The 57,671-nt window shown below is 66.8% G+C and carries 43 protein-coding genes and 3 pseudogenes (1 of these 46 only partly in view); 18 read left to right on the top strand and 28 right to left on the bottom strand.

Annotated features, from left to right (window positions below):
* On the bottom strand, nt 1-183 hold the 5' portion of the coding sequence (locus tag WG924_RS06295; protein WP_345932149.1) for a hypothetical protein. 1,233 nt of this gene lie to the left of the window's left edge; only the first 183 of its 1,416 coding nucleotides appear in the window; the start codon lies at nt 181-183; its stop codon lies off the left edge, out of view.
* Between the two features lie 169 nt (nt 184-352).
* Nucleotides 353-871, bottom strand: coding sequence for a ricin-type beta-trefoil lectin domain protein (locus WG924_RS06290; protein ID WP_345932148.1), 519 nt, complete (start codon nt 869-871; stop codon nt 353-355).
* A 623-nt stretch (nt 872-1,494) separates the two neighbouring features.
* On the opposite strand from WG924_RS06290, the gene WG924_RS28220 reads away from it, so the two are divergent.
* Nucleotides 1,495-1,659, top strand: coding sequence for a transposase (locus tag WG924_RS28220; protein WP_372044728.1), 165 nt, complete (start codon nt 1,495-1,497; stop codon nt 1,657-1,659).
* A gap of 509 nt (nt 1,660-2,168) precedes the next feature.
* Here WG924_RS28220 and WG924_RS06280 read toward each other — a convergent pair.
* The gene (locus WG924_RS06280; protein ID WP_345932147.1) at nt 2,169-3,116 is read right to left on the bottom strand and encodes a helix-turn-helix transcriptional regulator; all 948 of its coding nucleotides are present in this window, start codon (nt 3,114-3,116) and stop codon (nt 2,169-2,171) included.
* A gap of 97 nt (nt 3,117-3,213) precedes the next feature.
* On the opposite strand from WG924_RS06280, the gene WG924_RS06275 reads away from it, so the two are divergent.
* Nucleotides 3,214-3,969 carry an SDR family NAD(P)-dependent oxidoreductase gene (locus WG924_RS06275; protein ID WP_345932146.1) on the top strand — a complete coding sequence of 252 codons (756 nt, stop codon included), beginning with the start codon at nt 3,214-3,216 and terminating at the stop codon, nt 3,967-3,969.
* An 84-nt stretch (nt 3,970-4,053) separates the two neighbouring features.
* Here WG924_RS06275 and WG924_RS06270 read toward each other — a convergent pair whose 3' ends face one another.
* The 6 genes from WG924_RS06270 to WG924_RS06245 are packed head-to-tail and all read right to left on the bottom strand — an operon-like array spanning nt 4,054 to nt 10,868.
* Nucleotides 4,054-4,356: an AtuA-related protein gene (locus WG924_RS06270; protein ID WP_345932145.1), complete on the bottom strand. Its 303-nt coding sequence runs from the start codon at nt 4,354-4,356 to the stop codon at nt 4,054-4,056.
* 5 nt (nt 4,357-4,361) lie between these two features.
* Nucleotides 4,362-5,711: an acyclic terpene utilization AtuA family protein gene (locus WG924_RS06265; protein WP_345932144.1), complete on the bottom strand. Its 1,350-nt coding sequence runs from the start codon at nt 5,709-5,711 to the stop codon at nt 4,362-4,364.
* Between the two features lie 55 nt (nt 5,712-5,766).
* Entirely contained in the window at nt 5,767-7,464 is a 1,698-nt protein-coding gene (locus tag WG924_RS06260) for an ABC transporter ATP-binding protein (RefSeq protein ID WP_345932143.1), read from the bottom strand.
* Entirely contained in the window at nt 7,464-8,321 is an 858-nt protein-coding gene (locus tag WG924_RS06255; RefSeq protein WP_345932142.1) for an ABC transporter permease, read from the bottom strand. The genes WG924_RS06260 and WG924_RS06255 overlap by 1 nt, the downstream gene beginning before the upstream one ends.
* Nucleotides 8,322-8,325: 4 nt before the next feature.
* Nucleotides 8,326-9,264: an ABC transporter permease gene (locus WG924_RS06250; protein WP_345932141.1), complete on the bottom strand. Its 939-nt coding sequence runs from the start codon at nt 9,262-9,264 to the stop codon at nt 8,326-8,328.
* Nucleotides 9,265-9,278: 14 nt separating this feature from the next.
* Nucleotides 9,279-10,868, bottom strand: coding sequence for an ABC transporter substrate-binding protein (locus tag WG924_RS06245; RefSeq protein ID WP_345932140.1), 1,590 nt, complete (start codon nt 10,866-10,868; stop codon nt 9,279-9,281).
* Nucleotides 10,869-11,060: 192 nt separating this feature from the next.
* On the opposite strand from WG924_RS06245, the gene WG924_RS06240 reads away from it, so the two are divergent.
* From WG924_RS06240 to WG924_RS06230, 3 genes are all read left to right on the top strand, one after another.
* A complete protein-coding gene (locus WG924_RS06240) occupies nt 11,061-12,005 on the top strand; it encodes a LysR family transcriptional regulator (protein ID WP_345932139.1) in 945 nt (314 codons plus the stop codon).
* Between the two features lie 134 nt (nt 12,006-12,139).
* A complete protein-coding gene (gene ggt, locus WG924_RS06235; RefSeq protein ID WP_345932138.1) occupies nt 12,140-13,843 on the top strand; it encodes a gamma-glutamyltransferase in 1,704 nt (567 codons plus the stop codon).
* Nucleotides 13,844-13,917: 74 nt separating this feature from the next.
* A complete protein-coding gene (locus WG924_RS06230; RefSeq protein WP_345932137.1) occupies nt 13,918-15,339 on the top strand; it encodes an amidase in 1,422 nt (473 codons plus the stop codon).
* A 212-nt stretch (nt 15,340-15,551) separates the two neighbouring features.
* On the opposite strand, the pseudogene WG924_RS28215 reads toward WG924_RS06230, so the two are convergent.
* The 4 genes and pseudogenes from WG924_RS28215 to WG924_RS06205 form a co-directional block, all read right to left on the bottom strand.
* Nucleotides 15,552-15,929, bottom strand: a pseudogene (locus tag WG924_RS28215) (nitrate reductase cytochrome c-type subunit); the annotation flags it as partial.
* A 103-nt stretch (nt 15,930-16,032) separates the two neighbouring features.
* Nucleotides 16,033-16,278: pseudogene (locus WG924_RS06215) on the bottom strand (hypothetical protein); the annotation flags it as partial.
* Between the two features lie 166 nt (nt 16,279-16,444).
* On the bottom strand, nt 16,445-16,810 hold the full coding sequence (locus tag WG924_RS06210) for a chaperone NapD (protein WP_345932136.1): 366 nt from the start codon (nt 16,808-16,810) through the stop codon (nt 16,445-16,447).
* A gap of 1 nt (nt 16,811) precedes the next feature.
* Entirely contained in the window at nt 16,812-17,210 is a 399-nt protein-coding gene (locus tag WG924_RS06205) for a 4Fe-4S dicluster domain-containing protein (protein WP_345932135.1), read from the bottom strand.
* Here WG924_RS06205 and WG924_RS06200 point away from each other — a divergent pair.
* Both WG924_RS06200 and WG924_RS06195 read left to right on the top strand, forming a co-directional pair.
* Entirely contained in the window at nt 17,172-17,654 is a 483-nt protein-coding gene (locus tag WG924_RS06200) for a hypothetical protein (RefSeq protein ID WP_345932279.1), read from the top strand. The genes WG924_RS06205 and WG924_RS06200 overlap by 39 nt on opposite strands.
* A gap of 221 nt (nt 17,655-17,875) precedes the next feature.
* Nucleotides 17,876-18,346, top strand: coding sequence for a hypothetical protein (locus tag WG924_RS06195; RefSeq protein ID WP_345932134.1), 471 nt, complete (start codon nt 17,876-17,878; stop codon nt 18,344-18,346).
* 23 nt (nt 18,347-18,369) lie between these two features.
* Here WG924_RS06195 and WG924_RS06190 read toward each other — a convergent pair whose 3' ends face one another.
* Entirely contained in the window at nt 18,370-18,663 is a 294-nt protein-coding gene (locus WG924_RS06190; protein ID WP_345932133.1) for a YciI family protein, read from the bottom strand.
* 101 nt (nt 18,664-18,764) lie between these two features.
* A pseudogene (locus tag WG924_RS06185) lies at nt 18,765-18,932 on the bottom strand (Lrp/AsnC family transcriptional regulator); the annotation flags it as partial.
* Between the two features lie 56 nt (nt 18,933-18,988).
* Between WG924_RS06185 and WG924_RS06180 the strand changes: the two are divergent.
* On the top strand, nt 18,989-19,744 hold the full coding sequence (locus tag WG924_RS06180) for an acetoacetate decarboxylase family protein (RefSeq protein ID WP_345932132.1): 756 nt from the start codon (nt 18,989-18,991) through the stop codon (nt 19,742-19,744).
* Here the strand turns inward: WG924_RS06180 and WG924_RS06175 are convergent.
* The 10 genes from WG924_RS06175 to WG924_RS06130 form a co-directional block, all read right to left on the bottom strand.
* Nucleotides 19,648-21,309 carry an O-linked N-acetylglucosamine transferase family protein gene (locus tag WG924_RS06175; protein WP_345932131.1) on the bottom strand — a complete coding sequence of 554 codons (1,662 nt, stop codon included), beginning with the start codon at nt 21,307-21,309 and terminating at the stop codon, nt 19,648-19,650. The two genes, WG924_RS06180 and WG924_RS06175, sit on opposite strands and share 97 nt — an antisense overlap.
* Before the next feature lie 14 nt (nt 21,310-21,323).
* Entirely contained in the window at nt 21,324-21,617 is a 294-nt protein-coding gene (locus WG924_RS06170; protein WP_345932130.1) for a PqqD family protein, read from the bottom strand.
* A gap of 42 nt (nt 21,618-21,659) precedes the next feature.
* Entirely contained in the window at nt 21,660-22,490 is an 831-nt protein-coding gene (locus WG924_RS06165; RefSeq protein ID WP_345932129.1) for a TylF/MycF/NovP-related O-methyltransferase, read from the bottom strand.
* The gene (locus WG924_RS06160) at nt 22,487-23,221 is read right to left on the bottom strand and encodes a CmcI family methyltransferase (protein WP_345932128.1); all 735 of its coding nucleotides are present in this window, start codon (nt 23,219-23,221) and stop codon (nt 22,487-22,489) included. The genes WG924_RS06165 and WG924_RS06160 overlap by 4 nt, the downstream gene beginning before the upstream one ends.
* A 286-nt stretch (nt 23,222-23,507) precedes the next feature.
* On the bottom strand, nt 23,508-24,095 hold the full coding sequence (locus WG924_RS06155) for a hypothetical protein (RefSeq protein ID WP_345932127.1): 588 nt from the start codon (nt 24,093-24,095) through the stop codon (nt 23,508-23,510).
* A gap of 226 nt (nt 24,096-24,321) precedes the next feature.
* On the bottom strand, nt 24,322-24,594 hold the full coding sequence (locus tag WG924_RS06150; protein WP_345932126.1) for a CmcI family methyltransferase: 273 nt from the start codon (nt 24,592-24,594) through the stop codon (nt 24,322-24,324).
* 89 nt (nt 24,595-24,683) lie between these two features.
* On the bottom strand, nt 24,684-24,875 hold the full coding sequence (locus tag WG924_RS06145; protein WP_345932125.1) for a hypothetical protein: 192 nt from the start codon (nt 24,873-24,875) through the stop codon (nt 24,684-24,686).
* A gap of 69 nt (nt 24,876-24,944) precedes the next feature.
* Entirely contained in the window at nt 24,945-25,865 is a 921-nt protein-coding gene (locus tag WG924_RS06140) for a hypothetical protein (protein ID WP_345932124.1), read from the bottom strand.
* A gap of 13 nt (nt 25,866-25,878) precedes the next feature.
* Nucleotides 25,879-26,595 carry a CmcI family methyltransferase gene (locus WG924_RS06135; RefSeq protein WP_345932123.1) on the bottom strand — a complete coding sequence of 239 codons (717 nt, stop codon included), beginning with the start codon at nt 26,593-26,595 and terminating at the stop codon, nt 25,879-25,881.
* Nucleotides 26,596-26,716: 121 nt separating this feature from the next.
* A complete protein-coding gene (locus WG924_RS06130) occupies nt 26,717-26,875 on the bottom strand; it encodes a hypothetical protein (protein WP_345932122.1) in 159 nt (52 codons plus the stop codon).
* A gap of 440 nt (nt 26,876-27,315) precedes the next feature.
* On the opposite strand from WG924_RS06130, the gene WG924_RS06125 reads away from it, so the two are divergent.
* The 10 genes from WG924_RS06125 (at nt 27,316) to WG924_RS06080 (ending at nt 55,857) form a co-directional block, all read left to right on the top strand.
* Nucleotides 27,316-28,470, top strand: coding sequence for an MFS transporter (locus WG924_RS06125; RefSeq protein WP_345932121.1), 1,155 nt, complete (start codon nt 27,316-27,318; stop codon nt 28,468-28,470).
* 292 nt (nt 28,471-28,762) lie between these two features.
* Entirely contained in the window at nt 28,763-30,499 is a 1,737-nt protein-coding gene (locus WG924_RS06120) for a Hint domain-containing protein (protein ID WP_345932120.1), read from the top strand.
* 170 nt (nt 30,500-30,669) lie between these two features.
* Nucleotides 30,670-33,828: a hypothetical protein gene (locus WG924_RS06115; RefSeq protein ID WP_345932119.1), complete on the top strand. Its 3,159-nt coding sequence runs from the start codon at nt 30,670-30,672 to the stop codon at nt 33,826-33,828.
* Entirely contained in the window at nt 33,825-37,817 is a 3,993-nt protein-coding gene (locus tag WG924_RS06110) for a hemagglutinin protein (RefSeq protein ID WP_345932118.1), read from the top strand. The genes WG924_RS06115 and WG924_RS06110 overlap by 4 nt, the downstream gene beginning before the upstream one ends.
* The gene (locus WG924_RS06105) at nt 37,817-39,289 is read left to right on the top strand and encodes a ComEC/Rec2 family competence protein (protein WP_345932117.1); all 1,473 of its coding nucleotides are present in this window, start codon (nt 37,817-37,819) and stop codon (nt 39,287-39,289) included. The genes WG924_RS06110 and WG924_RS06105 overlap by 1 nt, the downstream gene beginning before the upstream one ends.
* The gene (locus tag WG924_RS06100) at nt 39,286-40,830 is read left to right on the top strand and encodes a ComEC/Rec2 family competence protein (RefSeq protein ID WP_345932116.1); all 1,545 of its coding nucleotides are present in this window, start codon (nt 39,286-39,288) and stop codon (nt 40,828-40,830) included. The genes WG924_RS06105 and WG924_RS06100 overlap by 4 nt, the downstream gene beginning before the upstream one ends.
* Nucleotides 40,806-42,245, top strand: coding sequence for a ComEC/Rec2 family competence protein (locus tag WG924_RS06095; RefSeq protein WP_345932115.1), 1,440 nt, complete (start codon nt 40,806-40,808; stop codon nt 42,243-42,245). Before WG924_RS06100 ends, WG924_RS06095 begins: the two co-directional genes overlap by 25 nt.
* Nucleotides 42,242-43,648: an MBL fold metallo-hydrolase gene (locus WG924_RS06090; RefSeq protein ID WP_345932114.1), complete on the top strand. Its 1,407-nt coding sequence runs from the start codon at nt 42,242-42,244 to the stop codon at nt 43,646-43,648. Before WG924_RS06095 ends, WG924_RS06090 begins: the two co-directional genes overlap by 4 nt.
* Before the next feature lie 21 nt (nt 43,649-43,669).
* Nucleotides 43,670-51,337: a tail protein X gene (locus WG924_RS06085; protein ID WP_345932113.1), complete on the top strand. Its 7,668-nt coding sequence runs from the start codon at nt 43,670-43,672 to the stop codon at nt 51,335-51,337.
* Complete coding sequence (locus WG924_RS06080) at nt 51,337-55,857, top strand: hypothetical protein (RefSeq protein ID WP_345932112.1); 4,521 nt, start codon at nt 51,337-51,339, stop codon at nt 55,855-55,857. Before WG924_RS06085 ends, WG924_RS06080 begins: the two co-directional genes overlap by 1 nt.
* A 205-nt stretch (nt 55,858-56,062) precedes the next feature.
* On the opposite strand, the gene WG924_RS06075 is transcribed toward WG924_RS06080, so the two are convergent.
* The 3 genes from WG924_RS06075 to WG924_RS06065 form a co-directional block, all read right to left on the bottom strand.
* Nucleotides 56,063-56,539, bottom strand: coding sequence for a hypothetical protein (locus WG924_RS06075; protein ID WP_345932111.1), 477 nt, complete (start codon nt 56,537-56,539; stop codon nt 56,063-56,065).
* Nucleotides 56,540-56,568: 29 nt separating this feature from the next.
* A complete protein-coding gene (locus WG924_RS06070; RefSeq protein ID WP_345932110.1) occupies nt 56,569-57,195 on the bottom strand; it encodes a hypothetical protein in 627 nt (208 codons plus the stop codon).
* Between the two features lie 128 nt (nt 57,196-57,323).
* The gene (locus WG924_RS06065; protein ID WP_345932109.1) at nt 57,324-57,488 is read right to left on the bottom strand and encodes a hypothetical protein; all 165 of its coding nucleotides are present in this window, start codon (nt 57,486-57,488) and stop codon (nt 57,324-57,326) included.
* Nucleotides 57,489-57,671 lie beyond the last annotated feature (183 nt).

The following is a 57,671-nucleotide window of genomic DNA, read 5'->3' as shown; positions in this document are numbered from 1 at the left end:
CGTCACCTGTTCGATTGTGCCGAAGGTCCTGTGCGACTGCGCGACACCACCGTCGGAGGCGGCATTCTGCTGCCAGATGGCAAGAACCGGCCGGTTTTGCTCGATGGCTTCAAGAAATATGACGACGATCTCGCCGGCTCCCGCATCTGAATGCGGCGGCAATTTCCCTCTGTAGACAAGCATATCAGTCTCCATTCTTCGGGAATGCCATCTATTTCTCAAGCTTATCTTCGCTGTATTCCAGCCGACGCAATTCCGGCACCACCGTGAGCGCAGAAGCACCGCCTCGATCGAAAAGGTTGAACGGTCTACCGTCCAGATTTTATTACATCATCTACCGTGACGTAATAAATCAAGGGACCGGAACAATAATCCATTGATAACGATCGCCATCATCGTTCTTCGGCTGGCCGTAAACGCCATAATCTCCATCGTCATCTCTGGAGTACCCTGCTTTCATGATGTCGCCGGAAACCGTCTGGATATGATATATATTTCCCCCGCCATCAACCGGGAGCACTTTGAATTTGTAACGGTCACCTTTCGATCCAACAATATTACTCGTGTTGTGCCCCCGGATGCGATGATCCCCGTCGCCGTCCGCTTGGTCGCCTTCGAACAGGAAGCCGCCGGTGTTCGAGGCATTCTGAAACGAATACATATCGCCTCCGAGGGGCGTGATGACCCAGGCATAGCGCTCGTCGCCGTCTCGGTTACCTTCATGAGCATAAGCATAGCGGTCATTATAGCTGTCTGTGTCGAAGCCCAGCTTCAGATAGGCACCAAAACCCTGGTTCACGACAAAATGCGTGCTTGAACCCGCAAGCTGGGACAGCGGTATCGCGCGCGAAAGTAAATCATGCTTTGTCATTCTTTAGCTCCATGTTGTACGAAGTGATGTCCGCGTAATCCCCCTGACGAGGATCATCCTATCGTATTGGTTTCGCTAATGATCGTTACCCGGTTAGACGGTTCCGGTCTGCTCCAGAGAGCGACATCGTGAACAATCACGCAGCCGACAATTGCACAAAGTGTCACGCTCCTCTATTCGCAGAAAAGGTCACCCGCTGAGGCACTCACAAGGAAACGGCCACGATCGCCGAACGTGCGATCCGCGCGACGCCATACATCCAGGAGCAACTCAATCGACGACATCATTATCATCGAAATTTGGGCCATATTTTTATAATAAGAAGTAATATCTTCTGGAGTCAATCCCTCAAGAGGCGAGCTACTATCGTATTGGGATAGGTCATGGAGTGGGAGAAAAGCCTGACCTCAGGCAGCGTGGAACGGCGACGAGGATGGCGGGCGAAGCCGGCCCGCACCTCTCGCGAGTCAGCATCGGGGCGCGTCCTCCATCAGCCGCAGCCAAGGAAGGACCATAGACCGCGCCTCCAGCCAGGCTGGTCGTGTCGAGGCTCAAAACCCAACCAACATATTGATAGTGAGGGCATTATGTGAGTTCACCGCCCTTCAGCCACGTGGAATACGATGTCTCAGCTGTTCTGGTTGTCGGACGAACAGTGGGCGCAGCTTGAACCGCACCTGCCCAAGAACCAGCCCGGTGCCCCGCATGTGAATGACCGGCGGGTGATTTCCGCCATCATCCACGTGCTGCGAACGAGGTGTCGATGGTGCGACCGCCCGGCGGAGTAAGGACCGTCGACAACCATCTATAACCGCTTCAACCGTTGGTGCCGCCGTCGTTTCTGGACGGGCCTGATAGAGGTTTTAGCCGCGTCCGGAGCCGTCACGAAATCAATGGCGATCGACTTAAGCCTACGTAAAGGCCCACCGGTCTGCACATGGGGGAAGCCATATGACGGAAAGGCGGGAGCGAAAATTCGGGCGATCGGCAAGTCAAGGAATGGGCAGACAACCAAAGTCCACCTCCCGGCGGATACTCTCGGGCGGCCTCATACGCTCGTGCTCACGCCCGGAATTTCTTCCGACATGACTGGAATAGATCTTCTGATACCCAGGATGCCGAAAGTCCGTTACCTTCATCGTGGGCAAAGGCTCTGACGCCAACGGATGCCGGGAGGCCTTGCGGGATCGCGGTTCAGACAGGTCTATCGCACATTTCGTGGAGGCATTGGGGTGGACAGCAAACTATCCGCCCCCGCCCGCAACACGGCCAGAACCGCCGCTTACCGCCCCCCCGTTCAGGCGATGGCGCCTTCAAATTCTTCCGCCGCCGCACCGGACAATGTGGCGGCGGTGTCGCGCGCATAGCGTGCCGGCGACACGCCCACTTCGCGGGTGAAGGCCACGCTGAAGGCGCTGGCGGAGCGGTAGCCGACCTGTCGGGCGATGTCGGCCACGCTCGCCTCTCGCTTGCGCAACAAGTCCTTGGCCAAAGCCAGCCGCCAGGCCGTCAGATATTCCATCGGCGCCATGCCCACCGCGCTCTGGAACCGCTCGTGGAAGCCCGATCGCGACAAGGCCGCCGTCCGCGCCAGTTCGGCGACGGTCCAGCCGCGGTCGGGCTTTGCATGCATGCCCCTGATCGCCACCGCCAGCCGCTCGTCCGACAGGCCGCGCAGCAAGCCCGGAGAGTTGCCCGGTTCGGCGGTTGTCCGCAGCGCCTCGATCAGCAGCACTTCAAGGAGATGCTGCAACACCACCTCCCGCCCCGGCTTGTTTCCCACAGCCTCCTCGCCCAGCAACTGCATCAGCATGGCCAGACGGTGCTCCCCCCGCGCGACCACCAGTCTGGGTAACAGCGAGGACAGCAAGACCGCGTCGTCGGACTGGAAAATACAGTAACCGACCAGCGCCCGCATATCGACCGGACCATCGACGCTGCCGACGCGATACCCGCCTCCCGGCAGGATGACCGGGTCGATCACCAGGTCGCGGTCTTGGCTGGGCGCCTCACTCCACATCATGAAGTCCTGCGCCGATGGAATGAGGATGAAGTCGCCCGCATTGACGATGACCTCGCCGCTCTGGTGATCCCAGTAACGCAGGCTCCCCTTGAGCACGGCGACGTAATAGGGATCGGGCGACTGCGTCCGCCGCACGCGCCATGGCCCCGAGCCGGTGACGCATTTGGAAAACGGCGCGCCCGGCTGCAGCAGACCGACAATCTGGGCGAGGGGATCAGCCATTCTGGACTCATTCAAAATTCTTTTGGACGTCTGAATATAGAACGTCCAACCGCCTGTGGCCATCTCCTGCTCGTCCAACCAGCAACAGGATCACATCATGACTGGAACCGCACGCATCGCCCTCGTGACCGGCGCCAATCAGGGCATCGGGCTGCAGATCGCGACCGACCTCGCCGCGAGCGGGCTCACGGTGCTGCTCGCCTCGCGCAATCTCGACCGCGGCAAGGCGGCCGCTCAAACCATCGACGGGGATGTCCATCCCATCCAGCTCGACGTCACCGACGAGGCGTCGATCCGCGCCGCCGCAGCACAGGTCGGGCAGCAATTCGGCCGCCTGGACATTCTCATCAACAACGCCGCGATTTCCCGGGCCAACGGCCAGGACAGCGAGACCATGCACGACTATATCCAGCGGTCGCGCGCGACGCTGATTTCGGTCGATGAGGTCCGCGCCATATGGGAGACCAACGTCTTCGGCGTCCTCGCCGTCACCCAGGCCTTCGTTCCCCTGCTGCGTAAATCGCAGGCCGCGCGCATCGTCAACGTCTCAAGCGGCCTCGGCTCGCTCACCGTCAACTCCACGCCCCACCCCTATCGGGCGACGTTCAACCCCGGCTATGGCGCGTCCAAAACCGCGCTCAACGCCATCACGCTCGCTTTTGCCATCGATCTCGAAGCCGAGGGTATCAAGGTGAATGCGGTGACCCCGGGCTTCACCAGCACCGCGCTCAACAATTACGAAGGCACCGAGACCGTCCAGCAGGGCGCCGCCGAAGCCGTTCGCGTCGCCCTCAGCAGCGACGGCCCGACGGGCACCTTCACCGGTTCGGTCAACGAAACCTATCCCTGGTAACCGGACCAGGATCCGCCGGCATCGTGCCGGCAGGCCTGAACCCGGCATTGGCCTGAACAATGGCAGGTGAAGGCTGCGAGCAGATCACGGCACCTCCATATCCAGCAGCCAGGAACTGAGGCTCTTGCCGTGCTGATCCAGGCGCAGCGAGCGGGTGACGCCGCCGCCGAGGGCGCAATGGAGGACGAAGTTGAGCGCGGCGAGGCCGGGTACGGGGTAGCGGTCGACCGGGCCGGCGATCAGCCCGGCGAAATGGGCGGCCACCCGGTCGGCGGTGACCCAGGCTTCGAGGCGCGGGTAGTCGGCCGGGTCGTCTGCGATCAGAGACACGGTGGAGGTATCGCCCTTGTCGCCCGTGCGGGAATGCGCGATGTCGCGGAGCTTCATGGCGGTCAGACCTCGAAATGGCGGAGAACCGGACGAATCAGGGCGCGGGGCAGATAGGTGGAGCCGACGCCGATGATCTCGCGAACCGATTTCGACACGCCGCCACCACCGGCCGGGCCATTGGTGTAGAGGGTTTCGACCTCGTCGCCGATGCGCTGCGCCTGCCCGGCCGTGGCGGTGCGGCCGATCACCCGGGCGCGGGTCTCGGCCGGTTCAGGCCGGCCGGCGGCAGCCGCAGCGGCGGCGGAACCATGCAGGGCGTCGATGCCGATCAAGTCGAAGCGCAACTCGTCGGCCTCAACCCCGGTCAGGCGCAGGCGCTCGGCGACGATGTCGAGCGCAAGACGGCCGCGGCCGACCGCGCCCGGCCCGCCATAGGAAATCTGGCCCTCGCCGAAATAGCCGTCGGTATAGCCGACCGACACCTTGAGCAGATCGGGCGCCGGCCGGCCGTCGGCACCGGACACGCGCACCCGGTCGGGGCCGTCCTGGGTGAAGCTGACGCCCGAGAAATCCGCGACCACATCGGGGGTGACATAGCGCCGCGGGTCGAACACCTCGTAAAGCAGTTGTTCGGTGCAGGTCGCGCGGTCGAGGCGTCCGCCCGAGCCCGCGACCTTCGACAGCACGGCTGTTCCGTCAGCCGATACCTCGGCGATCGGGAAGCCCAGCCGGGCCAGACCCGGCACCTCGCGCCGGCCCGGATCGGCGAAATAGCCGCCGGTCAACTGGCCGGCGCATTCCAGCAGATGCCCGATCACCGTGGCCTGCCCCAATCGCGCCCAATCGTCGGCCGCCCAGCCGAATTCATGCAGCAAGGGCGCCACGAACAGCGACGGATCGGCCACCCGGCCGGTGATGACCACATCGGCGCCGGCGGCCAGCGCCTCGACGATCGGCCCCGCCCCCAGATAGGCATTGGCCGAGATCACCCGGTCGCCAAGCACACTCAGGCGCTGGCCGGTTTCCTCAAGGCAGGTGCCGGCGGGGTCGAGCAGATGCAGCACGTCGTCGCCCGCAACCGCCGTGACCTTCAGGCCATGAAGCCCATGGGCGCGGGCGATCCGCACCACCTCTTCGGCGGCGGCGACCGGGTTGGCGGCCCCCATATTGGAGATGATCCGCACGGATTTGCGATGGGCGACGGGCAGCACCGCCCGCATCCGCCGGCCCAGCAGCGGATCGTAACCCGCCGCCGGGTTCTGCCTGCGGGCCTGCTGGGCCAGCGCGATGGTCCGCTCGGCCAGGCATTCGAAAATCAGATACTGCACATCGCCATCGGCGGCGATTTCGACCGCAGGTTCTATGCGGTCGCCGGCATAACCGGCACCGGCACCCAGTCTCACCCGCTTCAAAGGATGTCCTCCGTCAAACTGTTCCGGCGGCCGGGGGGCTGCCGGCGAGGCGCGATCAGGACGCGGCGGCGGTGGCGGCGTCGCCGAGGGCGCCACCGGGAATGGCCGCGAGCAGTTCCCGCGTATAGGCCGCGCGGGGCTTGAGAAACACCTCGCCCACCGGCCCGCATTCGACCAGCCGGCCCCGCTGCATCACCGCGATCCGGTCGGCGATCGCCGCCGCGACCCTGAGGTCATGGGTGATGAACACCATGGCGAAGCCCAGCCGCTGCTGAAGATCGTCGATCAGCTCCAGCACCTGCGCCTGCACCGAGACATCGAGCGCCGACACCGCCTCGTCGGCCACGATCACCTCGGGCTCCATGGCCAGCGCGCGGGCGATGCAGATCCGCTGGCGCTGGCCGCCTGAGAATTCATGCGGATAACGGTCGAGGGCATCGGCGCTCAACCCCACCATCTCGACCAGACCGGCGGCGCGCGCCACCGCATCCGCCCGCCTCACACCATGCTGCACCGGCCCCTCGATCAGCGTGTCGAGGATACGACGACGCGGGTTGAGCGAGCGATACGGATCCTGAAAGATCATCTGGATACCGCGCCGATAGCTCTGCAACGCCCGCCCCCGCAGCCCGGCGATGTCGCGGCCGCGATAGAGAATACGGCCGCCGGTGGGGGTGTTGAACCCGGTGAGGCACCGCCCGACGGTCGACTTGCCCGAGCCGCTTTCCCCGACCACGGCCAGGGTTTCGCCCTCGCCCAGCGTGAACGACAGATCGTCGACCGCCCGCACCGCGCGGCCGCCACCGAACAGGCTGCGGCCGCCATAGACCAGGTCAAGATGCTCGACCTCGATCAACGGCGCGCGCCGAACCGTGTCGGCGGGTTTCACATCGCCCGCCGGCACCGCATCGAGCAGCATCCGGGTATAGGGATGCACCGGCGCCTCCAGCACCTGGGCGGCGGGGCCGGCCTCGACCACCTCGCCATGGCGCATCACCAGCACCCGGTCGGCAATCTCGCGCACCACGCCGAAATCATGGGTGATGAACAGAATGCCGCTGTCGTGGTGGTCCTGAAGCGCGCGCAGCAGATGCAGGATCTGGGCCTGGGTGGTGATGTCGAGCGCGGTCGTCGGCTCGTCGGCGATGATCAGGGCCGGCTCCAGCGCCAGCGCCATGGCGATCATCACCCGCTGGCGCTGGCCGCCCGACATCTGATGCGGATAGGCACCGATCATCCGCTCAGGATCGGGCAGGCGGACATCGGTCATCAGCACCTGAACCCGCGCCCGGATCTCGGCCGCGCTCATGTCGCCGCGATGGACACGGATCGCCTCGGCGATCTGGTTGCCGACTGTCATCAACGGGTTGAGCGCGGTCATCGGCTCCTGGAACACCATCGCCATGCGGTTGCCGCGCAAAGCCCGCATCCGCGCCGGCGTGGCATGGGTGATGTCCTCACCCTCCAGCGTGATGCTGCCCTCGTCGATGGCGAGGGTGCCCGGCGGCAGCAGCCCCATCACCGCCGAGGCGGTGACCGATTTGCCGGAGCCGCTTTCGCCGACGATGCAGACGATTTCCCGGCGGGCGATGTCGAGCGACAGGCCGCGCACGGCATGAACGCGGTCGCCGCCGCTGGGCAGGGCAACCGACAGATCGCGGATCGACAGCACGGGCTGTGTGGGCGGGGCGCTGGGGGACGAGGCACTGGGGGGCGCGGCACTGGAGCGCGGGGCACTGGGGGTCATGGTCATCAGCTCCTCCGCCCGGCAAGCTTGGGGTCGAGCCGGTCGCGCAGACCGTCGCCCAGAATGTTGACCGACAGCACCGTCACCGCCAGGAAACCGCCGGCGAAGAAGATGGTCCACGGCGCCTGCTGGAAATAATTGCGACCTTCGGCCAGGACATTGCCCCAGGTCGGCACGTCGGGCGGATAGCCGACGCCCAGAAAGCCCAGCACCGCTTCGACCAGGATGGCGGAGGCGAAGATATAGGTGGCCTGCACGGTGAGCGGTGCGATGCAGTTGGGCAGCACATGGCGCAGCAACACCAGCCAGCGCGGCACGCCAAGCCCCAGCGCCGCCTCGACATAGGGTTCCTCACGCACACTCAGCACCACGCTGCGCACCAGCCGCACCACGCGCGGGATGTCGGGAAAGGTGATCGCGATCACCACCGACAGGAAGCTGGCGCCGAACAGCGACACCAGCGCCACCGCCAGCAGGATGCCGGGGATGGCCATGATCCCGTCCATCACCCGCATCAGCACCATGTCGAGGGTGCGGGTGGCGCCGGCGAGCAGGCCAAGCACCGTGCCGATGCCGACCGCGACCACGCAGACCACCAGGCCGATGAACAGCGAGATCTGGCCGCCATGGAGCACGCGGGAAAACAGATCGCGGCCCAGCGCGTCGGTGCCGAACCAGTATGTGGCGTCCGGTGGCCGGAGCCGGAAGCGCGGCTTCATCATCGTGGGGTCGAACTGGGCGAGCCAGGGGGCCAGAATTGCGGCCGCGACCATCAAGCCGACGATGGCGAGGCCCAGAATGACCGGCCGGCTGGCGAGCACGCGCCGGGCGGTCGGGGACAGGGCAAGGGACATGGTGGCCATCCGGTCAGTAGCGGATCCGCGGATCGATGACGATATAGGCAATGTCGATCAACAGGTTGATCGAGACATAGGCCAGCGAGAAGAAGATGATCACCCCCTGCACCACCGGATAGTCGCGGGCCAGGATGGCATCGATGGTCAGCCGGCCGACACCCGGCAGGTTGAACACGCTTTCCGTCACCACCACGCCGCTGATCAGCATGCCGATGCCGATGCCGATGACCGTGACGATCGGCACGGCGGCATTGCGCAGGGCGTGCTTCCACAGGATCACCCGTTCCGGCACACCCTTGGCGCGGGCGGTGCGGATGAAATCCTCGCCCAGAATCTCCAGGATGCTGGCCCGCGCCACCCGGGCGATCAGCGACATGAAGAACACCGACAGCGTCAGCGTCGGCAGGGCCAGATGGCGCAATGCGCCGACCGGATCGTCGAACGGGCTGACATAGCCCTGCACCGGCAGGACATCCAGCCACAGGGCGAAGCAGATGATGAACAGATAGCCGAGCACGAAACTGGGGATCGAGAAACCCGCGACCGAGAACAGCATCAGCAGCCGGTCGGTCCAGGAATTGTGCCGGCGGGCGGCGATGACGCCCATCGGCACCGCCACCACGACCGTCAGCAGGATGGAGCTGACCGCCAGCACCAGCGTCGGTTCCAGCCGGCCGGCAATCTCGCCGATCACACTCTGGTTCGAGGCGATCGACACCCCGAAATCGCCGCGCAGCAATTCCAGAATCCAGATGCCGTATTGATGAAGAAGCGGCTTGTCGAGACCGAGCTGCGCCGTGATCGCGGCAATCACCTCGGGGCTCGCCATGTCGCCGGCGAGCACGGTGGCGGGGTCGCCGGTCAGCCTTACCAGAAGGAAGACCAGCGTCACCACCACCAGAACCACCGGCACGGACATCGCCAGCCGGATTGCGATCAGGCGCAGCATCAGATGTCCTCCGCTCAGTTCTTGCCCAGGCCCCAATAGACCTGAACCGGGGCGTCGATCAGATCGTCGACGCCCGCGCGGTGCGCCGAGACATTGGCATAGGTGCCAAGCGGAATGTAGAACACCAGCTCATAGGCCCGCTTCTGGATCTGCGCGGCCAGGGTCTTCTTTTCGGCAGGATCGGAGGCCGCCGCGAACTGATCCTTCAGCGCCGACAGGGTCTCGTCGCTCGACCAGCCGACATAGCCGTCGGGCCCGCGGGTGTCGAGATTGAGGTTCGAGATCGGCGAGGTCAGGTCGAGCATGTTCCAACTGCCATAGGCGACGCTCCAGCCGCCCTGATCGACCGGATCCTTCTTGTTGCGCCGCTGCAGGAAAGTCGCCCAGTCCATCGACTGCATCTCGACAGTCATGCCGATCTGGCGCAGCGCCTGCACGGTCATCGGCGCCACCGCCGACAGCGAGGCGAGATCGGTGGGGTGCAGCACCACGACTTTCTGGCCGTCATAGCCGCCCTCTTTCAACAGCGCCTTCGCCGCGTCGAGATCGGGCGTCACCTTGGTCTGAACCGCGCCATCCTCGGTGGCGAGCGGCGTGTCGCAGCCGAACATGGCACCGCAGATGGTGTAGAGGTCGGGATCGCCGATCTGGGCATCCATAAAATCGGTCTGCGACACCGCGTGCAGCACGGCCTGGCGCACCTTCACATTGTCGAAGGGCGGCTGAAGCCAGTTGAGCCGCATGGTCGGCACGTTGCTGGAGCGCAGCTTCTGGATCACCACGCCCTCGACGCCGGTCAACTGACCGACCGTGTCGGCATAGATGTTCTCAAGGATGTCGACCTCGCCCTTGGTGAGCGCATTGGCCGCGGTCTGCTGGTCGGGGACGCTCAGATACTCGACCCGGTCGACCTTGGCGACCTTGCCGCCGGCAAGACCGGAAGCCGGTTCGCTGCGCGGCACATAAGTCTCGTTGCGGACATAGACCGCCTTCACCCCCGGCTGGAATTCATCGGCGACGAAGCGGAACGGGCCGGAGCCGATATACTCCTTGATCTGCTCGGTCGACGGCGTGTCGGCAATCCGCTTCGGCATGATGAACGGCACCAGCGAGCTGGGCTTGGCCAGACCGTCGATCACCGCGCCGAAGGGCTGGGCCAGCACCAGGCGGAAGGTCTTGTCGTCGACCGCCTCGAAGCTTTCCGCGGCCTTCATCATCCGGATGCCGGTCAGGTCGCGTTCGGCCCAGCGGCGCACGGATGCCACACAATCCTCGGCGGTCACCGGGGTGCCGTCGTGGAAGGTGAGGCCGTCGCGCAGGGTGAAGGTCCAGGTCATGCCATCATCGCTGACCGTCCAGTCGCGCACCATCTGCGGCTGCGGCTCGAAATTCGCATCCACCGCAAACAGGGTGTCGTAGATGAAATAGCCATGGTTGCGGGTGATGTAGGCGGTGGTGGTGATCGGGTCCAGCATCTTCAGCGCGGCGTGGCCGACCACCTTCAAGGTGGTGCTGTCCGCGGCCTGCGCCGGGACCGGCGCGCCGATGGCGGTCAGAATGCCGATCGCCGTGACGATCCCTGTCAATCCAGCAGTGATTTTCATATACGGACTCCCTGTGCGTTCCGTCGATGTGAGCTACCCTGGGGGATAATTTTTCTCGGGCGATATTTGTCTTCGCCTCGTCGTGATGCCGTCTGATCGGCTCCGCATCCGAAATTCAGCAACAAATCCTTGTACCACGCCGGTTTCTGAGGATTAATTTTGAAAAATGACATCATTCATACGGATATCGTTATGAATCTGACTCTCCGGCAACTCAGGGCATTCACGGCCGGCGCGCGCGCCGTGTCGTTCTCGGAAGCCGCGCGCGCCATCAACCTCACCCAGCCCGGCTATTCGCTGATCATCCGGCAGCTTGAGGACGAGGTCGGCATGAAGCTGTTCGACCGCACCACGCGGCGGCTGGCGCTGACCCCGGCCGGCCATGATTTCGCGCTGCGGGTGGAAAAGATCCTGGCCGACCTGGACAATGCCTGCCGCGATCTCGACGATCTGCGCCTGCGCCGCCGGGGCAAGGTGACGATCGCGGTGCTGCCATCCACCGCATCGACCTTCGTGCCCAAGGTGGTGCAGGCGCTGGCCCGCGACCATCCGGGGCTGACGGTGTCGATCCTGGAACGGCTGGCGGCGCCGCTGATCGAGAGCGTGTCGACGGGCGAGGCCGATTTCGGCTTCGGCATCAGCCTGGGCGCCGATGACGAGATCCGCTTCACGCCCATGGTCCATGACCGGCTGGTCGGGCTGTTCCCGATGGGCGACAGTCTGGCCACCGGCGCCACCGACCTCAGCTGGCGGCAGTTGATCACCCGGCCCTATGTCTGTTTCGTCGACAACACCAGCCTGCATCACCATGTCGACCGGGCGGCGCGCGAAAGCGGTCTGGCGCTGAACGTGGTCAGCGAGGTGACCTATATGGCCACGGCGGTCAGTCTGGTGCAGGCCGGCATCGGCTTCACCATCCTGCCGGAACTGGCGCTGGGCAGCCTCAACCTCGACGGGGTGATCCTCCGGCCGATCATCGATCCGCCGGCGGTGCGCAGCATCGGCACGATCATGCGGGCCGGTCGGGTGAAAACGCCGGCGACCCTGGCCGCCCTCGACGCGCTGGACCGGATCTGCCGGGAACAGGCGGGCAGGCGGCCGGCAGGCCGGTCACGCGCCGACACCGCGCATTCATAACGCTTTCTTGAGGAATGATGTTCAAGTCCAAATAGGTCGGTCAGAATCGGCCATGCTATCGTGACATCCGCCAAAGACGCCCGACGCATTCCCGCGAATGCACCATAACGGGTGCCGGCATGGAGGCATGACAGATGGCACAGACCGCGTGGCGACAGGTCGCCGGCACGGATTTCGCCTGCGAGAAAACCCCCGCCACCGGCCATCGCGGCATGGTGGTGACCAACCACCCGCTGGCCTCGGCGGCGGCGGTGGAGATGCTGGCCGGCGGCGGCAATGCGATCGACGCGACCATCGCCGCGCTGTTCACCCTGTCGGTGGTGGAGCCGATGATGGTGGGTATCTTCGGCGGCGGCACCGCGCTGATCCGGCTGGCGGATGGCCGTCAGACGGTGATCGACGGGCTGGCGACCGCGCCGGCCGCGGCGGCACCCGATAGCTATCGCCCGATCTCGGACACCTGGCCCGATTACATGGAGACGGAAGGCCGGGCCAATGCGGTCGGCGCCAGCGCCGTGGCGGTGCCGGGCAATCTGAAGGCCTGGTGCGAGACGCTGGAGCGTTTTGGCCGCCTGGACCTTGCAACCGTCACCGAAGCGGCGATCCGCCACGCCGCGCGCGGCTTCAGGGCGACGCCATATCTGTGCAACTGCATCGAGGGCGTGGCCGAAGATCTGGTGCGCGACCCTGAGATTTCGGCGATCTTCACCCCCGGCGGCACGCCGCTCAAGCCCGGTGACATGGTCCGCCAGGGCGCTTATGCCGACACGCTGCGGCTGATCGCCCGCGACGGGCCGGATGTGCTGTATGGCGGCGAACTGGGCGCCCGCGTGGCGGGTGCGCTTGGCCGCGCCGGATCGCATCTACGGTTCCAGGATCTGTGCGATTATCGCACAATCGAGCGCCAGACGGTTCATGGTGATTATCGCGGCTGGGAGATCGTCGGCACGCCGCCGCCCTGTTCGGGCGGCGTGCATATCGTGCAGATGCTGAACCTGCTGGAAGGCTTCGACGTCGCCGGCACCGGTTTCGGCACCGCACCGGGCATTCATCTGCTGCTGGAAGTGCTGAAGATCGCGGCATCCGACCGCCGTGCCTCCACCGCCGATCCGGATTATGTCGATGTGCCGGTGGAGCGGCTGATCTCGAAAGCCTATGGCGACCAACGGCGTGCGGAGATCCTGCCCGACCGGGCCAATGTGTTTCCCGCCCGGGTGATTTCCACCGAAAGCGCCAACACCACCCATGTCACCATCGCCGATGGCGACGGCAATATCGTGACCTCGACCCAGACCATCAACAGCCTGTTCGGCGCCCGGCTGATCATCCCCGGCACCGGCATCATCCCCAACAATTACATGTATCTGTTCGACCCGCATCCGGGCCATGCGCTGTCGCTGGAGCCGGGCAAGCGGATCACCAGCACCCAGGCGCCGCTGATCATCTGCCGCGACGGCCGGCCGGTCCACGCGCTGGGCCTGCCCGGTGGTCCCAGGCTTTATGGATCGGCCATGCAGGCGGTGGTGAACCTGATCGACCATGGCATGAGCCTTCAGGACGCGGTCGAGGCGCCACGGGTCTGGACCCAGGGCCAGGATGCCGAGATCGAACAGGCCGTGCCACTGGCGGTGCGCGACGCGGTGGCCGCCATGGGCCACCCGGTCAAGGCCGTGGAACACGTGGCCGGCGGAATGTGCGCGATCAGCTTTGCCGCCGATGGCGCGATGACCGGCGCCGCCTGCTGGCGCGCCGACGGCACGCCGGTCGGCATCGGCGGCGGCGAGGCCCGCGCCGGCACCCAGTTCTGGCCCGATTATCGCCGCAGCACCGCATCCTGACCGCGCCACCGCGGAGCCCCCCCCGACCGCGTCACCGCGAAGCCCCCCCGACCGCGTCACCACGGAGACCTATCGTGCCCCAGGATCTTGTCTCTATTTCGGCGGTGGACGCCGTCCGCCTGCTGCGTCAGGGCGAGATTTCGCCGCTGGAGCTGATCGATGCCGCCGAAGCCCGCACCGACGCGGTCGACGGCGACATCAACGCCATGCCGATCCGCTGCTTCGATCTTGCCCGCGAGATGGCAACACGGCTCGATGCCGGGCAGGCCCGCAACCCGGCCGGCTGGCTGGCCGGCCTGCCGATCGCGGTCAAAGACCTCAGCGATGTCGCGGGCGTGCGCACCACCATGGGCGGCTCGCCGATCTTCAAGGACCGGGTCGCCACGACATCCGGCTATGACGTGCGCAACCTGATCGCCAATGGCGCGCTGCCGGTCGGCAAGTCGACCTCGCCCGAATTCGGCTTCAACGCCACCACCTACAGCCAGTTGTTCGGCTATACCCGCAATCCCTGGAATCTGGCGCTGTCGACCGCCGGGTCGTCGGGCGGGTCGGCGGCGGCGCTGGCGACCGGCGAGGTGTGGCTGGCAACCGGTTCGGATCTGGGCGCCAGCATCCGGGCACCCGCCGCGTTCTGCGGCGTGGTCGGCCTCAGGCCCTCGCCCGGTCTGGTGCCGCGCGGCCCGACCACCTATTCATCGACCCTGCTGCCGGTGCACGGGCCGATGGCGCGCAATGTCGCCGATACCGCCCTGATGCTGGATGCCATGGTCGGCCACCAGCCCGGCGACCCGTTGTCGTTTCCGCCGGCGGGCCCGAGCTATCAGGCGGGGCTGGACGAGGATGCCGGCCGCTTGCGCGTCGGGGTCTCGACCGATCTTGGCATCACCCATTGCGACAGCGAAATCGCCGGGCTGATCCGCGCCGCCGGCCGGGTGTTCGAAGGCATGGGGGCTGATGTCGACGAGGGTTGCCCCGATTTCGGGGGCGCGATCGAGATTTTCCACACCATCCGCGGCACCGGCCATATCGCCGGCATGGGCAAGCTGATCGAGGCCCATCGCGACCTGCTGACCCCGGAAATTCTGTGGAGTGTGGAAACCGCGCGCAAACACGATGCCGATGCGATCGCCGATGCCGAACGTGACCGCGCGGCGCTCTATGCCCGTGTCGCCAGCTTCTTCGAGACCTATGATCTGCTGATCTGCCCGACCACGGTGGTGCCGCCCTTCCCCGTGGAATGGACCACGGTCGGCAGCCATGAAGGCCATGTGTTCGAACGCTATATCGACTGGATCGCGATCACCTTCGCCATCACGCTGACCGGCTGCCCGGCCATCTCGGTGCCCTGTGGCTTCACCGCCGCCGGCCTGCCGGTGGGCGTGCAGATCGTCGGCCGCCCGCGCGGCGAACATGCCTTGCTGAAGGCCGCCGCCGCCTTCGAACGCGCGATCGATCTGGGCCGGCTGACGCCGATCGATCCGCGCCGCGGCTGATGTGGCGCCCGGGCTCGCGCCCGGGCCGGCATCGGCGCTATTGCCGCAGGGGGGGTCGCGTGTGGCGGCGTGATCATGGTCAGGTCGTTGAAGGCGGTGGCCTCGGTCCATCCCGGCGGCACGCCGCGCATGTCGGGCAGCCGATGGGCGATGCCCTTGTGGCAGTCGATACAGAACGCCTCGCGGATGGTGACCTCAAGCGCGGTGTTGAACCCGCCCCAGAAGATCACGCCGGCGACGAAGCCGCCGAGGGTGAGGAAGCCAAGGCTCAACTGCCCCGCGGGCCGCGACATGGTGCGCCACGCCCGCAACAGAAAACCCGGAAGCTTCATCGCACGGCCCCGGTTGTTGTTCAGCGTGAGCTGATATCCCACGATGTCGTGCGGAATGACCGGCGGCTGTTCGGGACAGTTCCGACCCCGCCGACGGTCGTCGACGATCTCTTTTGCGATCGGTGGCGCCGCCGGTTCGGCCGTGAAGCTGACCGGCGGGCGGAATGGCGCCTGCACGGCACCCCGATCCTGGGCCGTGGGCAGGGCGGCAAAGCCGAGCACGGCCAGGGTGACCGCGCCTGCGGCGAGCGTTTTCATCGACATCGCCGGTCTGCCAGGCTGACACCGCCGTAACCTTGACAGCGCATTTCTTGAAATCGGCCTGCTTGCTGATCGGGTCGGTGGCGTCCAACGTCGCCTTGTTGATCAGCCGCGCGCTGTCGAACCAGGGCACGAACACCACACCGCGGGGCGGGCGGTCGCTTCCACGGGTTTCGACCCGGATGCGGATGCCGCCACGCCGCGAGGTCACCTCCACCTCGCTGCCCCGGCGCGGCCCGCGCGCGGGCATCGTCGGGATGCATGAAACCCTCGCGATACCGCCACAAGGTCTCCTTGCCGTCGACCACCGGCCGGCGCGGGCCGCGTCGACAAAATCGTGGTTCACCCGGCCGGTGGTGATGATGTGATTGGCGATATAATTCAGAATCACCAGATCGGTGCCGGGGCGGAACACCATCGGCGTGTCGGCCAGATCGAAGGTGCGATGTTCGAAAGGTTGACAGCACCGCCACAGCCCGTGCCGCAGGAACGGCAGGGCGCCGTCGCCCAGTTCAGGCGGGCGGCCTCTCCCACCGGCAGCGGCGCCTGCGCCGAAGCCGGTGGGAGATACCGGCAGCGACCGCCGCCGCCGCGACCGCCTGGCTCTTGATGAAGTCACGCCGGGAGAGTTCTCCGCCGCTGGTCTGCATCATCTGGTTCCTTCTCATCACGCCCGGAAGAAGCTGGATCGCGGTGACCATATCGGCGATGGCGCCGGCCCTCGCCGCCTCCACCGGCACCACGAGCTTCGCCCCCTCCTCGATCTGGATCTCCGCCCCCGGCATCCCGGCGATCGCCGCCCGCACATCCCCGGCATGCCGGGGGGCACGCTGCACCAGCAGGCTCGCGATGTGAAATCCGTCCGGCATCTCCGGCATGTCATCTCTCCGTGCGCGCGCTCGCCGACCGGGCCGGTGCCGCCACCCGCGCCGCCCCGACCGGGCAGGTGGATACGCAGGCCCCGCAGCCGGTGCGATCGGTGTCTGATATCCCGGCGATCGCGATGCCCCCCAATTGCACCGCAAACCGGATCGCCCCCTCCGGACAGGCATCGCCGCAACTGCGGCAATAGGTGCCACCGGCGGCCAGGCAGCCATCCCCGATGGCAGGCACCGGGTTCCATGGCGCCAGATGACGCGGCAGAACCCCATCGCGCGGCAGAACCCCATCAGTAATAGCAATATTTTTTGACCGGGAATATTTCTGGGAACACGGCCGACAGAGACGGCGTTCAGCGCGTTGAAGCGCCACCCGATCGAGGACGCCGCGACGTTTCATGCTCCACCCGGCGCGTCAGTGCGTATCTATCCGCGCATCTGTATGCATGTGGCGGCGGCTGCCGCGCTGGCGACCGGCCTGTCCGCCCCCGCGCCGCTTCTGGGCGCCGACATACCCAGCCAGGGGCCGGTCGCCTATGAGACGACCCTGCTGCACCAGTTCGACCAGCGCATGCGCGGTCCGATGGAGATAGCCGGACAGGCCGCGGCGCGCGCGGATGATCTGTCCGTCGGGGCCTTTGCCGCCACGCTGCGCGAGCGCCTGCCCCGGATTATCGGGGCATTGGATACGGCACCACCCCACGAGTCCACCGGGCCGCAGACGCTGGATGACGACGACCAGGATCTCGCCCGGCGGCTGAACACGCTGTCGGGTGACACCGTCGACGACGCCTTCACGCAGGGCGCCGCGCATCGTGCCCCGAGGCCGGTTACTGATCGCTGACATGACCAGATCAAGATTTTATACCCGTGACCACAAATTATTCCGCAATTTTCAGAATACTCCGTTCCGAATATTTTGTATCTCATCTATGACACGGGAAGATCATCAGTCGATGACGTGCAGTTGGAATACCATTTCGGGTGACAGACGAGATCGTGTCCTTGCCGCCGGCCCATACCGGGAAGGCCGTATGAAGGGCACGAGCCAAGGATGCAGCCGCCGTGACACCGATTGCCCCTGCGATGACCGTGCCCGACGCGCGCCAGCCGGACGATCTGGCTGATGTGGCCACAATCGCGACACTGGACGAGCATATCCCCGCATGGCGGGATTGCGGGCTGCTGGACCGGATGAACCGGCTGTCGGCGGCCGAACTGCTGAGCCTGTGCCGCGATGATCTGCCGACCGACTATCTGCGCTTCCTGAGTGAGGTCGGCGCCGGGCCGGTCGCCGATGAACGACTGATGATCTTCGGCTGCCCGATCGATTTCGACGAGATCTATGGCGATAACGATGGCGGCCGTTTCGCGGTGTTCGCCGCCGACAACAGCCAGTCCTGCTTCGCCTTCGACCGCCATGACGGTATGGCGATCTGCCGGATCAGCCCGACCGCCGGCGCACCCTGTCGCCACAGCCGGGGTTTCGCCGATTTTCTGGTCAAGACCTTGGAAGCTGCCCGCACGCAGCCCTGACCGGTGGCGGCGCGGGCCGGCGATCACGCCGTGGGCAGAAGCGATGTCAGCGCCTCCGATGCCACGGTCGGCGTTACTTCATAAACGTCATAGAGGGCGACCCCGCCGGTGACGAAGCTGTCGGCGGCAATGATCGCATCCAGCCGCGCGCGGTCGATACCGACCGCGAGGATGAAGCCGCCGCTACGCGGCACCCGCCGCCCGGCCAGCACGAACACCCCGCTCGCGATATGCTCGGCCAGCCACGCCTTGTGACTGTCCAGAAGTGCGTCCACCGCGTTGAGTGGTGCTGTGTAAGTCAGCATCAGAATATACATGACCTGATCCCCCGGACCCGATGACCGGCACGTGACGCGACCGGCGGTAAGACGGGCCATGGTGCAGCAACCGCGTCCACCGTGCACGCGATTTGGCACGCAAGGCCCACCGCCCGCCGGTCCAGTTGCGCGCTGTAGCCGCGGATGACACCCAGTTCCTCAAGCCGCCGCACCCGCCGCCAGCAGGGCGACGGCGACAGCCCCACGGCCGCCGACAGATCCTGATTGCTCAACCGGCCATCGGCCTGCGGGGCCTTGAGAATGCGGATGGCGGCATAGACTGCCCCTGCAGGCGATGACCGCGCCGCACGGCAACCGCCATGCAATGACCCTCCCGCCATGCAATGACCCTCCACATGCCGCCGCCGCCGGACGCGCCCTGCCCGGCGGGTTCGGCGTGCCCACCGGCCGGGCGACCGCCCATATCTGTGACTGGCAGGCAACCACCGACGGGTCGGAACTGCTGGATCCGGTTTATGCCCAGTACAAGGAATTCATCCTGCTGGTCGAGGCGCGGCGCGGCGGCGCGGTGGTGAATTTCTGCCCGTTGATCTATGTCGATCAGGACATCTCGCTGATCCGCGGCTGGCTGCGGGGCTGGCCCAAGAAACTGGGGCAGGTGTGGATGACCCGGTCCTATGGCCTGGACCATCCGGCGCCAGCACCCCTGCGCGCCGGCACCCGCATGGGCGCCAGCCTTGCGGTGAAGGCCAGTCCTGCGGTGAGGAACCGGCGTCTGGCGGAAGCCGAGATCACCCTGGACGGCAGCGCGGGCGACGAATTGTCGGATCTGGCCCCCACCGGCCTGGCGACGGTGAGCCTGGGCACCGTGGCGATCAGCGTCACCGGCACCATCCCGCCTGATCGCCCTGTCCGGCATCATCCGGTGATGACGGTCGTCGGGCAGCTTCGCGCCCGCGGGCGCGCCGGTGCCGAGGTGGGTGAACCGGAGCCGGCAGCTCGAAGGCGCGGTCCACGCCTTCCTCACCCGGATGGGCCAGGTCTCGCCGCGGTCAGCGCCAGCACATGGCGCTCGAACCCCGCCGCCGCCTGGTCGATCGCCGCGGCCAATCGGGCATGATGGGTGGCCAACAGGTCGCGATGCAGGGCGTGGCGCCGGGGGCCTGCATCGATCAGGGCCAGGATCGCATCGCGGTATCCATCGGCGGTGCGCGCGATCAGCGCCGGATCACCCACCAGACAGGACAGGATCGATGCGGTGGTGCGCGCCGAGGGCTGGTGCCCCGCCAGCGTCACCACCGGCACGCCCTGTGACAGGGCATCCAGGGTCATCAGCCCGCCGCTATAGGGATAGGTATCGAGGGCGATATCCAGGCCGCGCAAGGTGGGCAGATAGGCGGTGCCATCGCGGCGCAACCGTTCCACCCGGCCCGGACCAAGACAATAGCGGTCGCACCAGCCATCCAGCCGCCGCCGCCAGACCGGATCGTCGAGCATGTCGTCATGCAGCACCAGCACGGTTGCCGGGCGCGCCGCCAGCACCTGCCCCCAGATATCGAGCAGCGGATCGGACAGTTTCTCGATCCGCGCGAGGCAGCCCAGGCGGACCATGGCGGGTGCCGTGTCCGGCGCCGGCCGGGCATCCGGCGGCGGCGCCAGCGGTTCCGCCAGGGTGGGGCAGACGACATCGAGCGGCCGGTCGGTTTCACGCAGCCCCGCCCGCTCGTCCTGCGGGATCAGCACCGGATCGGTGACCAGATGATCGAGGCCGGGCACGCCGGTGCCGGGCAGATAGCCCCAGGCCGAGATCTGCACGGGAGCCGGCTGATGCGCGAACACCCCCAGCCGGTTCTGCGCCAGATGGCCATCCAGATCGACCAGAACCCGCACGCCATCGGCGCGGATCATCGCCGCCGCGGCGGCATCGTCGATGCCGGCGATCGATCGCCAGCCATCGACGGCGAAGCGCAGACGCACGGTCGTGACATCATGGCGGGCCACGGCCGAATAGCAGGTGATCCGCACCCGCCCGCGATCGTGACGGGTGATCATCGGCACGAACACCCGGGCGCAGGCATGGCGGTGGAAACAGGCCGAGACATAGCCGATATGCAGCCGGCCATCGGCGGATGGCGGCGGCGCGGGGGGTGGGGATGCCATCCCGGCAGGCGCCATGCCCGCGAATAACGGCCGCTGCGCATCGCGCAGCCCGGCCGTGGTCATCTTTGGGTCCATCATCAGCGCATAGGCGATGTTCGATGCGGTCAGCCAGTCGCGCGGATCGATGGCCAGCGCCGCCCGCCAACTGGCGATGGCGCCGGCGATATCTCCCGTCAGCATCAACGCCGAGCCACGTTCCCGCAGCAGCCGCGCGGTTGGCGGGGCCATGGCCAGTGCGGTATCCACCAGCGCCAGCGCCGCACTCGGCCGGCGGCACTGGATGTCGAGCCGGGCACGTTCGGCGGCGATCGCCGGATCGGCGGGCGCCAGATCATGGGCCGCTGCCAGGCTGAAGCCGGCACCTGCCATATCACGCATCAGCAACCGCACACGCCCCTGCGCCAGCAGGGTCTGCGCGCTGCCATCGATGGCCACAGCCCGATCCAGCAGCGGCAGCGCATCCGGCCCCAAGCCGGCCTGCGCCAGCCGCATGGCTTCAGCCAGCAGGGCCGCCGCCTGCGACATCGCCCGCCCGCGCCTCAGCCGGCCGTTACGACAAGGAAGCCGTCGGTATTCAACTGATCGAGGAAGGCGGTGACGTCGCGGGTGCAGGTCTCGGCATCGACCTCATAGATCGTCATCAACCGCGCGCAGATATCGGCGATGCTCGCCGGCTCGGCGATCATGCCGACGATGCGGCTGCCGGTGGCGCCAAGGGCCGAATACATGCCGCTGGTGGCTTCCAGAATGACGGTCTCGCCATCCATTTCGGCAGCCATCACCTCGGGCCGCAATGCGACGACACTGGCAGGCGAGAGGATAGGGTTGGTCATCGGTATCATCCGGGGGACTGGGTTGGCGGAAAAGGTAGAGGATCAGGATTTGCGCCAGGCAACACAGGTCCAGTCGACCCGATCCAGCGGATCGGTGATCCCGCGCACCAGGCGGAAGGCGTCGGTCGCGAAGCGGCAGCTATCGAGCGCATGATAGTCGTCGATGATGATATAGCCACCCGGCATCACCCGGTCATAAAGCGCCTGAAGCGCATCGCGGGTAGAGGTGAACAGGTCGCCATCCAGCCGCAGCACCGCCAATCGCTCGACCGGCAACCCCGGCAGGGTATCTGCGAACAGACCTTCCACCAGCCGCACCCGATCATCCCACAGATCGAAACGCCGGAAGGCATCCTCGACCAGCGGCCGGGCGATCGCCAGCAGCGATGCCTGATCCGACAGGGTCACACCGGCATCGACCGGGTGGCTGGGCGGCGGCACGCCGGTGAAACTGTCGGCCAGCCAGACCAGCCGGTCGGTGATGCCATGCACCGCCAGAAAACCGCGCATGAAGATGCCGCAGCCCCCACGCCAGATGCCGGCCTCCAGCAGATCACCGGGCACGTTGTCGGCGGTGATCCGCTCAAGACAGGTCTGAAGATGATCCAGTCGCAGCCGCCCGGCCATGGTATAGGCCGCGGTCATCCCGGCATGGTCGGCACGGATATGGCGGCCTTCGTGCCGGCGGGCGGCCAGGGCCTCGAAGCGGTCGGCCTGGGCGATCCGGATGTCGCGCAGCAGCAGCGGATCGGGCGTGGCGCCGGTCGCGGCACATTGGGCGAGTGTCGCGATGCGCAACTCCGCCTCCAGCCCGGTCATGTTCAGCAGAACCGACTTCAACAGATCCAGATAGCGTGTGGCGGGATCGGTCATTCGTCGACGGCCGTGTTCGGTTCCAGCGCGCGCCGGCGCAGATAGCCGCCCGCATTCAGGGTCATGGCGAAGCGCGTGCAGGCATCGTCCACGGCGAATTCGGGATGACGGGTCAGGAACAGCGCCACCGCCTCGCCAGGGCCGGGACCGTATTCCGGCCAGTTGGGCCGACCGTTGACATGCGTGTCCTCGGCGATGATATAGCCACCCGGCCGGATCAGCGGTGCATAGGTCTCAAGCTCTTCAAAAACATGCAGAAGCCGGTGATCGCTGTCGAGAATGACCATGACTTCGGCCACAGCCCCATCGTCGCGCGACTGGCCGAGTTCGGCGGCGCGGGCATGGACCATGGCGACGATATCGGGATCGGTGGAACTGCCGCCCACGAAGCGCAGCCTCGGGTGCTGCGGCAACTGCTTGTCGGGCGTATTGCCGATGTCGATGCTGATCACCGCGCCATGGCCGATCAACTCGCAGATCGTGGCCAGAAACAGCGCGCTGCCACCCCGGTGGGTGCCGGTCTCGACGATCAGATCGGGGCGACGAGCGACAATCAGCTCCTGATACATCATCAGGTCGGTCGGATACTTGATCGCAGGGACGCCGAGCCATTCGCTGCGATAAGTCTCGCCGGTCTCGGTAAAGCGGCGAAAGGTCAGCCGAAGGAAGTCGCGGATGATCCGCGCTTCCGCCTCGGCGTCGATGGCCGGATGATCGGATACCTCCGGCACCGCCGCCCCCTTACTGACAGAAGATCAATGACCCGGAACCGGTCACGAACGGACGCAACCGCCGTCGTCCCCCGGCTGGGTTTTCAGCGTCGCCGCGCGAAGGTTGGCTGTGCTGGCGCGCGGCTCCGACCACGGCAACCGCACCGTATCCGCCGGTGAGACATGCCGCAATGTCATTGTGATGTTCTGATGATCATGCATAGTCGCGATCCTTGCTGCCCTGGTAACATATGCAACCAACAAATCCGCTGCATTTAGCGCGGTTTTGTATAGCTGCATTCCCGGGTCATCGCAAGCACGCCATTGTGATTACCTGTTCGCCATAGCGCCGCAAGCCATCCAGCCCCTCAGGTGGCCGCAAGGCATACACCGGCACCGCTCGGCACAGAGCCGAGGCCGCCGCCCAAATCGCCGGCATGGTGCCAAAGTGCCGCGTCACCGACTTCCCGACAAGATGCGACAGCGCCAGCGCCAGCGCCAGAGCGTCGCCCGGCGGAACGGGTGATATCTCGCCATCATTCGAGCGGCCGGTGATGATCAGGATCGCCGCGACCCGACGCGGCCCGTGCGGCAGCCGGCGATCGACCGCCAGACGTCGCTTGCCGTCCTCGCCACCGGGGGACGACAGATCGCCACCCAGTCCCAACGCGCCGGCGGCCGGCGGCGACAGCCGCAGGCCGGGAAATACCGGCGCCACCACCGGATGGCCGTCCGGCCCCGGTTCGGGCGCGCTGAGATCATCGGCGACGGGCACCCCGCCGGCCAGGGCCAGCACGGCGGCAAGCGTGGATTTTCCCGCCCCGCTATCGCCGGCCACCATCACCGCCCGGTCGCCGAACGCAAGTGTCGCCGCATGCAGGGGCAATCTGCCCATTCCTTGAGAACACCGCGCTGAACGCCGCCGAGACCACCCAGTTCGCCGCGTCCGCGATCTGTGTCGCCGTCTGCCCCCAGGCCGTGATCGCCCCCGGCCCCGCCAGGTGGACCGCACCGATCGAGGGTGACCGTGACGTCGGCCCGCGCGGCCGCGGCGATCGGCAGCGCCGGCAGACCGAGGTCCGACCGCACCGTCAGGCCGCCGATGCGATAATGTGTCCGCATCAGGTGCCGGCCCCCGCGCGCCGGCGCAGAAAGCCGCCGGGATTCTGCAACATCATGAACCGGGTGCCGGTCTCGACGATCAGATCGGGGCGGCGGCGGACAATCAGTTCCTGATACATCATCAGGTCGGTCGGATACTTGATCGCGGGGACGCCAAGCCAGTGGCTGCGATAGGTACCGCCCCCCTCGGTAAAGCGGCGAAAGGTCAGCCGGAGAACGTCGCGGATGATCCGCGCCTCTGCCGCCGGGTCAGTGGCTGTATCATCTGACACCTCCGGCACCGCGCGCCCTTTACTGTCTGAGAAGGATCATGCAGGCACGCCGTGCACCGCATGATCAAAGCACGTGCGGCCGTATCCGATCACGAACCGAAGCAGCCGTCAGGCTCGCCGGCTCCGCTGAACATCGCCGTGCGAAGGTTGGCGGTCCTGGCATGCGGCGGCGACCAGGGCAGCCGGGCCGCATCGTCGACGGTTGCTGCGTCCAGAGAGGTCGTCGTCTGGTTCGGTTCATCGCGCATGGTGGTGTTCCCCTTCATCGCAATCAGTTGCACCTATGCCCGGACATCGACTCCAGACATGGTTCATGTAGCCGTATTTCGGGGACCGCAGCAAGTGCAACATCACATACACCTGCCGACCAGATCCGCCGCGAGACCTTCGGCAAAACCCGCCAGGCTATCCAGCCGGTCGGGCGGATGCAGGCTGTAAACCGGCAGGTTGCGGCACAGCATCGACGCGGCGGACCAGAGGGCGGGCATGGTGCCGAAGCGGTCCATCACCTGCCGCCCGACGATATGCGACAACACCGGCCCGACAGCGTCGGCGGCCGCGATCCGCACCATCTCGCCGGCGCCCGACGACCGGCCATCGATGATCAGCAGCGCCGCCGCCTGTCGCGGCCCCGGCCGCAGGCTGTCATCGGCCGGCAGACGCTGCTTGCCGTCCGCCAGGACGGTCGGGGCCACGGAACGGCCGGACATCGCGGCAGCCCCCGGTGCCAGCCGCAGGCGGGGAAACACCGGCTCCAGGATCATCGCGCCATCGGCACCGGGTGCCGGCGCGCTCAGGTCATCGGCGATCACCACCCCGCCCGCCCCGGCCAGGGCCGCCGCGAGCGTGGATTTGCCGGCGCCGCTGACACCGGCCACCATCAGCGCCCTGTCGCCGAACGAGAGTGCCGCCGCATGCAGCGGCAGCCGGCCCCGCGCCAGAAGGACGGCCGCGAAAGCCGCCGACACCACCCAGTCGGCGGCCTCGTCGCGCTGTTCCTGATTGCGGCCCCAGACCGTGATCGCGCCGGTTCCCGACAGATGCACCACACCCCCGGTCGCGCCGGTCACCATCCAGCGGCCGACACCATGGCCCCATGGCCCCATCGCCCAGTTCCGGCCCCGCGCCACGGCATCGGCGATGACAGGTGCCTGGTCGCCATCATCGACCATGACCGTGACGTCGACAGGAGCCGTGGGCGGTGCGGCCATGGCCGGCAGGCGCAGGGCGGAGCGGACCGTCAGTCCGGCGATACGATAATATGCCGTCATGGTCGGGCCGCAATCACGCCGGCATCCGCCGGCGCAGAAAGCCGCCGGGATTCTGCGACATCATGAACCGGGTGCAGGTCTCGTCGACCTCGAAATCGGGATGGCGCGCCAGGAAGAAGGCCACGGCGCCGGCCGGCCCGGGGCCGTATTGCGGCAGGTTCGGGTGGTCCTTCACATGGGTGTCTTCGGCGATCAGATAGCCGCCGGGACGCACCAGAGGCGCGTAAGCCTCCAATTCCGCCAGCACATGCAGCAGCCGGTGATCGCTGTCGAGCATCACCATCACCTCGGGCGATGGCCCCAACGCCTCGGCGCGTGCCTGGACCATGGCGACGATTTCGGGCGCGACCGAACTGCCCTGAATGAAATGCAGCCGCGGATGCTGTGGCAGGTCGCGCTCGGGGCCGTTGCGGATGTCGATGCTGATCACCTCGCCATGGCCGATCAGGTCGCAGATCGTGGCCAGAAACAAGCCGCTGCCACCCAGATGGGTGCCGGTCTCGACGATCAGATCCGGGCGGCGGCGGATGATCAACTCCTGATACATCATCAGGTCGGTGGGATATTTGATCGCCTCGACGCCAAGCCAGCGGGTCTTCAACGTCCCATGGCCCGCGACGAAGCGATCAAACATCAGCCGTCTGAAATCGCGGATGATGCGTTGCTCGTCTTCGGCCGAAAAGGTCTCCGGGCCGGTATCATCTGAGCCGGTATCATCTGAATGGGGCACTGATGTCATGCTCGTGATGGCGGCATGGGACAGCACGCGCAGGCGGTGTCCGGACACAACGACACCGCCGCCAGGGCGGTGGCGTCAGGCTGTCGACGCTGATCGTCGTTGAGATCACCGCTCAGGAAATTTGGCAGATGCCATCGCTCGCGCCGCTGGCATTAAGCTCGGCCGTCCGGAGATTGGCGGTCTGGGCCCGTGGCGCGGTCCAGGGCAGACGGTCGATGTCCGACCCGACGGCGACCGGCTGCGCAATGGCGCGGTCGTGGTTGTTCTGCATGGCGTGACTATCCCTTCGACAATCGATCCTGATGCCCAACAGCAGGTATGCATGGCCTATGCTACGCGACATGAGCACAGGCAACAAGGCGACCAGCCCCTCACCTGTTGCCTTCGATCCAAGCGTTCATGATCCAGCATATATTAATCGGGCGGCGATTTCAGGCCAGCCGTAACCGGTCGTAGCTGGTCGCCGCCGCCGGTCGCGGGCGCGAACGGCATCAGCCCGCTTGGTCGAGCATGCCTGCATTGCGTCGCTGTGCATGGACGGAGACGGAGATTTGTCCGTACATTTGCCGCACGCGCCCCTCCGCATCCAGGCATCCGATCATCGTGACCACAGACCCGATACCGACGGCACCCGGCCCCATCCCCGCCAGCCCCCAGCCCCCCCGATGCCCGCCCCGCCACGCCCCGCCCGGCTTCGGCACCGCGCTGGCCATGACCATGGCCATTCAGATGATCGCGACCGGCGGCGTGCTGGCGCTGTCGACCATGGCGCCGACGGTCGCCGCGGCACTTGGGGTCAACCCGGAACTGATCGGATATCAGGTCAGCCTGATCTATCTGACCGCGGCGATCAGCTCGGTGACCGCCGGCGGCATGGTGCGCAAATTCGGCGCGGCGCGGATGTCGCAGGCCAGCATGGCCAGCTTCGTGGTGGCGCTGCTGTGCTTCGGATCGGGCCTGCTGCCGCTGATGGCGGCGGGGGCGGCACTGTGCGGCCTGGGCTATGGCCTGAACAATCCGGCCGCATCGCATATTCTGATCCGGGTGACGCCACCCGCGCGGCGCAACACGGTGTTTTCGATCAAGCAGGCCGGCGTGCCGCTGGGCGGGGTGGCGGCGGGGCTGTGCTTTCCGGCGCTGGCCGCCCTGATCTCGTGGCAGGCGGGGCTGTGGCTGGCGGCGCTGGCGCCCTTGCTGCTGATCGTGCTGCTGGCCCGTCTGCGGCCATGCTGGGATGCCGACCGCATGCCCGAGGCGCGGATCGGCCAGGACTGGACCCTGGGCGCGCGGCTGGCCATGAAGTTGCCGCCCTTGCGCACGCTCAGCCTGCTGGGTCTGCTGTATTCCATGCTGCAATTGTCGCTGTCGACCTTCACCGTCGCCATGCTGGTGACGGAACAGGGCTGGACGCCGATCGCCGCCGGCAGCGCGCTGGCACTGGTCCAGGCATCCGGCGCGGTCGGCCGCGTGCTGTGGGGCTTCGTCGCCGACCGGCTGCGGGCCGGCTTTCTGGTGCTGGCGATGGTGGGCGCGATCTCGGGGGCCGGCGCGCTGCTGATCGGTGCCGCCGGCGATATCGGGCCTGTGGCCCAGATCGCGCTGCTGTGCGTGATCGGCAATGCCACCAATGGCTGGAACGGCATCATGCTGGCCGAAAGCGCCCGCCGCGCCCCCGAAGGGCTGGTCGGCACCATCACCGGCGGCGTGCTGATCTTCACCTTTGCCGGTGTGGTGATCGGACCGGCCAGCTTTGCCGCACTCCACGGCCTGGTCGGGTCTTACGCCAACAGCTTTCTGTGCTTCGGTCTGGTGTCGCTGGCCGGCGCCGCGATGGCCGCCCACCGGCACCGGGTGGAGCGCCGCTGAACGCCCCCGTCCAGAACATGAATGCAATCGCCGGCAATCGATGCAATACACGTTATGGTTGAAACTATCATCACCACAACACCAGATTGCAACAGATTAACGACTGTTGGTTTTCTTGGAACTGCGATTGACACCCAACAGGCACACTCCTACCCTTTCACGCAATAATCCAAGACGTGAGTGGCGATGAATGGCGTGGCGGCACCCTGCGGTGCGGCACGGGCGGCCGTTTGCGACCCTCAGGTCAAGACAAGACCGACATATCAGAAGAGATGGGGAAGGGGATCAGAAGATGCCGACGATGAAGGGGCAGCCAAGCCCGCTGTTCGACGCCTTCGGGCGCGTGGTTCAGCCGATGACCGCCGATGAGCACGCCGTGTTTCATGCGGTGAAGGATCAGGCCGCAGCCACGAAGCGTGGGGTCATGAGCCTGGACATGACCAACGACGTTCACCGGCGCTTCGTGCTCGACCGTTTCGGCGGCGACGACTTCATGGAACGCTATTTCCCGACCGCGCGCCATCTGATCGAGACCACCCGTCGCACCCGGCTGGCCACCGGCAAGCCGCCGCGCCAGACGCTGCTGGAGATGGACGAGCCCACGGTCGGCGAATGGCAGTCGATGGTGAATGTCAGCTATATCGGTGTCGAACGCGAGAACCGCGTCGTGACCGCCCAGGGCGTGGTCACATTGACCGGCACCGCCACGGTGATCGCCGCCAATCTGGTTCTGACCGACGATGCGACCGGCGCGCAGATCGCATCCTCCAGCATCCCTCAGCAGTACAACAGCACCACCCAGATCATCGAGGTCAGCGGCGTGGCGCCCGACGAGGGGGGCGACCTGAACGTCACCGCGACCCTGACCGCGATGTACCTGCCGGCCGGCGGCACGCTGGCGGACATGTCGGTTGCCACCGCATCCATCGTCGGCGCCAATGCGGTTCAGTCGATCACGGTTCTGAACCCCAATCACGACAGCCATCCGGACCGCGACTACATCAAGGTCGCGCTGAACCGCACGCCGGGACAGGTCGGTGACTGCGATTATTACTACAATTACGGCACCGACGGCTCGAAGCCGATCGTGGGCCTTCAGGTCAACGGCTCGGCCCAACTGGTCAATGGCTATACCGTGGCCGCCAACCCAAATTTCAACGGCTCCTGCGTGCTGATGCGCCGGTCGGGCACCGGCGACGGCGCCACGCTGGCCTTCCCGGAAGATCAGATCCCGGGCCTGTGCAACGGATCGGGCAGTGCCGTGAGCTGGAATATCGGCCCCGACTGGTTCCAGGGCGCGCCATGGGACCAGGGCAACACCATCGACCTGGATTTCGTGCTGAACTTCAGCATCACCCCCGGCGGCAGCACCTTCGTGCGTGTGACCAGCGTGCCGCAGGGCGTGACCACACCCCCCACCAACATCGCCACCGTTGCGCCGATGCAGTTCGTGTGGGGCTGCGTCGCCACCGGCACGCTGGTGCGCATGGCCGATGGCGGCCGGCGGCCGATCGAGAGCCTGAGCGCCGGGGAACGGGTGGCCGGGGCCAACGGCACCAGCCTGCGCATCGCCGAAATCTGGCGCGGCCATGAAGACAAGCCGCTCTACCGGCTGGTCACCGCCTGCGGCGCCGAGGTTCTGGTGACCGACGGCCATCCGGTGCCGACCGCGGCCGGTGTGATGGCGGCGGCCGATCTGCGGCCCGGCATGATCGTCGAGACCGCCGGCGGTCCGGTGGCGCTGGCCCTGGTGGAAACCGTGTCGCATGACGGCGCGGTGCTGAACCTGGACCTGCTGCCCGATGGTGTGGACGCCCTGACCGACATCGATGACGACACCGTCACCGCCTTTGACGCCGGCGGCATCATGGTGGGCGACAACCGCATGCAGGGCGTGCTGAACCGGCAGGCCATGGCCGGCACGACCGCCGATCCGCTCGACAGTCTGGGCACCGAATGGCGGCTCGACATCCTGAACAGCCGCCGCATGGCCGCCGGTCTGTCGCTGCTCGAGCGCCTGACCAACTGATCGGTACCAGATGACGCACTGAACGCCGGAGCCTGCGCCTCATCCGCCCGGGCTCCGGTTGCGTCATTCCCGGCCTGCCGCCCGCGCCCACAGACCCTGCCCGCATCTGCCCGTCCGCCCGCATCTGTCCGTCCGCCCGCATCTGTCCGTCCGCATTGGGGAACAGCTCCATGACGACCCTCTCGTCCACGCCGGCCGCACCGGTCATCACCTCCGTCACCTGCACCACGGGCGGAACCCTGCCGGTCTTTCAGGTGATCTGGCAGCCCCAGCAGGGCTATACCGGCCCGTTCGTGATCGTGGTCACGAAGAGCGACGGCACGGCCGTGGCCGGCACCGGCAGTTCGCTCAGCGCCAATGGCGGCACCTGGACCGCCACCGACACGATGAACGCTACCACCGACACCTATTACCTTCAGGTGGCGGTGTCGGGGAATGAGGGCATCATCAGCGACAAGGTGCAGTTGCTGTTCGCCAGCCCGACCAATGTCACCACCGCCTTCGATGGCGCGCTGCTGACGGTGACCTGGACCAATGCCGCCTCGGCGACGCCGACCAGCCAGACCGAGATCCTGCTGATGACCCCGGCCGGCATCCAGGCCGTTCAGGTCACCAGCAGCGGTTTCGGCCAGATGGTCGTGGCGCCGAACCTGCGATCGTCCGGCGGCGACTGGTCGGTAACCCTGACGCCGCAGTTCGGCATCTGTTCAGGGCCTGCCACCGATCCGGCGGTGGTCTATGCCGGAGCACCCGCCGTGACGGCCGTAGCAGTCACCGCCGTGGGATCGCCGCTGACCCTGGCCGTCACCGCCGGCGGATCGGGGATCACCGGCACCTCGCCGTCATTCGTGGCGACATTGCTCCAGAACGGCACCGCCATCGCCAGCACGGCGCCCATCGCCGGCACCGATGCCGGTGGCGGCAGCTACACCCTCACCGCAAGCTTTGCGGTCACCGTCGATCTGGCCTTCGACTATCAGGTGGCGCTGGCCCAGTCGTCGGCCACCGCCGGCACCGCCACCGGCCCCCGGGGCATCGGCATGGGGTTGATCCTGGTGGCGCCCGAGACTGTCGTGTCGAGCCTTGCCGCCAATGAAGTCATCACCGCCATCATCGCGCCGCCGGCGGGCAACTGGGGGGCGACCGGCTCGGCGATCAAGATGTACAAGCCCGACGGCAGTGACGGCGGCAGCTATTCGGGCCTCGGCATGACGCGGAGCGGAAGCCTGATCGGCGTGACCGGCGGTGATGCCTATACCCTGACAGCCGCGATCACACGCGGCTCGTCGACCGGGCCGTTCACCAGCAAGACACCTCTGCTCACCAACAGATATGGCATGGGCCAGACCACGGTCGACGGGCAGATCCTGACCACCGCCTGGCCGATCGTGGCCGATACCGGCCTGACCGGAAACCAGGTCACGGTCACGGCCGGCGACACCGTGGTCGCCACGGCGATCTTCCCGACCCCGACCGCGAGTGGCAGCCTTGAAATTCCCGCCCTGCCGCCGGGCATGGCCGGCACCGTCCTTCAGCTCTCCGCCCGGTCGGTCGGCAATAATACGTCGGGCCCGCCAGCCGCAGCGGTCAGCGTCATCAATCAGGCGCCGGTGGTGGCCGCGTCGAGCTTCTCGACCACCGCGACCGGCCTTCAGGTGTCGATCCAGGCCGTCAGCCAGACAGTCGATGCCTATACGGTGGAGTTGTGGCGGGATGGCGCGATGGTGGTCAGTGTCAGTGGTGCCGCCCCCACGATCTCGATCCCCGGCGCGAACTTCACCACGGCGGGCCTCTATGCGGTCAGAGCGCGCGCAACGGCGGCAAGCCCTGTGGTTCAGGGACCGTGGAGCCCGTTCGCAGGCGTAACCTATGTCGCCGCGTCCGGCCTGACGACCAGCTATGACGGCGCGACACTCAGCGCCGGCTGGGATGCCGTGGACGGCGCCCAGGCCTATCGGCTGGTCCTGCTGGAGGGCGGCGCCGAAAGCGGAACCGCCTGGATCGTCTCGGGCACCAGCAGCACCAAGGCGCTCACCTTCGACGCGGCCAAGTCATACAGTCTGGCGGTTCAGCCGATCGTTGGCGGTTGCACCGGCCCCGCCGCCACCGCCGCCGTGTTCCAGGCCGGCATCTACCCGCAATTCGCGGTCGACACCGCGCCGGCGGTCATCCCCGCCACCCAGCCGTCGATGGCGCCCTATGCGATCGCGATCGGCCTGCCGCAGATCTTCACCAGCCCGCCGGCGGCGGCCGACCTGCCGAGTGTGGCGCCCTTCGTGCTGACCGAGGGCACGGCGCCCTATGCCTATACCCTGACCATCGACGGCACGGCCGGCGCGCTGCCCTGGAGCTTCACCGCCGACGCCGTCCGCGCCGATCTGTATACCGCATACGGCACCTTCCTGGCCGATCTGGAAACGCTGGGCGCCACCGCGATCGGGCTTCAGACCGTGCAGATGGCGATCTCGCGCACCATGCCGCAGACCTATGTGGAAACGCTGCTCTATGCCTATGGCTTCACCGGCGGCAATGGCTGGGTGGATCTGCGGCCGGGGATGGTGCTGCGCGCGGAATATGAAAGCTATCAGACCATGGGTTCGGCCGTGCCGGACCAGGGCTATCTGAACGGCTTCATCACCAGTGCCGTCGCCAATTACCAGATCAGCCGCTCGGCCGCCAACGCCACCGGCATCACCACGCTGGATGCCTTCATCGGCTGGCTGGTGGCGCAGGGCGGCACGGCGGTGACCCAGCCGCCCACCGCCAACCGCAAGCAGGCGGGCGGCGGCGGCCTGATCGACGGCGGCTATCCGCAGATGCAGCAGCCCTTCCTGCGGCTGGTCTATCCGCCAAGCTTCCCGTCGACCGCCCAGACCGGCACGCCCTACCCCGAATTCAACGCCCTGCTGCTGGCGGCGGCCAAGCTGTCGGACCTGACCACCGCCACCGCCAATATCCGCAGCGGCCGGGATGCCGGCGCCAATGTCGGCGTGCTGTATTTCCGCGGCCGGACCACGCTGGTGCCGCAGATCCGGGTGTGGGTGAACGGGGTGGAGCAACTGGTTCCGGTCGGCACCACCGCCAACGAGATTCTGGCCGAACGCGGCATGGAGCCGTCATCGGCCGGGCTGCCGCTGACCGGAATCAGCCTGCTGCGCGGCGTGGGGCCGGCACCGGCCGGATCACCCGCCAGCTATGACGCCGGCACCGCCAATCCGGTGCGGCTGGACTGGGCGCCGTCGGCCAATGCCGGTATCGCCGCCCTGCCGCTGCTGAACGGCGACCGCATCACCCTTGGCACCATCAATGGCGGCGGGGGTGTGGCATGACCACCCCGGCCGAACCCGTCTTCGACCAGGCGGCGGCCGGGTCCGAGATCTACTGGCTGAACGGCGGTGACCGGCGCGCGGGGTTCCGCGCCTCGGCCACCACCAGCTTCGGTGCCAGCATCACCCTGACCGAGAGCTGGACCGACGGCATGGGCCTGTGGTTCTGGCTGGATGCGGACCCGGGCGACGACGCGGCCTTCGCCACCGCCCTCGATACCTATCTGGGCCTGCTGCCGCCGGCACGCGGGCCGCGCACGATCTGGATCGGCGGCGCCGCCCAGGGTTTCGAGGACTGGCGGTCGAGCCAGTTGTCGATGGTGCGCAGCGGCGACACCACCGCCGTCGTCACCGGCACGATCATCGAACTGGGCGGCATCCGCCTGGTTCTGGGCGCCGGCAGCACGGTGACGGTGAATGCCGATGCCGAACAGGGCTGGATCCTGAAACTGGCCGGCAATCCTGCCCTCAGCTTCGTCACCGGCGAGGGTCTGTTCGACGCGTCACAGGGCTGGGCCGGCCTCGCCTATGTTCCGGCCCATGTCGGCTGCGTGATGTGGACGCTGGATCTGCCGGCGCCCGAGGGCGACACCGCCACCGGCATCGACCAGCTTGGCGCCAGCCTGCGCTTCTTCGGCCCCGATCCGGTCGCGGGCGACGGCACGGTCAGGGTGCTGGCGGTGCAGCCGCTGCGCCAGAGCCAGGCCGTCACGCTGCATTGCTCGGTCGATCCGCTGGCGCCGCTCGATCCGGCGCGCACCCGGTTAGGCCTGCTGCCGTTCGGCGCCACCGCCGCCACGGTGCCGTCCTTCGCCACCGGCTATGTCACCGCGCGCGGCTATGGCGTGACGCTGGCGCCGCGCAACACCGCCAGCGCAACACCGCCGGGCTTCGTGATGGCGATACAGCCGCTGGTCACCGGCGTGGTCGACGGACCCTTCGCCGACGTGCCGGTGGTGTATTACCTGACCCCAGACGGCGATTTCGATCTGACACCGGTCAACACCGACGGCCAGATCGTCACCGCCTCGCTCGATGCGCTGGGGCGCAACGATCTGGACGCGGCACCGGCCGAACGCCTGCTCTGCGGCACCACCGGGCTCGATTATGTCGGGCTGGCCCAGAGCAGCGGCACGGTGATGAGCTTCCGCGCCGGCAGGCCCGCCTATGCGCCGCCGTTTCTGTCGCCGATGCTCGACATCGTCCGCGCCATGGACCTCGACGAGGCGGCGCCACCGGCCCTGACCGGCCTTGGCACCACCGCCTGGAGCTGGATCAGCGGCACCAGCGCCGCGCGCTATTACGCCCAGCCGGAAGACGCGCCGTTCTATACCGGCGGCAGCGCCGGCTTTCTCAATTATCTGGAGATCTCGGCAGCGACGCTCACCACCGACGATCCCGAACCGTGCTTTCCCATGGTCGGCTATGCCGGGCTCGACGAGGCGCAGGCCACATTCGCGACCGAAATCGAGGCGCGCGGCGTCGCCCCCGAGCGTCGGCGCCAGATCGGCCTGCTGACCGGCACCCAGTGGCTGCCGGCGGCCCTGCGCGGCGCGCCCCTGCAACTGCCGGAGACCACCATCCCGGCGGTGTCGCCGCCGGGCCTCGCCATCGGCTATGCCGGCGACGACGTGCCCTGGGCCTGGCTCGCGGTCGGCAACACCGGCACCTCGTCCGACGGCTTGCCGGATCTGCGGTTCACGGCGGTGGATGGCGCCTTCCGTCAGGCGCTGCTGACCAACCGGCTGTTCATGGTGCTGGGCTCGGCCGCAACCGTGCTGGCCAACGGCTCGGTCGCCTATCAGCTCACCCCCGCCTCTCTGGGGCTGATCCAGGCGCTGCCGCCGGAAAAGGGGGTGCCGGCCGATATCTATACCGCCGTCGCCAATGCGGTGCGCGCCGCCGGCTATCCGGTCTATCCCACCGAGACCGCGTTCAACGCCATGCTGACCGGTGCGGCACCCACCATCACCACCGAACAGATGCTGGTCTTCCAGCGCTTTGCCGGCCTGTTGTCGCCGGCGATCGGCGACTGGCTGTTCCGGTTGAGCCCGCGCAACTGGGCGGCCCCCGATCGCGAAGGGCCGAAGAATGCCCGGTTGATCTTCAAATTCGTCAGCGGCCGCAGCCTGGCGGATCTGGTCGCCGACACCTCGGGCTGGAGCTGGCCCGAAGCCTCGTCGGACGACGGCAAGGCCGCGACCGCCCGTGACGACATCCAGAGCATCATCCGCACCGCGCGGCAATCGGTGGCGATCGCGCGCGAGAAGAAGATCGCCTCGCCCTATGACCGCTTCGTCGAGGTGATCGACGATCCATACTGGGCGGGCGTGCTGGCGCTGTCGGTCGAGGTGCCGCTCGACACCCTGCCGGAACCCTTGCAGCCGCTTGCCGCCGGCATCGACCCCGGCGGATTCTATGCCCATCATCTGGGCCTGACCGCGACCTCGTTCACCTCCGAGGGCGGCCGGATCGATTTCGACACCACGTCGAGCTTCGGCCTGATCGACTATCAGAATCCGATCGATCAGTATTTCTCCAGCGACATCGCCTTCGCCTTCCGGGTGCAACAGCTCACCGTGGGCTTCGAGAACGGCAAGCTGGCCAGCTTCACCAGTTCGGCGCAGTTGATGGTCAACCGGCTGTTCGGCACCGAAACCCGGCTGTTCCCCAGCGAACACGGCAACAACATCATCCTCGACGGCGTCTATCAGTCGGAACGCAATGATGGCGGGTCGTCGCGCGACACCTATGTCTTCGCGATGCGCGATGCCGGCGCCTTCCAGCTCGCCCTTGGCCAGTTGATGGAGGTGGGCGTCGACCAGACCCGGCTGGTCACCCTGCGCGCCGCCGACCCGGCCAGCGGCAACACCATGGTCAGCGCCGCCTTCCAGATGACCGGCCGGCTACGCTTCGCGGAGCCCGCCAATTTCGACCCGTTCTGCTGGGGGCCGCCCGCCACCGTCGAGGACGGCGGCGTGGACGCGTTTACCGCCGCGATGGCCGCCGTCGACGAGGCGGAAGCCGATGCCAGCAGCCTGGGGCTCGCCTATTCCAATTATGCCATCACCATGAGCTTCTCGCTGTCAGACCCCACGGCCGTGACCTTCACGGTCGCCGACAGCAACATGGCGCTCGACACCGCCAACAGTGCTGCGCGGGAGAACTCGCTGTTCGCGCGCTTCCCCCTGCGCCTGACCGGGCTGATGGCCACACCGGACCCGGCGGTGACCGGCGGACCGCCATCGACCCGCGACCCCGACGCGGCCGGCTTCGTCTCGATTTCCGCCCCCATCCAGCAGGGCAAGCTGACCCAGCCCTGGTACGGGCTGGTTTACGAGGTGGAACTGGGCACGCTGGGCGCGCTTGCCGGATCGGTGGGGCTGACCGTGCGGCTGCTGGCGGCCTGGAGCCCGGCCGGCGGTGAAAAAGGCCTGCCGGCGGTCTATTTCGGCGTCGCCCTGCCGGGCGTGGAGCGGATGCTGGGCGTCAGCCTGCCCTTGCAGGGCATTCTGGATATCGGCTTCCGGACCATCCAGTTCACCACCTATACCGACGCGCAGAACCGCCGCCAGTATCTGATGCGGCTGCGCGATTTCGGCCTGCATGTTCTGGGCCTGTCGTTCCCGCCCGGCCATAACGACATCACCCTGTTCGGCAACCCCGACCAGACGTCGAACACCAAGCTCGGCTGGTATGCGGCCTATGATAACGGCAAGGGCAAGGACGAGGGGAACAAGGCCGCCGCCAGCACCGCCGCATCCCTGCCCACCCCATCTCTGGCCGCCCCATCTCTGGCCGCCCCATCTCTGGCGGCGCCGCGCGGCGCCGCCGCGGCACGCCTGCCCCGCCGACGGCTGCCAACCGACGAGGCCCGCCAGATGATCCGCGCGGCCAGGCCGGCACGGATCGCCGCACCCACCCGCGACGAGGCGACGGCTGGCGAGGAGACATCCGTCGACGACGCTTCCAGCGATGGGACCGCCGCCTGATGACGATGACGCCGACCGACCAGACCGACTGGACATTCGACATCACCACCGCCGCGCGGGTGACGCTGAACGCGTTGTGGTGCGACCAGGGCATGGCGCACATGCTGCTGGCCAACGAGCATGAAGACGAGTTCATCCCCGACGTCATCGCGCTGTTCGATTTCGGCGCGACGCTGAACTTCATCACCAAGGTTCTGAAGCCGGCGATCGCGGCACCGGCGGTGAAATCGGTGGTCGAGGCGCTGCAAAGCCAGCGGATCGGCGACCGCGTGCCCAAGCTCGATCTGGTGATGGTCAGCCATCAGGACGACGATCACTGGCGCCTGCTGACCTATCTGATGGACGAGCTGGAGCGCATCGAGCTGCCCTATACGGTCGGCAAGATCGTCTATGCCGGGTCGGACTGGGGCCAGAGCGCCTTGAACGTTCTGACCCGGCTGGCGACCAAAACCGCCGATGCCGATACCGATCTGGTCTATTTCAACACCGTCACGTCCAGCTACAAGCCGGCGAACGGCACGCTGGGCCAGATGAAGAATTACGGCGACATCGTCATCCGCACCCTGGCCGCCAACACGCCCAGTAAATTCAAGGCCAAGAGCAAGGAACGCAAGAACGGTTCGTCGGCGGTGATGGTGATCGACTATGCCCGCGAGCGGATCATTCTGCCGGGTGATGCGACCTGGGAAACCATGGCCGCGATGAACAAGATCCTCGCCGCCTGGACCACCAGCCCGGTGCAGCCGGTGACCGCGATGTCGGCCCCGCATCACGGCTCGCTGAACACGGCGACCCAGAGCAATGATGCCGGCAATGACAGCGACCTCAGCGAGCTGATCGCCTTCACCGAACTGACCCGGCCAAATTCGGTGATCGCCAGCGCCGGGATCGCGACATCGCACAAGCATCCACATGCGATCGTGCTGAAGAAGCTGATCAAATATGCCGGAAGCTATGCTTTCCCGGCGCATCCCGTGGTCTATTACGATCTGATCGACGCGGAATTCAAGCGCAAGGACGAGGTCGCCGCCAACCTGTACACCACGGTTCTGGGCCTGACCGCGCCGGTTCTGGTCGCCAACTGGCATTTCACCGTCACGCCGACCCATCAGACGGTGGTCAACGCCACCGGCTTTTATGGCGCCTGCAAGGCGCTGGTCAGCGTGCCGGACACCGAATCCAACCTCATCGAGATGCTGATCGAGGATGACGAGGACGAGGCGACGCCGATCGTGATCGACAGCGACAACCTCGCCCGCCGCGCCAGCCATGGCACCGCCGGCGGTGTGATCGCGCGCCAGCGCGCGGCCCGGCCGGCGCGGGGGCGGCCAGCCTTCGCGATCCAGGGCGGTGACCGGCTGGCCAGGATGACGACGCCGGCCGACGACGACACCCGCTTCGCCACAGTCTCACGACCGCGCATGGTGCCGCCGCGCCGTGTGCGGCCGGTCGTCATGGCGAGGGCCGGATGATGCGCATCGACACCACGTTCCGGCCCGACATGGCGCCATCGGCCACTGCCTCACTCGCCGTGCGCCCATCGTCTGCGGCACACCCGTCATCCGCGGCGCACCTGGCGCCACATGCCCGGATCACCGTCGTCCAACGGGCGATCGTCGATGCCCTGTGGTGCGGCCAGGGCATGGCCCATCTGCTCCGGCTCTATGCCGATACAGGAACCGATCCCGCGACCGCCCCGGCCGATGGTCTGGCGCTGTTCGACTTCGGCAGCGGCGGCCGCGCGCTGACCATGGCACGCGACGCCCATGGCATGTCGCCGCCGGTGGCCTCGGTGATCGCGCAGCTTCAGCGTCAGATGGCGGCCGGGAACACGCCGCGGCTGGATCTGGTGCTGGTCAGCCATCAGGACGGCGACCACTGGCTGCTGCTGACCGAGTTGATGAACCAGGTCGAGGCCCTGGCGATTCCGCTGGTGGTGGGCCACATCCTGAAAGGCGGCACGCTGTGGGCGTCCGATGCCAGCGCCGTGATCACCCGGCTGGCGCGGTATACGGCAGATGCCGATACCGACCTCACCTATTTCACCACCAATCAGTCCAGCTATGCCGTCGCCGGCGGCACGATCGTCGACACCTTCGCGCTTGGCGATCTGAAGGTGCGGACGATGATCTCGAACGTCGCGAGCGCCAAGACAACCCAGGGCATCCGGCGCAATTGCGCCTCGACGGTCGCACTGCTTCAGCTCGACCGGCTGGCGATGATCCTGCCCGGCGATGCGACCTTCGAGACGCTGGCCCAGTGCAACGCCGTTCTCGCGCAATGGCAGCCTTATGGCTCGCCATTGCCCTGGATCTACATGATGTCGGCACCCCATCACGGCGCGCTGGCGACGATGAATGCCAGCACCAGGGCGGGCGAGGTCGACCTGACGGCGCTCGATGCCTTCATCGCCTATACCCGGCCCTATTCGGTGATCGCCAGTGCCGGCACCAAGAACAACCACCGCCACCCCCGATCGATCATCATCCTGAAGATGGTCCGCTATGCCGGCTTCGACGAGTTTCCGCCGCATCCGCTGGTGACCTATGGTGAATTGGCCGAGGACCGCTTTCCGAGACCGGTGGAAACCGACAGCGAGTGGCGGGTCATCAACGGTGTGCGGCAGAACGTCTATACCACCGTGCTGAACCTGACCACGCCCGGCCTGACCGCCGACTGGCTGTTCGAGATGACGCTGAACAGCCACAGCACTGAAGTACGGCCCTTCGATGCCGGCGCCCCCGGCATCCTGAACGTGCCCGACACCGATCCGATGACCCTGGTCGCCGATCTGATCAATGCCCAGCAGCCGCACGACAACGACATGGAGGACGGCCTGCTGTCACGGCAGGATGCCATGTCGCGCCGGGATGGCAGGTCGCGGCTGCGCGGCACGTCGCCTGCAGCACCGTCCGGCATCGGCGCCATGGCCGATCTGATCCACAACCGCTTCGGCAGGACCATGGCGCCAGTCCGGCGCGTGCGCCCGTGCGCGACTCGAAAGGCCGGCTGATCATGGCGGTGGGGCGGGCATCCATGGACGGGTTGTGGTGCGGCCAGGGCATGGCGCATCTGCTGCGGCTGTACGGTCATCGCTATGACAACCCGGCAACGACGGCGGCGAACATGATCGCGCTGTTCGACGCCGGCAATCGCGGCTATGGCCTGAGCGAATCGAAGGAAGTTCTGGGCGTCACGCCGCCGGTCAAGACCATCGTCGACGCCCTGGCGCTGCAACAGGCGCAGGGCAAGACCCCGCGCCTGGATCTGGTGCTGCTCAGCCATCAGGACGAGGATCACTGGACGCTGATCAATGAAATGCTCGATCAGGTCAAGCTGCGCAAGATCCCGCTTGAGGTGGGGCGGGTGATCGCCGGCGGCACCGACTGGGGCACCGGCGCCAAGGAGGCGATCAAACGGCTGGTCGCCCTGATACCGGGCGAGGGCGCGCAGGCCGAGTTCTTCTTCACCAACGCCACCGATTATGGCGACCCGCTGACCGGTGCCACCACGACGGTTGCGCTGGACGATGTTCTGGTCCGCACCATCATCGCCAACACGCCCTCGACGGTCAGCAAGAAGAACGGCACCTCGGCGGTCGTCGTGGTTCAGCTTGGCGGGCTTGGCTATGTCCTGCCGGGGGATGCCACCTTTCAGACCCTCGCCATGGCCAACACCAAGCTGAAGGCCTGGCCGTCGACGCCGCTGCCCTCGGTTTATATGATGTCGGCGCCGCATCACGGCGCGCTGACCACCATGACCAAGAAGAAGGACGGCGATAACAGCGATCTCGGCGAGTTGATCGAGTTCGTCGACCTGACCCGGCCCTATTCCGTGTTTGCCAGCGCCGGCGTGTTCAATTCGCACAAGCACCCGTATCTGATCATTCTGACCACCCTGGCCAAATATGCGGGATCGCATGAATTTCCCGACCCGCATGACGTGATCGCCTATGACGGCGGCCAGGAAAGATGGCTTCTGCTGGAGGATTCCGTTCAGAATGTCTACACCACGCTGACCGGCCTGACCGACCCGCTGCCGACCGCCGACTGGCTGTTCGACATCAACGATCAGGGGCATTTCGGCACCAGCGCGCGCTTCTTCGAGGCCGGCGTGCAGGCGATCATCGGCGTGCCCCAGACCAGTTCCACCGTCATGGTGGACGAGGGTGGCGGTGGCGGCGGCGACGACGACGACACCCCGCCGCCGCTGCTGCTGGCCCGCGACGTGCTGCCCGGCATCGAGCGCGGCTTCACCGTGCGCCCGGCCAGCATCCTGGACAGCCGCGTCGATGCACGCGGCCGGATCGCCCTGCCGCGCAATGTGCACCTGACCGGTCCGGCCGGCGCACCGCTGCCGCCGCCCCGCCGCGTGCGGCCCGGTATACGTGGTGGCGGATCGGGTTCATCGGAGGAATTGGCGCGATGACCACAGCCCGCATGACCATGTCGGCGCTCTGGTGCGACCAGGGCATGGCGCACATGCTGCAGATGTACGACACCATCGATGCCCAGGCGCCCAGCCAGATCGTGCTGATCGATTTCGGCGCCGAGACGATGTTCAAATCCTCGGTGCTGAAGCTCAACCTGTCGGCCCCCGCCGTCACCAAGGTGGTCGAGGCGCTGTTCCTTCAGCAGCAGGCGGGGCTGGAGCCCAAGCTGGATTATGTGCTGATCACCCATCAGGACACCGACCACTGGTCGCTGCTGAACTATCTGATGGATGCGGTCGACGAGATCGAACTGCCGATGAAGGTGGGCGCGATCATCTATGGCGGCAGCGACTGGGGCGCCGGCGCCCTGGCCACCGTCAACCGGCTGGCGGCCTATGGTGTCGGCGGTACCGCGCCGATCACGGTGCTCGACAGCAACGTCACCGATTACGCCGATGCCAACGGCACGGTCGGCAGCCTGGTGACGATCGGCGATGTGGTGCTGCGCATTCTGATCGCCAATGCACCGATCGCCAAGTCGAGCAGCCCCGCCCTGCGCAAGAACGGCACCTCGGCGGTGGTGGTGATCGATTATATGGCGGAGCGCATGATCCTGCCCGGTGACGCGACCTGGGAAACCCTGGCCGCCGCCAACACCCTGCTCGGCGCCTGGACCGAGAGCCCGGTGCAGCCGGTGAAGGTGATCTCGGCGCCGCATCACGGCTCGCTCGCGACCATGACGCCCAAGAACGAGGGCACCGACAGCAACCTGGAACAATTGATCACCTTCACCGATCTGGTGCGACCGGACGCGGTGATCGCCTCCGCCGGCTATGGCAACTCGTTCAAGCACCCGTATCTGATCATCCTGAAGGCGCTCGGCAAATATGCCGGCAAGAATGCGCTGGGGCCGCACAAGGTGGTGGTCTATCGCATCGATACGTCGGACTGGCAGCTTTATAGCGACATCACCAAGAACATCTACACCACCGTCATCAGCCTGACCTCGCCGGTCGAGGTGGCGGATTATCTGTTCACGCGCAGCGCCTTCGGCTTCTTCACCGAAGCCTTCGGCTTCCTTGGCCCCAGCAAGGCGATCGTCAGCGTGCCCAGCACGCAGGTGCAGGTGCTGGGCAGTGCCATGTCGACCGCCATGGACGAAGAATCCAAGGATGACGGCGGCGATGGCAGCCTGTCGGGCGACACGCGACGTCTTGCCCGCTCTGCGGCCGCCACCCGCCCCATCGCCGCCCGCCTCACCATCGGACGCTATCTGCCGCCACCCCGCCGGGTTGCGCCCACCGGCCGCAGCCGCGCCACCAGCCCGACACCGGACGCATCCGCATCCCCCGCCTGCCCCACCGCCGCCTCTGCTCCAGCCCCTGCCCCCGCCCGCTGACGAAGCCCGGAGACCCGCGCCATGTCTGTCGCCTCCCTGTATGACGCCTTCGTCCGGGCCACCGCCCAGGGCACGATCAGCGCCACCATTCTGCCGCTGATGGGCAAGCTGACCACGGCGCTGGGGGTGACGGCGTTGCCCCTGACCGATGGCGACCCCGTCCGTCTGTCGGCGGCGGCCCGCCTGACCGGCAAGATCACCTGGGCCGATGGCACGTCGTGGACGCTGACCCTGGTCGGCACGGTCGACGACGACCGGCGCGACGTGCTGGAGATGAGCCTTCTGGCCCGCACCGCCAGTGGCAAGGTGGTGCTGTCGACGCTGGTCCCCGACCTGCCCACCTCGCGCATCCCCTCGCCCGATGTCGGCGGCACGCTGATGCTGGGGCCATCGATCATCGGCGATCTGGGGCCGGAACAGGCCGGCGTGCTGGTGACCGCGGTCGATGACGGCACCGCCGATGTGCCGCCGGTGGTGCTGTCCGGCAATCTGGTGCTGACCGGCACCAAGCTTGCGCCCTATGCAGCGGTGCTGGGTGCCACCCAGTTGAACCTGAACGGCACCATCGATCCGCGCGCCGATGCCGCGATCGCCGATAAAGTGAAGCTGATCGCGGTTTCGCCCACCGCTTCGACCGACTGGCCGAAGATGGGGGTGGAACAGGTCTCCCTGTCCCTGACCACCGATTATACCGATGTCTACAGCCTGGAAGAGCCGCCGGCGCTGATCTCGGCGGTGCTGCTGGTTCTGGTGCTGACGGTGAACACCGGCCGGCCGCATGACGTGGTGGTGACGGTGCCCCTGCTTCAGTCGGACACGCTGTGGGACATCGACGGCAATATCGATCCGCCGCTGACCCTGTCGGACGGCATCATCGCGCTGTTGCAGCTTTTTCCCGGCACCACGCCCGACACCTTCAGCCTGCCGGCCGGTGTGGCGGCACTCGACGCCTTCGGATTGTCTAATCTGCGCTTCGGCATCGAGACCACCGGCGGCGACCTGCCGTTGCCGACCGGCATTTCCTATACCGGCGCCACCATCGTCTCGACCACGCCCTGGGATCTGCCGATTCCGTTCATCCGCATCGAGGAGGTCGGCGCAAGCTGGCTGGTGCTGTGGGGCACGCCCGCCAGCCGCTGGAGCGGCAGCCTGTTCGGCACCATGCGCTTCGGCTCCAAGACCGGCGACGGCGAGGTGCCGCCCGGCCAGGAGGTCACCGATAATTCGGGCGACCCGGTCTATCTGGATGTCGTGGTCGGCCTGCCCGATCTGACGGTCGAGGCGACCACGCGCGGTGCCATCGAGCTGGACCTTGCGGCGGCGATGTCGGTGTTCTTCCCCGGCACGCAGCCATCGGTCAGCGCCTCGCTGATCATCGACCGGATCACCATGGGCGCGTCGCTGCCCGCCAAGACCTATGGTGCGACGCTGGTCGCCCATGGCGATTGGGAAATCCCGATCGGCGACGTCACCTTCACGCTCGACAACGTCACCTTCGAGGTGACGGTCAGCCCGTCGAAGATCTGGGGTGGCCTTGCCGGCATGGCCGGGGTCTATGTCGGCGGCGAGCAGATGACCATCCTGTCGGCCGGCGCCTATTATCCGGGCGATGGCAGTTGGACCTTCCAGGGCGGGCTGGCGGTCGGCACACTGAACCTGACCGAATTCGTCTATGCCTTCCTGGGCCAGACCGCGCCCGACTGGCTGCCCGATCTGGAACTCACCCGGCTGTGGGCCAGCTATTCCACGTCCGCCGGCAACCCCTATGCGGTATCGGCGGCGGTGGCGGTGCGCTGGGATCCCGACATCCTGGGCGTGAAGCTGGCGCTGGTGGCCGAAGCCGACATCAAGCGGCGGCCAAAGGCGACCGGACCCACCATGCAGGCCGCGCGCGATGTGCTGCGCCTCGACGGCCTGGCAATCAACCGGCCACGCCTGCACAGCATCGTCATCACCGATGCGGCGCCGGGTGATGCGCCGGTGATGATCTATGAGGGCGCGGTCAAGGGCTCGTTCGAGCTGAACAACCTGATCGTCACCGTCGGGCTGTCGTTCCTGTCGGACGAGATGACCTGGCTGTTCCGCCTGCAACTCGACAAGTTCACCCTGGAGGCCCGCACCTCGTGGACCGGCACCGGCGACAAGCGCCATCAGGTGCTGACGGTCGAGATGCAGGGCGTCACGCTGGGCGCGATGATCGAAAGCTTCGCGGCCCTTGCCAATCCCAACGCCAATTATCGCCTGGAATCACCCTGGACCTTCCTGAACAGCATCAATCTCGGCCATTTCACCCTGGTCATCGACCCGACCGAACAATCGGTGACGCTGAACTATACGGTCAATCTGAAGCTCGGTTTCATCACCATCAAGACGGTCGGCATCCGCTATGACCGATCGACGGGCGAGCCGCAGGTCAATATCGAGATCACCGGCAATTTCCTCGGCAAGGATTATGGCCGCGAGCCGGGCATGTCGCCGCTGGGCTGGGATGCGCTGAACGACAGCCCGCCTGCGGTGCCGGGGGCCGGCAATTCGCTGATCGACCTGCGCTATATGGGCTTCGGTCAGCATGTGACCCTGGACGGCCTGACCCGGCCGGACTCGCTCGCCGACATCATCGAGCTGATGCGCCAGCAACTGACGCCGATGGACGACCCGTTCCGCAACCCGCTGGACCAGCCCAGCGGCAACAAGCTGCATTTCGACGAGAACAGCCAGTGGCTGATCGGGCTCGATATCACGCTGATGGGCACCGTCACCGTCAAGCTGGTGATGAACGATCCCAATCTCTATGGCGTGCTGATCGCGCTGGCCGGCCCCGAAGCCGGCGGCCTTTCGGGCTTCAGCTTCGAACTGCTCTATAAGAAGGTCACCGACGATATCGGCGTGTTCCATGCCCGGCTGCAGGTGCCGGACATGTTCCGCCAGCTCGATTTCGGCGTGGTCGCGATCACGCTGGGCATCATCACCGTCGATGTCTTCACAAACGGCAATTTCAAGGTCGATCTGGGCTTCCCCCATGCCCGCGATTTCTCGGTCAGCTTCGGCCTGCAATACGGGCCGTTCCTGGGCAAGGGCGGCATCTATTTCGGCCTGCTGAACGGCGCCACATCCACCCGCGTGCCCGCCATCACCAACGGCACCTTCTCGCCGGTGCTGGAACTGGGTATCGGGCTTGCGGTCGGCATCGGGCGCGAGTTCAACAAGGGGCCGCTGAAGGCCGGCCTGTATCTTCAGGTCGAGGTGGTGTTCGAAGGCGTGCTCGCCTGGTTCCACCCCAACGACGCCGCCGCCTCGAAGGCGATGTATTTCTGGGCGCAGGGCACAGCCGCCCTGGTCGGCAAGGTTTATGGCAAGGTCGATTTCAAGGTCATCTCGATCGATGTCAGCTTCGAAGCCTATGCCGCCGCAACCTTGACCATGGCCGCCTATAAACCGACGCTGATCAACATGAGCGTGGGGGTGCGGGTCAAGGCCTCGATCAAGATCGTGTTCGTCAAGATCTCGTTCTCGTTCTCGACCAGCCTGGACGTGTCGTTCACCATCGGCTCGGCCTCGACCACGCCCTGGGTGCTGTCGGCCGACCAGTCGGGCCGCAATCTGAATGCGGCGAGCGGCGCCGGCGGCGCGGCGCTGGGCCGGAATGCCGGGCTGTACGACGCCCTGGGCATCACGCCGCTGGGCAATGCCTCGCGCAGTGTCGGCGCGCGCTATCGCCGCCGCCCGGCCGACATGACCCGGATCACCCGCACCCTGACCCGCGCCCGGCTGGCGGCCGCGCATCGCGCCGCAGGTGGCGCCGTCCGCCCCGACCACCAATCGCTGACCGACCACCATCCGCTGACCGCACAGATGTCGATGCTGGCCGACGACAACGGCATCACCCTTGCCGCCGACCCCTGCGCCGACGGCAGCTATCGGCTGAACTTCTCGGCCGATGCCAAGGTCTATCCCGACGGCGCGATCGAGCGCCTGGACGTGCGGTTGGTGCCGGGCTTCACAATCGCCGATCTGCCGGTCAACTGGCCCTCGGCCGATCCGGTCACGGGCGACGCCGATCCGGCCTATAAGGTCGTGCTGATGCTGTCGATCGACGGGCCGCAGCCGGTCGAGGTTGAAACCCTGGCGATGGCCCGCACCGGCGCCATCACCGCGACCGCGCGCGCCGCCGAACAACAGGAGACGTCGTTCGCCGTCCTGGCCGAGGGCCTGTTCCGCTGGGCGATTTCGGCCATCGGGCTGGATCCGCAGACCGCCACCCTCACCGCCGGCGATCTGGCGGAACTCGCCGCCCAGATGGATTGCCCGCAGACCTTCGCCGATGGGTTCTCGTTCACCAATCTGAACGGCTTCCTGGCCAACAATGTCGATGTCCGGCTGTCGGGCATCCCCGCCGGCGACGACCCCGACGTCATCGGTGGTGTCAGCTTCCCGATGCCGCCGGTGCTGGGCTGGACCAGCCCCGACCTGCCGCCGCCCGAAAACGACCGCAACTTCGCCAACTGGCAGCCGGTCGACAATGCGTATGCCGCCCGCATCGCCACCTATTTCCGCAAGCTGTCGCCCCAGCCCATGGGCACCGATGGCGGCGATGGCGGCGGCGGGATCGACGACAACGAGCCGCTGTCGTCGGTGATCTTCCGCGAATACATGCTGCTGATCACCAAATCCATGGTCCAGGCGGCGGAGAACCTGTTCGCGCGCTTCCCGGTCGAGATCGACGAGACCTCCACTTTGGCCGGGATTGCCGACGGCTTCCCCACCATCACCGTGCCCTATGTCATGCATCTGGGCGATACGGTCGATCAGGTGGCCGCCACCTATGGCTATGGCACGGCCGAATTGCTGGCGCTGAACCCCGGTCTGGCCGCCACGCTGGATACGGCGGTGCCCGGCCAGATCCTGCCGATCATCCTGGGTGTGACGCCCGAGAGCATCGCCGCCGCCAATCCGGAGCGGTTGCTGACCGCCGCCAAGACCATTCATGCCGCCGCCCTCGACACCCAGATTCTGGATGGCGAGACCGCGGCCGCTCTGTGCGCCCGGGTCGGCGCCGTGGTCGATGACTGGCTGGCGACCATCGCCGCCCTGGACGTGCCCACCATCACCCGCGCCGGCGCGCCGCTGGCCTTGCCGCAGGCGAGCTTCTCCAACCCCACCGCGCTGACCCTGGTGCAGGCAGCGGCGCTGTTCTATGTCCGCGTCAATGCCGGCACGCTGGCGGTTGCGGCGGTGCCCGAAGCCGCCTGGTATGGCGAGGCGATCGTTCAGTTGACCGGCGACACCATCGGCGCCGATGGCAGCCTGCCTGCAACGGTGATGCTGCCCTCGGCCTATGACACGCTGACCGATCCGGTGCGCTGGACCCGGCTTTCCGGCGACACCCTGCCGCTGCTGGCCGCCGCGACCGCCCTGTGGCAGAACCCCACGGCCGATCCGCTGTTCGCCACCTGGCTCACCAGCGTTCAGGCCCTGAACCCCGGCTACACCACCGGTGCGGTGATCATTCCCGCCGCCGACACCGCGCTGCAACCCGACGAGACCCTGCGCGCCCTGGCCGCCCGGCTGCTGATGGTGGCCGACCCGACCGCCGAGCCGGCGGTGCCCGGCGCCGGATTCCGCGGGCTGGTGGCGCCGGCCGATATTCTGGCGCCGCTGGCCGACGTGACCGTGACCAACTGCACGCTGACCACGGCCGACGACCAGACCCTGCGCGATTTCGCCACCACCTATGATCTGGCGATCGAAACCGTCGGCCGCATCGGCGCCGAGATCGCGGGGCTGATCCGGCCGGTTGCCGACAAGCCGCTGATCGTGCCGACGCTGGCGGCGGTGACGCTGGATACGCTGATGCCGGCGCTGACAGCCGACGCGCCGGTGCGCGACGTGGCGGGGCAGGTGTCGCGGTTCATGCTTCATGGCCAGCGCCTGCCGGTGCCGGGCAGTGACGATGACGACACGCTTGGCGGCCTGTACGACCTGGTCGGCCAGCAGGTCACCGGCCCCGCCCCTGATGGCGAACAGCCGCCGGAGACCGTGCGCCTGACCGTCACCATCACCGAAACCGTCGACACGCCCTGGCTGACCCTGGTCGCGACCGAGACCGCGCCCGCCGATGCCGACATGGCGATGCTGACCGCCGGCCGCGCGGATTTCGCCGCCCGCAACCCCGCCGCCGCCGCCGGCCATCTGCGCCCCGGCATGATCCTGGAGGTCGACGACGCCGACGATCTGGTCATCACCGTGACCGAAAAGATGCTGGGGGACGGTTATCCCTCGACCAGTCTGACCCCGGTGCTGTATGCGCCGCCCACCGCGCTGCAATTGTGGCAGGACGTGCCGGTCCGCCACGGCCTGCCGCAGATGGTGATGTGGCAGGTGGCGGCACGGCCCGACCTGCCGGCGCTGGGTGCCGGCAACGGTGCCGCCGCCGTCGGCATGCCGTCGTTCTGGCCGTTCACGTCGAACCTTGCCAGCCTTGCCGCCAGCGTCGACAGCGGCCCGTGGCAACTGTACCGCGCAGACCCGGAACAAGGCCCCGACGCGCCGGCGATCGCGATGGAACGCTTCACCTGGGCGACGCTGGTGGATATCACCATCAACCGCGTGCCCGGCCGGCCGCACACCGTGGAGGTGATCGGCGCCGATACGGCGGGCCGGCAGTTGCTGCTGGAATTGTGGCAGTATCTTGAGGCCAATGCCGCCACCGACGACGCCAGCCTGTTCTTCGGCTTCCAGTTGTCGCCGGCGGCCGGTCTGGCCGGCGGACTGGTGTCGCCCACCATCGACCGCGACGCCACCTCTCTGGTGCGCACCAATCTGTCGACCGAAACCCGGTCGGGCAATGTCAGCAGCGCGCGCAGTCTGGCGCTGGCCGATGGCGACACACCGCCATCGGGGCCGTATTTCGCGCCCTTGTCGAATGCGCTGGGCTTCCTGACCCTGCTTTGGGAAGCGAGCGTGGTCGGCGGCGGCGGCTATTGGCTGGACATGACCGATGCCGACGGCCAGGGCTTCAGCGACGAGATCTGGGGCCCCGATGGCAATGCGGTGTTCACGATCATGGCGGTGCTCGACAGCCAGTCGGGCGCCAGCCCGGCGCGCCGGCTGCACAGCTTCAACACGGCGGCCCTGGTCGCCGACCCGGTCGACACCTCGGCGACCGCCCTGTTCGTGGCCGCCCCCGACGATCGCGATCAGGTGCGGCGCGCGACGGTGGCTCAGGGCAATGTCGGCTTCACCATGGGGCTGACCAACCCGCCCGATACCGGCGACAGCCCCGAACTGACCGCGCGGCGGCTGTATAATCTGGCCGGCTATCATCTGGTCGACACCGCCGTGTTCGAGGCCAGCAATGACGGTCAGCCGGTGAACGGACAGGTCGACGACGGCACCGCGCCGATCGACGCGCTGCGGATGCAGAAGCGCGTCCGTGCCGAGGATGCCACCGACGACAACCAGACCGTGGCCCAGATCATCCCCATCCACCGCTATGCCAAATCGGCGAGCGTGCCGACCATCCCCGGCCTGCCGCCCGCGGCCGGCGATCCCTATGCCGGTATCTCGGCCCCCGGCCGCACGGCGCCGCCCACGGCCACGGTGACGCTGGGCTTCCATGATATCTTCGGCAACAGCACGAGCCCGGCCGCCACGCAAGATGTGGAACCGACCGCAGAAGGAGACGCGTGATGAGCGCCGCGATGACCGTTACGGCCGACGCGGCCATGCCCGGCAGCGTCGACATGACCGTTGGCTACACCGATCCGGTGATCGGCGTGGCCGCCTGGCCGGTGACCACGGCATCCTGGGCGATCCAGCCGCCGGTCGAAGGCCAGAGCGGCGCCGTGCTGGCGATGCGGGTGGCGATGCAGCCCGGCGGGCTGGTGCCGCCACCGGTGGCGGCCGGTGATGCCGCCGCAGCCACCGCCACCGATATCGCCAGCCGCTTCGGCGCGGTGTGGTATCAGGTGATGCAGCCGGATATGCAGGTGGCTTTGTCCACCTCGCTCAACCAGCCGGCCGGCGGCACGCCGGTGACCATGCCGACCACGATCAGCGGCCTGCGCGCCCATGTCTCGGGCTGCTATGCCTTCTCGGCCGCCGCCGCTAGCTTTGCCGCCGCCTTCGCCGACCCGGCGGTGACAGCGACGCTCGCCAATGTGATCGACCATTACGGCCTCGACTGGCAGGCGCTGGGTCTGGCCGCGGGCGAACGCCTGCTGGGCAGCCTGCTGGTGCTGCCGGGCACGGGGCTGCTGGTGCCGTCTTTCGCGGTGTTCCAGGCCGGCGGCACCGTAGCGGCATTGGTGCCGGCGCCGCTGGACCCGGCAGCCGTGCTGGGCGACAACGACAATATCGTGCTGCCGCTGAACCCCGGTTCCGAGCTGGTGGTGCCATCGGCCGAACGGGCACAGCCCGAGGACGGCTTGCCGCTGGCCGATCTGGCCCTGGCCCTGAACATCACGCTCGCCAGCCTGGTTTCCGCCAATGCCGACCGGCCGGGCCTGCTGGCGCCGGGCTTCGTGTTCTCGGCGCAGGGCATCGAGGTCGAGGTGCCGGCGACGGGCGAGCCGGGCGCCGATGCGACCTTCGAAGACATCGCCCTCGCCTTCACCGACAATGGCGTGCCATTCGACGCGGTGATGGCGGCGGGCTCCAGCGCCGCAACCCCGGGCATGTTCCGCAGCGGCGTGACCCTGACCGTCGATCGCCAGATCATCGCCGCCGGCTGGACGCTCGCCACCAACACCACCACCCTCGACGCCGCCACCCTGGCCGGGCTGAACACCGCCACCATCGACCTGTTCCCGGCCGGTGTGCCGCTGTTCCTGAAGGCCGATGCGGTGACCGGGCTCGACACCGCCCCGCTCGGCGCCACCGCCCGCGCCTATGCGATCGAGCCCGGCGACCTGCTGCGCCACAATGCCGGCCTCGCCCCCATGACGCCCGCGGGTGATGGCGGCGCCGGGCTGCCGGTGGCGGGCCTCGCCGCCTGGAGCCTCGATCCGGCGGATCTGCGCATCCCCTATCGCATCCCCGGCGGCCAGACCATGACCGCCATCGCGGCCCTGTTCCTGGCGGCCAGCACAGCCGACGGCATCACGCCCGAACAGGCGCTGACCCAGGCCAACCGCGCCCTGCCCGGCACGGTCGCCGGCGGACGCACGATCACGGTCGCCGGCCAGCCGCTGGCGACCGAGGCCGGCGACAGTTTCGACGACGTCATCGCCCGCGCCGATCCGCCGGTGACGATCATCGATTTCGCCGACGCCATCGCCGATGATCCGCTGGCGCTGGCGGCGGGCGGATTGCTGCTGTGCCCGCCCGCTGTGCTTGACGCGGCCGGGCCGGCAAAGCCCTCTGATCTGGTTGCACGCTATGGCGTCGATGCAACGCTGGTGCTCAGCGCCAATGCCGCGACGCCGGGGGTGATCGCCGCCGGCGTGACCCTGAAGCCCTCGCCGGTCACCGACACGCCGACCATCGTCACGGCCACGGCCGACAGCATGAACGCCATCCTGCGCCGCTTCGCCGCCGCCGGGATCGCGGTCACCATCGGCGATGTGGTGCAGGGCAATCCCGATACCGCCTTCCTGGCGGCCGGCGCGCAACTGCTGCTGCCGCCGGTCGACACGACCCTGACGGCTGCCTTCGGTGAGGGTGGCTGGCAGGTGCCGGGGGTGATCTTTCCACTGCGGAGCTGGGTGACGCTCGCACGCAATGCCGATCTGGTCGACCCCGCCTTTCGTGGCACCGATGACCTCCCCGGCCCGGTGGTGCAGGAGGCGAGCCCGCTGGCCGCCGCCCGCAGCGCCACGCCGGAACGCCAGGAAGACGGCGCCGTCACCCTCGATGTCTTCGCAGCCGCGATCGAGGAGGTGATCGAGGGGCTGAAGCTCGCCACCGGCCGGGTGCTGTCGGCCGAACGCGACCCGTCGCCCACCGATATCTGGGCGGTGTCGTTCATCGATCCGGGCGGCATCACCCAGGTCGACATCGCCCCCACCAGCGAGCTTGAGGGGGTTGAGGGCAAGCAGCCGTTCAGCTTCGCGCTGAGGCCGCTGTCGAACACGCTGGAAGCCGAAAGCGGGGTCGAGATCCGCACCCTCGATCCGACGACCGGCCAGTGGGGCGATACCAGGATCCTGGATTACCAGGGCGTCGACCTTGAGGTCTGGGCACGGGCATGGTTGAGCGGGCTGGATCTGATCTGTACGGCACCCTATGCCGCCCCTGCCTATCGGGTGGCGCCGGCGGCGCTGGAACAACTGCTGGCGGCCAAGAAGCTACTGGCCTGTGCCGTCGCCGACGGGCTGTCGCCGGTGCTGGTCGAACAGGAGGAAAATGGCGGCGAGATCGGCGGCGCCGCCTGGACGGCCGCGCGCGAGGTGCTGTATCAGCGGCTGCTGAACCAGCTCGGCCCCGCCTATGACACCACGGCGATCCTTCAGTTCACCGCCACCGTCACGGCACCGACAGAGGCCGCCACCGCCCGGCTGTCGGGCGCCGGCCGGCTGGATCCGCTGGACGAAGGCGCCCGGCAGCAGCGCGCCGCCGCCGGTGACGACCCCGATGCCTGGCGGGTGTCGCAGCTTGGCAATGCCAAGACCTGGCTTGCCGATACCACCAGCGGCACGGTGTCGTTCCCGCTGGATGTGGCCCAGCCGGCGCGGCATCGCGCCGTGGCGCTGGACCCGCGCTATGCCGTGAACGAGATCGAATTCGACATCAGCCCGGTGGTTGCGGGCTATGACAAGTCGAACTGGTTGAGCTTCGTGCGGGTGTTCGACCAGCACCCGCCCGACGCCTTCACCGCCGATCTGGGCGCACCGCTGGTGCCGGTGCCGCTGCGCGCCTATCCGGATCTGCCGGCGCTGGTCTCGCAGCAGGCGTTGACCGCCGACAACCCGACCACGGTCGAGGCCGCGGTGCACTGGTCCTATGTCTTTACCTACACCCATCAGAGCGCCGCGCAGGACCAGATCCATATCGAGCTGGAATTCAACCGCCAGCCGGAAATGGCCCTGCGGTTATCTGCCGACGACGACACGCTGTTCGCGGCGCTGGCCCAGTATGGCTCGGCCAGTGACACGCTGTGGCAGATCCTGGCCGGGCTTCAGGGGCCGGACGCGACCGCGGCCAACACGGTGCTCGCCAACACGCTCGGCACCTATGCCGATCTGGCGACACGGATTTCCGGCCTGTGGTCGGCCTGGTGGGGTGTCGGCAGTTGTGACGAGCTGGTCGCGGCACAGAGCACCATCCGGCCGGCCAATACCGGGCTGGTGCACCCGTCGCGCACCGCCGCCGGCGCCCGGCGTCTGGCGGCACAGATCCGCGCCGCCAATGGCATGGATGCGGCAGCGAATGACGATGCGACGCTCACCGTCGGCGCGCCGCATGAATTCTATCACTATCTGGCGACGCTCGATGCCGGGGTGGTGACGGTTCAGGACGTGGACGTCGATGTCTATCTGAGCCTGACCCTGCAACTGCTCGACGCCGACGGCAGCATCGCCTGGCCCGAGATCACGGTGATCCGCGACGACGGCGTGGCCGTGGCGCTGACCGGCGCCGAGCCCGGCGCCACCAGCCGGGTCTACAGCTTCCCGACCGACGATCCGCTGAAACTGGTGCCGGCCTTCACCCGGCTCGGCTTCCGCTACACCATCGGCGGCCTGCACATCGCCCATTACCAGAACGCCAATGCCGGGGTGTCGGTGATCCGCAATGCGCAATTGCTGGGCACCGGCGGGCCGGATACCTGTTCCGCCTTCATCTATCGCACACCGCAGCTTGGCTTCCCCGAACCGCTGGTGCCGCTGATCACCATCGACAAGCGCCTGGCCATCGGCACCTGGACCACCGACCCCGCCACCAACCCGCTGACGGCGGTGTTCAACGCCATGTTCGACAACGACCCGGCCGGTCGCGAAATCGCGGTGGCCGCGCGTTATGGTTATGCGCTGGTGCCGGGCGCCACGCCGATCGAAACCTTCCTGCCGGTCGCCCTGCACCCGCGCTATACCTATGATCAGGCGACGACGGTTCAGGGCATCATCACCGCCGTGGAAAACTGGGCCAGCGCCGCACAGCCCGTCACCACCGGCGGCCTGTGGGGCTTCGGCATCAGCATGTATTCCAGCACCGACCCGGCGCTCGACCGGCCGCTGCTGGAACTGCAACGGCTGGTCTCGCCGATCGCCTGAGCCGGCATCGAAGACGCCGCACCGCTCCGATCACGGGTCGGGCGCGGTGTGGCGTCTCGACACGTTCGCCATGATTTCAGTGATACGCCGCGCCGGCTCATGTGGCAGGACAGAGCGGCCCATGCGGTGCCAGTCTGCTCGATAAACGAATAACTTAGAGCGATTTTCGTGAACCGGATAACGCGAAAATCGCTCAGTATTGAATCTACGGGCAGATCAAGGTTGCGCCTTCGCGTATGACGACAGAGTCTTCCGGCTCAAAAATGCGGTAGGTGTCGCCCGTCAGTTCGATGTCGAGGCAACCTTTGTGCCGCTGAATAAACACCGTCATCAATTCGATTGGTTCGGCTGACTCTTTGAACGGGACGCGGCGCGTCTGCATATCTGCAAGCTCGTGCGGATCAAATGTGATCCGTTGGCACTGCCTGTCCCAGATCAGATTGCCAACCCAACGAAGCCACGCGGGCTTTCTACAATAAGCTCCCAACGCCGGTCGTATCTGTATGTCAAAAAAGGGCAGGATGCTTGTCTGCCCGTCACTTGCGGAGATGTTGGCTGTTACCGGCGTGTCTGTAACTTTATCGCCGACATAATCGAACACCAAGTACAGCCATCCCACGATCACAGCCACAATTATACTGATGAGCACTTCTTTGGAGACGCCTCTCAAGCGCTCCAACATAGTTTTCGCCTCTCTTTGTGGTTCAGGCGTCATTGCAGCGCCGTGTTGGGCACGAAGAGACTATCGCTTTTGCCTTTTGAGCGGGAATAAAGGAGCAAGGTCGGCGCCGCAGAGCGGATGACATCGCGTTCACCGGGCGGAAAAATCATGCATTGAACTGAGACAATGTCGTTCTCAATGTTCATATAAACCAATGCCTCATTTTCTGACGTAGTTATGGGGTCAGGTGGCCCGTCGGAAAATTTTTCCAAAGCTGAAATACAAAGATCAAGCTGCGGTAAATTCTCTCCAAGCACTTCCGCGACCGTCTTCGAAAGATCATCAACGTCACCGCTCATAGCTGATCGCGCAATAAGCAATCGAAGCGACAACGGAAGACTGTTTCCTGACTGTGCTTGGCTAATTATCTCCGCGATCGGCGGCACGTCTGCGCTTTTTACCGGCCCATCAATGGAAGCACCGCCCACTGCGAACGTGCAACGATCATTATCCGGATCAGAATATGCGCCAACATCGACATCCGGGAATGCGATAGCAACCGCATCGTTTGCGACAGTATTCGGTTCGCATCGGTACTGCGGATTAGCGGCACGGCTAATATTCGGCACCGCCACAATGAGCGCACTCACCAGCAGGCCCTGGAGTAGATATCCCATGGCATTTCTCCACGTGAGTAAGCCATTACATTGCACGGCTGATCAATGGATGGTCAAGGCACATATCGGTAGCGAGAAGCCGCGCCCGTATCGCGGCAAGATTCCGGTCCTTCTGCAATGCCTGCCGCTCAATCCTCCAGAGCGATCTCGACAAGCTGCTCGATATATTCTTCGGCGGTCATGAGCCCTGCAAAGTCGCCTGCGGCGTCCTTGTCGGCGGCAAGTCGGGTGGCCCTTTCGAACGCCTTGCGGCTGATGGTGATGGTGACGTCGATCTCGTCTTCTTCAGGCATGGCTTCGTGCTCCCCTCGTTCATCTCGTGCGGCCGGCGGAGAAAACGCCCATCATGCGTCGTGGTCTCCACGGCCTGCAAGGTGATGGGCTGATCGAGCGCCTCCCCGGAGCCCGGGGGCCGCCCTGAATGGCGCTGGTACTGATGGCCTTGGCACCGATGACTCTGGCACTGTCGGATTTCT

Source organism: Tistrella arctica (assembly GCF_039630945.1).
In the GTDB taxonomy this organism is placed as follows: Bacteria; Pseudomonadota; Alphaproteobacteria; order Tistrellales; family Tistrellaceae; genus Tistrella; species Tistrella bauzanensis.
This window is presented reverse-complemented; position numbering and strand designations above follow the sequence as displayed.

Coding starts and splice junctions, on each gene's coding strand:
- WG924_RS06290 (WP_345932148.1), bottom strand. CDS start 871: ATGACAAAGCATGATTTACTTTCGCGCGCGATACCGCTGTCCCAGCTT.
- WG924_RS28220 (WP_372044728.1), top strand. CDS start 1,495: ATGTCTCAGCTGTTCTGGTTGTCGGACGAACAGTGGGCGCAGCTTGAA.
- WG924_RS06280 (WP_345932147.1), bottom strand. CDS start 3,116: ATGGCTGATCCCCTCGCCCAGATTGTCGGTCTGCTGCAGCCGGGCGCG.
- WG924_RS06275 (WP_345932146.1), top strand. CDS start 3,214: ATGACTGGAACCGCACGCATCGCCCTCGTGACCGGCGCCAATCAGGGC.
- WG924_RS06270 (WP_345932145.1), bottom strand. CDS start 4,356: ATGAAGCTCCGCGACATCGCGCATTCCCGCACGGGCGACAAGGGCGAT.
- WG924_RS06260 (WP_345932143.1), bottom strand. CDS start 7,464: ATGACCATGACCCCCAGTGCCCCGCGCTCCAGTGCCGCGCCCCCCAGT.
- WG924_RS06255 (WP_345932142.1), bottom strand. CDS start 8,321: ATGGCCACCATGTCCCTTGCCCTGTCCCCGACCGCCCGGCGCGTGCTC.
- WG924_RS06250 (WP_345932141.1), bottom strand. CDS start 9,264: ATGCTGCGCCTGATCGCAATCCGGCTGGCGATGTCCGTGCCGGTGGTT.
- WG924_RS06245 (WP_345932140.1), bottom strand. CDS start 10,868: ATGAAAATCACTGCTGGATTGACAGGGATCGTCACGGCGATCGGCATT.
- WG924_RS06240 (WP_345932139.1), top strand. CDS start 11,061: ATGAATCTGACTCTCCGGCAACTCAGGGCATTCACGGCCGGCGCGCGC.
- ggt (WP_345932138.1), top strand. CDS start 12,140: ATGGCACAGACCGCGTGGCGACAGGTCGCCGGCACGGATTTCGCCTGC.
- WG924_RS06210 (WP_345932136.1), bottom strand. CDS start 16,810: ATGCCGGAGATGCCGGACGGATTTCACATCGCGAGCCTGCTGGTGCAG.
- WG924_RS06205 (WP_345932135.1), bottom strand. CDS start 17,210: ATGAAACGTCGCGGCGTCCTCGATCGGGTGGCGCTTCAACGCGCTGAA.
- WG924_RS06190 (WP_345932133.1), bottom strand. CDS start 18,663: ATGTATATTCTGATGCTGACTTACACAGCACCACTCAACGCGGTGGAC.
- WG924_RS06180 (WP_345932132.1), top strand. CDS start 18,989: ATGACCCTCCCGCCATGCAATGACCCTCCACATGCCGCCGCCGCCGGA.
- WG924_RS06175 (WP_345932131.1), bottom strand. CDS start 21,309: ATGTCGCAGGCGGCGGCCCTGCTGGCTGAAGCCATGCGGCTGGCGCAG.
- WG924_RS06170 (WP_345932130.1), bottom strand. CDS start 21,617: ATGACCAACCCTATCCTCTCGCCTGCCAGTGTCGTCGCATTGCGGCCC.
- WG924_RS06165 (WP_345932129.1), bottom strand. CDS start 22,490: ATGACCGATCCCGCCACACGCTATCTGGATCTGTTGAAGTCGGTTCTG.
- WG924_RS06155 (WP_345932127.1), bottom strand. CDS start 24,095: ATGGGCAGATTGCCCCTGCATGCGGCGACACTTGCGTTCGGCGACCGG.
- WG924_RS06140 (WP_345932124.1), bottom strand. CDS start 25,865: ATGACGGCATATTATCGTATCGCCGGACTGACGGTCCGCTCCGCCCTG.
- WG924_RS06130 (WP_345932122.1), bottom strand. CDS start 26,875: ATGCAGAACAACCACGACCGCGCCATTGCGCAGCCGGTCGCCGTCGGG.
- WG924_RS06125 (WP_345932121.1), top strand. CDS start 27,316: ATGACCATGGCCATTCAGATGATCGCGACCGGCGGCGTGCTGGCGCTG.
- WG924_RS06120 (WP_345932120.1), top strand. CDS start 28,763: ATGCCGACGATGAAGGGGCAGCCAAGCCCGCTGTTCGACGCCTTCGGG.
- WG924_RS06115 (WP_345932119.1), top strand. CDS start 30,670: ATGACGACCCTCTCGTCCACGCCGGCCGCACCGGTCATCACCTCCGTC.
- WG924_RS06110 (WP_345932118.1), top strand. CDS start 33,825: ATGACCACCCCGGCCGAACCCGTCTTCGACCAGGCGGCGGCCGGGTCC.
- WG924_RS06105 (WP_345932117.1), top strand. CDS start 37,817: ATGACGATGACGCCGACCGACCAGACCGACTGGACATTCGACATCACC.
- WG924_RS06100 (WP_345932116.1), top strand. CDS start 39,286: ATGATGCGCATCGACACCACGTTCCGGCCCGACATGGCGCCATCGGCC.
- WG924_RS06090 (WP_345932114.1), top strand. CDS start 42,242: ATGACCACAGCCCGCATGACCATGTCGGCGCTCTGGTGCGACCAGGGC.
- WG924_RS06085 (WP_345932113.1), top strand. CDS start 43,670: ATGTCTGTCGCCTCCCTGTATGACGCCTTCGTCCGGGCCACCGCCCAG.
- WG924_RS06080 (WP_345932112.1), top strand. CDS start 51,337: ATGAGCGCCGCGATGACCGTTACGGCCGACGCGGCCATGCCCGGCAGC.
- WG924_RS06075 (WP_345932111.1), bottom strand. CDS start 56,539: ATGTTGGAGCGCTTGAGAGGCGTCTCCAAAGAAGTGCTCATCAGTATA.
- WG924_RS06070 (WP_345932110.1), bottom strand. CDS start 57,195: ATGGGATATCTACTCCAGGGCCTGCTGGTGAGTGCGCTCATTGTGGCG.
- WG924_RS06065 (WP_345932109.1), bottom strand. CDS start 57,488: ATGCCTGAAGAAGACGAGATCGACGTCACCATCACCATCAGCCGCAAG.